This window comes from Brachyspira hampsonii 30446 (assembly GCF_000316195.1).
Classification (GTDB): domain Bacteria; phylum Spirochaetota; class Brachyspiria; order Brachyspirales; family Brachyspiraceae; genus Brachyspira; species Brachyspira hampsonii_C.
In genome coordinates, this window is the sequence record NZ_JH994111.1 from 1,558,745 (window position 1) to 1,616,415 (window position 57,671).

51 protein-coding genes and 1 pseudogene (2 of these 52 running past the window's edge) are annotated in these 57,671 nt (G+C 26.4%); 17 read left to right on the plus strand and 35 right to left on the minus strand.

Annotated features, from left to right (window positions below; all coding sequences use genetic code 11):
• The 5 genes from A966_RS11520 to A966_RS11540 form a co-directional block, all read right to left on the minus strand.
• Positions 1 to 6,125 carry the 5' portion of a TolB-like translocation protein gene (locus A966_RS11520; protein WP_008725790.1) on the minus strand. Its footprint begins 856 nt before the window's first position, so 6,125 of the gene's 6,981 nt are visible here — the first part of the coding sequence; it begins with the start codon at positions 6,123 to 6,125; its stop codon lies beyond the left edge, outside the window.
• A gap of 85 nt (positions 6,126 to 6,210) precedes the next feature.
• Positions 6,211 to 6,543 carry an STAS domain-containing protein gene (locus A966_RS11525; RefSeq protein WP_008725792.1) on the minus strand — a complete coding sequence of 111 codons (333 nt, stop codon included), beginning with the start codon at positions 6,541 to 6,543 and terminating at the stop codon, positions 6,211 to 6,213.
• A 123-nt stretch (positions 6,544 to 6,666) separates the two neighbouring features.
• Positions 6,667 to 7,083, minus strand: coding sequence for a hypothetical protein (locus tag A966_RS11530; protein WP_232817772.1), 417 nt, complete (start codon positions 7,081 to 7,083; stop codon positions 6,667 to 6,669).
• Positions 7,084 to 7,193: 110 nt separating this feature from the next.
• Positions 7,194 to 7,724: a hypothetical protein gene (locus A966_RS11535; protein WP_008725797.1), complete on the minus strand. Its 531-nt coding sequence runs from the start codon at positions 7,722 to 7,724 to the stop codon at positions 7,194 to 7,196.
• Between the two features lie 113 nt (positions 7,725 to 7,837).
• Positions 7,838 to 8,425: a TetR/AcrR family transcriptional regulator C-terminal domain-containing protein gene (locus A966_RS11540; RefSeq protein ID WP_008725798.1), complete on the minus strand. Its 588-nt coding sequence runs from the start codon at positions 8,423 to 8,425 to the stop codon at positions 7,838 to 7,840.
• A 304-nt stretch (positions 8,426 to 8,729) separates the two neighbouring features.
• Here A966_RS11540 and A966_RS11545 point away from each other — a divergent pair, with 304 nt between their 5' ends.
• Positions 8,730 to 11,903 carry an efflux RND transporter permease subunit gene (locus A966_RS11545; protein ID WP_008725800.1) on the plus strand — a complete coding sequence of 1,058 codons (3,174 nt, stop codon included), beginning with the start codon at positions 8,730 to 8,732 and terminating at the stop codon, positions 11,901 to 11,903.
• 88 nt (positions 11,904 to 11,991) lie between these two features.
• On the opposite strand, the gene A966_RS11550 is transcribed toward A966_RS11545, so the two are convergent.
• The gene (locus tag A966_RS11550) at positions 11,992 to 13,365 is read right to left on the minus strand and encodes an MATE family efflux transporter (RefSeq protein ID WP_008725802.1); all 1,374 of its coding nucleotides are present in this window, start codon (positions 13,363 to 13,365) and stop codon (positions 11,992 to 11,994) included.
• A gap of 641 nt (positions 13,366 to 14,006) precedes the next feature.
• Entirely contained in the window at positions 14,007 to 14,894 is an 888-nt protein-coding gene (locus tag A966_RS11555; protein ID WP_008725804.1) for a LysR family transcriptional regulator, read from the minus strand.
• Between the two features lie 156 nt (positions 14,895 to 15,050).
• Here A966_RS11555 and A966_RS11560 point away from each other — a divergent pair, with 156 nt between their 5' ends.
• The 9 genes and pseudogenes from A966_RS11560 to A966_RS11600 all read left to right on the plus strand — a co-directional run bounded on the left by A966_RS11560 (position 15,051) and on the right by A966_RS11600 (position 21,211).
• On the plus strand, positions 15,051 to 15,401 hold the full coding sequence (locus tag A966_RS11560) for a MerR family transcriptional regulator (RefSeq protein WP_008725806.1): 351 nt from the start codon (positions 15,051 to 15,053) through the stop codon (positions 15,399 to 15,401).
• Positions 15,402 to 15,522: 121 nt separating this feature from the next.
• Positions 15,523 to 16,021, plus strand: a pseudogene (locus tag A966_RS11565) ((R)-mandelonitrile lyase).
• A 128-nt stretch (positions 16,022 to 16,149) separates the two neighbouring features.
• Positions 16,150 to 16,995: a carboxymuconolactone decarboxylase family protein gene (locus tag A966_RS11570; RefSeq protein ID WP_008725809.1), complete on the plus strand. Its 846-nt coding sequence runs from the start codon at positions 16,150 to 16,152 to the stop codon at positions 16,993 to 16,995.
• 119 nt (positions 16,996 to 17,114) lie between these two features.
• Entirely contained in the window at positions 17,115 to 17,672 is a 558-nt protein-coding gene (locus A966_RS11575) for a flavodoxin (RefSeq protein ID WP_008725811.1), read from the plus strand.
• Positions 17,673 to 17,774: 102 nt separating this feature from the next.
• Complete coding sequence (locus A966_RS11580) at positions 17,775 to 18,206, plus strand: cyclophilin-like fold protein (RefSeq protein ID WP_008725813.1); 432 nt, start codon at positions 17,775 to 17,777, stop codon at positions 18,204 to 18,206.
• 56 nt (positions 18,207 to 18,262) lie between these two features.
• Positions 18,263 to 18,877 (plus strand): flavodoxin, encoded by a 615-nt coding sequence (locus A966_RS11585; protein WP_008725815.1) that lies wholly within the window; start codon positions 18,263 to 18,265, stop codon positions 18,875 to 18,877.
• A gap of 104 nt (positions 18,878 to 18,981) precedes the next feature.
• Positions 18,982 to 19,671 (plus strand): flavodoxin, encoded by a 690-nt coding sequence (locus A966_RS11590; RefSeq protein WP_008725818.1) that lies wholly within the window; start codon positions 18,982 to 18,984, stop codon positions 19,669 to 19,671.
• Between the two features lie 333 nt (positions 19,672 to 20,004).
• Entirely contained in the window at positions 20,005 to 20,664 is a 660-nt protein-coding gene (locus A966_RS11595; protein WP_008725820.1) for a DUF4405 domain-containing protein, read from the plus strand.
• A 49-nt stretch (positions 20,665 to 20,713) separates the two neighbouring features.
• Positions 20,714 to 21,211: an NAD(P)H-dependent oxidoreductase gene (locus A966_RS11600; protein ID WP_008725822.1), complete on the plus strand. Its 498-nt coding sequence runs from the start codon at positions 20,714 to 20,716 to the stop codon at positions 21,209 to 21,211.
• Between the two features lie 462 nt (positions 21,212 to 21,673).
• Here A966_RS11600 and A966_RS11605 read toward each other — a convergent pair whose 3' ends face one another.
• On the minus strand, positions 21,674 to 23,971 hold the full coding sequence (locus tag A966_RS11605) for a DUF3536 domain-containing protein (RefSeq protein ID WP_008725824.1): 2,298 nt from the start codon (positions 23,969 to 23,971) through the stop codon (positions 21,674 to 21,676).
• Positions 23,972 to 24,168: 197 nt separating this feature from the next.
• On the opposite strand from A966_RS11605, the gene A966_RS11610 reads away from it, so the two are divergent.
• Complete coding sequence (locus A966_RS11610) at positions 24,169 to 25,680, plus strand: hypothetical protein (protein ID WP_008725825.1); 1,512 nt, start codon at positions 24,169 to 24,171, stop codon at positions 25,678 to 25,680.
• A gap of 11 nt (positions 25,681 to 25,691) precedes the next feature.
• Positions 25,692 to 26,414, plus strand: coding sequence for a TlyA family RNA methyltransferase (locus A966_RS11615; protein WP_008725827.1), 723 nt, complete (start codon positions 25,692 to 25,694; stop codon positions 26,412 to 26,414).
• Here A966_RS11615 and A966_RS11620 read toward each other — a convergent pair.
• The 9 genes from A966_RS11620 to A966_RS11660 form a co-directional block, all read right to left on the minus strand.
• The gene (locus A966_RS11620) at positions 26,411 to 27,613 is read right to left on the minus strand and encodes a cyclic nucleotide-binding domain-containing protein (protein WP_008725828.1); all 1,203 of its coding nucleotides are present in this window, start codon (positions 27,611 to 27,613) and stop codon (positions 26,411 to 26,413) included. The two genes, A966_RS11615 and A966_RS11620, sit on opposite strands and share 4 nt — an antisense overlap.
• Positions 27,614 to 27,663: 50 nt before the next feature.
• Complete coding sequence (locus A966_RS11625; protein WP_008725830.1) at positions 27,664 to 28,821, minus strand: cyclic nucleotide-binding domain-containing protein; 1,158 nt, start codon at positions 28,819 to 28,821, stop codon at positions 27,664 to 27,666.
• Between the two features lie 143 nt (positions 28,822 to 28,964).
• The gene (locus A966_RS11630) at positions 28,965 to 30,119 is read right to left on the minus strand and encodes a cyclic nucleotide-binding domain-containing protein (protein WP_008725832.1); all 1,155 of its coding nucleotides are present in this window, start codon (positions 30,117 to 30,119) and stop codon (positions 28,965 to 28,967) included.
• A gap of 185 nt (positions 30,120 to 30,304) precedes the next feature.
• Entirely contained in the window at positions 30,305 to 31,492 is a 1,188-nt protein-coding gene (locus A966_RS11635) for a cyclic nucleotide-binding domain-containing protein (RefSeq protein WP_008725834.1), read from the minus strand.
• Positions 31,493 to 31,679: 187 nt separating this feature from the next.
• Entirely contained in the window at positions 31,680 to 32,159 is a 480-nt protein-coding gene (locus tag A966_RS11640) for a hypothetical protein (protein WP_008725835.1), read from the minus strand.
• Positions 32,160 to 32,166: 7 nt separating this feature from the next.
• Complete coding sequence (locus A966_RS11645; protein WP_008725836.1) at positions 32,167 to 32,589, minus strand: SoxR reducing system RseC family protein; 423 nt, start codon at positions 32,587 to 32,589, stop codon at positions 32,167 to 32,169.
• 17 nt (positions 32,590 to 32,606) lie between these two features.
• Positions 32,607 to 33,188 (minus strand): SAM-dependent methyltransferase, encoded by a 582-nt coding sequence (locus tag A966_RS11650; protein ID WP_008725838.1) that lies wholly within the window; start codon positions 33,186 to 33,188, stop codon positions 32,607 to 32,609.
• Positions 33,189 to 33,338: 150 nt separating this feature from the next.
• Positions 33,339 to 34,742 (minus strand): tetratricopeptide repeat protein, encoded by a 1,404-nt coding sequence (locus A966_RS11655; protein WP_008725839.1) that lies wholly within the window; start codon positions 34,740 to 34,742, stop codon positions 33,339 to 33,341.
• A gap of 85 nt (positions 34,743 to 34,827) precedes the next feature.
• The gene (locus A966_RS11660) at positions 34,828 to 37,464 is read right to left on the minus strand and encodes a calcium-translocating P-type ATPase, PMCA-type (protein WP_008725842.1); all 2,637 of its coding nucleotides are present in this window, start codon (positions 37,462 to 37,464) and stop codon (positions 34,828 to 34,830) included.
• A 550-nt stretch (positions 37,465 to 38,014) separates the two neighbouring features.
• Here A966_RS11660 and A966_RS11665 point away from each other — a divergent pair.
• From A966_RS11665 to A966_RS11680, 4 genes are all read left to right on the plus strand, one after another.
• A complete protein-coding gene (locus tag A966_RS11665; protein WP_008725845.1) occupies positions 38,015 to 39,079 on the plus strand; it encodes a hypothetical protein in 1,065 nt (354 codons plus the stop codon).
• A 92-nt stretch (positions 39,080 to 39,171) separates the two neighbouring features.
• Positions 39,172 to 40,164 carry a hypothetical protein gene (locus A966_RS11670; RefSeq protein ID WP_008725846.1) on the plus strand — a complete coding sequence of 331 codons (993 nt, stop codon included), beginning with the start codon at positions 39,172 to 39,174 and terminating at the stop codon, positions 40,162 to 40,164.
• A 264-nt stretch (positions 40,165 to 40,428) separates the two neighbouring features.
• Entirely contained in the window at positions 40,429 to 40,653 is a 225-nt protein-coding gene (locus A966_RS11675; protein ID WP_008725848.1) for a hypothetical protein, read from the plus strand.
• Positions 40,654 to 40,656: 3 nt separating this feature from the next.
• Positions 40,657 to 41,466 (plus strand): pyridoxamine kinase, encoded by an 810-nt coding sequence (locus A966_RS11680; protein WP_008725851.1) that lies wholly within the window; start codon positions 40,657 to 40,659, stop codon positions 41,464 to 41,466.
• A 384-nt stretch (positions 41,467 to 41,850) separates the two neighbouring features.
• On the opposite strand, the gene A966_RS13850 is transcribed toward A966_RS11680, so the two are convergent.
• Both A966_RS13850 and A966_RS13855 read right to left on the minus strand, forming a co-directional pair.
• Entirely contained in the window at positions 41,851 to 43,134 is a 1,284-nt protein-coding gene (locus A966_RS13850; protein ID WP_232817773.1) for a tetratricopeptide repeat protein, read from the minus strand.
• 39 nt (positions 43,135 to 43,173) lie between these two features.
• Positions 43,174 to 44,604, minus strand: coding sequence for a tetratricopeptide repeat protein (locus tag A966_RS13855; protein ID WP_232817774.1), 1,431 nt, complete (start codon positions 44,602 to 44,604; stop codon positions 43,174 to 43,176).
• Positions 44,605 to 44,674: 70 nt separating this feature from the next.
• On the opposite strand from A966_RS13855, the gene A966_RS11690 reads away from it, so the two are divergent.
• On the plus strand, positions 44,675 to 45,757 hold the full coding sequence (locus A966_RS11690) for a glycosyltransferase (protein WP_008725853.1): 1,083 nt from the start codon (positions 44,675 to 44,677) through the stop codon (positions 45,755 to 45,757).
• 48 nt (positions 45,758 to 45,805) lie between these two features.
• Here A966_RS11690 and dnaJ read toward each other — a convergent pair whose 3' ends face one another.
• The 16 genes from dnaJ to A966_RS11765 all read right to left on the minus strand — a co-directional run.
• Positions 45,806 to 46,933, minus strand: a complete 1,128-nt coding sequence (gene dnaJ / locus A966_RS11695; protein WP_008725854.1) for a molecular chaperone DnaJ — start codon at positions 46,931 to 46,933, stop codon at positions 45,806 to 45,808.
• A 43-nt stretch (positions 46,934 to 46,976) separates the two neighbouring features.
• On the minus strand, positions 46,977 to 47,267 hold the full coding sequence (locus tag A966_RS11700; protein ID WP_008725856.1) for a DnaJ domain-containing protein: 291 nt from the start codon (positions 47,265 to 47,267) through the stop codon (positions 46,977 to 46,979).
• Between the two features lie 40 nt (positions 47,268 to 47,307).
• Complete coding sequence (locus A966_RS11705) at positions 47,308 to 48,000, minus strand: YoaK family protein (RefSeq protein WP_008725859.1); 693 nt, start codon at positions 47,998 to 48,000, stop codon at positions 47,308 to 47,310.
• A 101-nt stretch (positions 48,001 to 48,101) separates the two neighbouring features.
• On the minus strand, positions 48,102 to 49,055 hold the full coding sequence (locus A966_RS11710; RefSeq protein WP_008725861.1) for an Rpn family recombination-promoting nuclease/putative transposase: 954 nt from the start codon (positions 49,053 to 49,055) through the stop codon (positions 48,102 to 48,104).
• 137 nt (positions 49,056 to 49,192) lie between these two features.
• Positions 49,193 to 49,306, minus strand: a complete 114-nt coding sequence (locus A966_RS14035; protein WP_369451339.1) for a hypothetical protein — start codon at positions 49,304 to 49,306, stop codon at positions 49,193 to 49,195.
• 48 nt (positions 49,307 to 49,354) lie between these two features.
• Positions 49,355 to 49,495 (minus strand): ankyrin repeat domain-containing protein, encoded by a 141-nt coding sequence (locus A966_RS13300; protein WP_008725862.1) that lies wholly within the window; start codon positions 49,493 to 49,495, stop codon positions 49,355 to 49,357.
• 92 nt (positions 49,496 to 49,587) lie between these two features.
• Entirely contained in the window at positions 49,588 to 49,929 is a 342-nt protein-coding gene (locus tag A966_RS11720; RefSeq protein WP_008725864.1) for a hypothetical protein, read from the minus strand.
• A gap of 37 nt (positions 49,930 to 49,966) precedes the next feature.
• The gene (gene dnaK, locus A966_RS11725) at positions 49,967 to 51,889 is read right to left on the minus strand and encodes a molecular chaperone DnaK (RefSeq protein ID WP_008725866.1); all 1,923 of its coding nucleotides are present in this window, start codon (positions 51,887 to 51,889) and stop codon (positions 49,967 to 49,969) included.
• 73 nt (positions 51,890 to 51,962) lie between these two features.
• Positions 51,963 to 52,172: a hypothetical protein gene (locus tag A966_RS11730; protein WP_008725868.1), complete on the minus strand. Its 210-nt coding sequence runs from the start codon at positions 52,170 to 52,172 to the stop codon at positions 51,963 to 51,965.
• 20 nt (positions 52,173 to 52,192) lie between these two features.
• Entirely contained in the window at positions 52,193 to 52,801 is a 609-nt protein-coding gene (locus A966_RS11735; protein WP_008725870.1) for a nucleotide exchange factor GrpE, read from the minus strand.
• Between the two features lie 510 nt (positions 52,802 to 53,311).
• Positions 53,312 to 54,694, minus strand: coding sequence for a chromosomal replication initiator protein DnaA (dnaA, locus tag A966_RS11740; RefSeq protein ID WP_008725871.1), 1,383 nt, complete (start codon positions 54,692 to 54,694; stop codon positions 53,312 to 53,314).
• Positions 54,695 to 54,783: 89 nt separating this feature from the next.
• Positions 54,784 to 55,140 carry a YkvA family protein gene (locus tag A966_RS11745; RefSeq protein ID WP_008725873.1) on the minus strand — a complete coding sequence of 119 codons (357 nt, stop codon included), beginning with the start codon at positions 55,138 to 55,140 and terminating at the stop codon, positions 54,784 to 54,786.
• Positions 55,141 to 55,174: 34 nt separating this feature from the next.
• Positions 55,175 to 55,492, minus strand: coding sequence for a hypothetical protein (locus A966_RS11750; RefSeq protein WP_008725875.1), 318 nt, complete (start codon positions 55,490 to 55,492; stop codon positions 55,175 to 55,177).
• Complete coding sequence (locus tag A966_RS11755; protein WP_008725876.1) at positions 55,489 to 55,779, minus strand: hypothetical protein; 291 nt, start codon at positions 55,777 to 55,779, stop codon at positions 55,489 to 55,491. The genes A966_RS11750 and A966_RS11755 overlap by 4 nt, the downstream gene beginning before the upstream one ends.
• A gap of 122 nt (positions 55,780 to 55,901) precedes the next feature.
• A complete protein-coding gene (locus A966_RS11760) occupies positions 55,902 to 56,429 on the minus strand; it encodes a hypothetical protein (protein ID WP_008725877.1) in 528 nt (175 codons plus the stop codon).
• On the minus strand, positions 56,426 to 57,671 hold the 3' portion of the coding sequence (locus A966_RS11765) for an AAA family ATPase (protein ID WP_008725879.1). The gene runs 47 nt beyond the window's last position; the window shows 1,246 of its 1,293 coding nt (coding positions 48-1,293); the start codon falls outside the window, past its right edge; its stop codon occupies positions 56,426 to 56,428. Before A966_RS11765 ends, A966_RS11760 begins: the two co-directional genes overlap by 4 nt.

Genomic DNA, 57,671 nt, shown 5'->3' on the forward strand with positions numbered 1-57,671 from the left:
TCAAAATTACTTTCAGGAACTCTTATTTTATTTAATAATCCGTATATATAAGCAGAATTAGTTTTATATAATGAATAGAATCTGTCTGCAAACTCTGATACTGTATCAGTTTCAAATATATATTGATTTCCATAAATATAATTCATAGTAGTAAATATATCATTTTCATTAGTTGCATCCGTATTCATTATGGTATTTGCAACAGTCAATACTTCATTTGTATTTTGCATTCTATTTAGAAAATTAGTTACTGTATCAATAGGAGTCTTAGCATATATTAAATCATAAAGAACAGCAACTTCTAAAATTTTATCTTTATTATCTCCATTAACTCTATTTGCGATATAATTCAAATATTTTACAGATTGTTCAGGATCATTTTTAGCCTTCAAAAATCTTGATAATGTTCTAGGAGTAAAATATTCATCTATTAAATCATAATTATTATTAGTGTATAAATAAACAAAATGCAATGCCCTATTAGCTCCTTTCACAGCACCATCTTCTCCCATTCTTCTATAAATAGGAAGCATTGCTTTTATAAATCTGTAAGCATTAGAATCGCTTATATTAGTATATGAACTTGCAAAGAATTTATATCCTTCTTCAGAGAATAAATAAGACGTATTAGTATCCATCACTTTATATCTGTCTTCAACAATTCTAGCATAATTAAACATCTTTTCATCATCGCTTTGAGAATAAGCAATAACATTTGACATCACACTAATAGTTGGAGAAGCACTTGAAGAATAAGAATTATAAAGTCTTGTCTTAAATTCATAAGCTGCATTTGACAATGAAGATACACTGTAATCAGGCTTTCCATATACAGTAAACATATTATTATCATAGCCATTCATACTAACTTCCAAAGAATTAGATGATAATTTTCTGAAATAATTAGTATAAAACATTATTCTGGAATCTCTTCCATTTTTTCCTACTACTAAAGCTATATTATTTATATCTCTTAAAACCCTTCTATTGTTTGTAAAAGTCTCTTCATCAGAATAAACTATATATAGATTCTTTTTCATTATGTTAGATATATCAGAAGCACTAGCCCCTGTTATATCTGTAACTAATGGAACATAAGAATTAGTTGATATATCCTTTAACTCCATAAATCTGAAATTGCCTCTTCTTCTCCTATTTGTAGAAGCTGAAGAATTTGTAGATATATTGTTTGAATATGCCTTATTAGTTTCTTCAGAATTATAAGAAACATTCATATATAAATTATTAGTATTATTTAGTTTGATCTCATTTTGAATATTATTATCACTATAAAGATTATTAGCTGCATTAGTATTGCTTGCCATAGACATACTGCTGTTTATTTCTTTCTCAGCATTTCTAGTAGTTCTAAAGAATGCTATTAATTTACTGTCTATATAAGCAGTTTTATCAGGAAGCATATATTCTGTTGAATCATATAATTCCCTTACAAAAATATTTTTATTGCTTATAACAATAGGTCTGAATCCTATATGAGTAACATAGTTTTTAGTTTTAGGCATATCATTAGTCTGCATATAGAAAGCAGTTCTTCCATTTTCTCTAACAAATCTATATCCCAAATAAGTATCCCAAATAAGAGTTTCATCTTTACGCATAGATTTATCAATATCTTCAGGCTTAACATCGCATATTACTATAGGCTCTATAGGAGTATTAGAAAACTTGTCTATTGCTTCTTGTTCATATTTTGAAATTTCTTTAAGCATTTCTGCTTCCATATCACTGTCATAAGGAGTACCTACAGCATCCAAATACATCTGATATGAATATAAAGCCTTTTCATAAAGTTTATAATATTCTTTTAGATAATAATTATTCTCTCCCAAAGTATAAAGTCTTTTATCCAAGAATTTTCTTCTCATATCAATAGCATCAAACATAGCAAGTATATTGATACTAGCATCAGGATAACTGTCTTTTAAAAACTCTATAACTTTATATTTAGCCTGTCTTAATATAAAATTATTATCTTCTACAAATGTTATCATAAATACACTTTCTCTTAATCTCTTTAATATTCTAAATACATACTGCACAGGATAATCCAAACTATCAGGATATCTGTTTCTGTATTTAGAACTGAAATCAATCAAAGTAGTAAGTATTGCAATTTCTTCAACAGCAAATGCAGAAGTCTGAGCCTTTGAGAATGCCGACATATATTCTCTTGCTGCTTCTTCTATATACCCTGCTAATTCATAAGCCTTAGCTAAATTATATCTTATAATAATTTCAGTTTTTAAATCCACTGGGAAATTAGAGTTAGATGATAAAATATATTTATATCTATCTATAGCATCTTTAAGCATAGATAATCTCTGTACATTTACATCATGGTTTCTCATATCTGTAGGATCATCTGATTGTTTTTTTCTATAGTTAACACTATTATTCGCTGTAAGTTTAAATGCCATTATATAATTGAAAGCCGCTATATGAGAATACAATAATAATCTGTCTTTTGTACTAACAACATTATTTGTAGATAATACCTGAAGTGTTTTAGTTGTATTAAATAACTCTATAAAAAACTCTCTTTTAATAGAAGTTAAATCATTTTCTGATAAATATCTTAAATATAAAGATGATAAACTCAAATAATTTTTAGCATCATTTTCAGCATTTTCATATTTAAGACTAGGATTATCAGCCAAAGTTTTTTCATCTAAAGTTTTCTGATATTCTTCTATAGATGTTTTAAAAGACATTATAGAATTGGATTGATCTCCCTGTCTGTAATAAAGATAGCCTTCATTATTGTAATATGTAGCAAGCATCAAAGGCTGAATAGATTTTTTAGGTTTATCCTGAATAATATAATTACGGTATGAAGATAAAGCCTCTCTAGCCTCAGAATATCTTCCCATCTTCTCATACAATTCCTGATATATAGAATAAAGCATTTGCTGTTTATCTACATTCAAAGGCTCTCCCGGTATATATCCTCCAAATGAAGCAAGCCCCAAATTTACAACATTAATATTAGCACCGTACAAAGTTATACTAACATAATTAGGAGTATAAACTGAAGAATCTAAACTATCTATCTTAGCTTTTACACTATCGCAATATAGTAAGGCATTATTATAATCTTCTAATTTTAAATAACATGCCGCAAGTAAAAGCTGATTAAGTTCATTTTTATTAACATCATCTTTTGTAAGTTCATCTCTTTCTAATAATGACTCTATAGCCTTATTATAATCTTCCTGCTCTATAGCAGCAACTGAAGTATATCCGACTATTTTATATACACTTTCTTTATCGCCTAATTTTTCAAATAAAGCACGGGCCTTATCATATTCTCTGTAGGCTCCTTTTACATCATTATTCATCCATAAAGAATAACCATAAAAGAAATGATACCAAGCCTTACTCTTATCAGTTCCTATTTGATTAAGTAAACTTTCTGCTTCTTTATATTCATTAACCGCATCAGAATATCTTCCATTTATCAAATAAGAATTAGCAAGCATTATAGATATGACACTAGGTTTAGTTCTTACTTTACTTTTAGCCATTATTAATGAATCTATAATTTCAGAATCCAAATTCTGATTTTGGAATGCAAGCATATTATAACCCATATATATCCCATTAGTAACGGTATTATCTTTATAAGCTGGTACTAACTCTATTACGCTTTTATATGTTTTTTCATCTTGAAGCACCTGCATTCTCAAAGCCTGAGCGAATGTAAGCATCTCAGATTTTTTTACATAATAATTTTCTTCATCAGGATATAAGAATATTGCAAAATTAATATATGACACAGCCTTTTCAACTATGGTATCAAAAGCCTTATTCAAATACAAATAAAATCCGTCTTCTCTTTTTTTCTCGCTTACAACATAGCGTTCAGGACTATACTGTTTGGATACAGCTATACCATAATATCTGTTAGCTAAATAGTAATAAGCATTTGCAAGTTCGGCATGTGCCTCATGAGAAGAATATCTAGTTGATAAAATATTTCTCTCTCTTTCAAGTATAGTTTCTTCAAGTGATTCTATAGTACTGTAAGCTCTAAGTCCGCTCTCTATAACTCTTGAGGAAGCTGAAGTATCATTGGGATTATATTTTAAAGTTTCATTATAATTTTCATAAGCAGAGGCATATTTGCCTTCATTATACGCTTTATCTGCTAAAGATTTGTAATAATCAGCTAATGTAGTTTTACAATACTGAGCCTCATAAGTAGAATCAAAATTCTTTCCGCCGGAATTTAATGCTTCTTTAAACAAAGCATAAGATTCATCATCTTGCTTAGCCATAAGCACCTTAGCATTTGCATAATATCCCAATGCAAGCATTATGTCATTTTTAGATTCAATATAAGGCTTAAACAAATTAGTAGCATCATCATAATTTCTTGAAACTATAAGTCCGTCTAAATATACGAGTCTTGCCGCAACAGCTAAAGGAGCATAAGGATGAGCATTTTCTATTATAACATTATAAGAAATCTTTGAATCTCTTATGAAATCTTTAGCAATCTCTAATCTGTCTGAAAATAACAAATCTTTTCTTGAATAAGGAATATTATAAATATCTTCATCTTCTGGGTATTTATATCCGTTATCTTCAACTGAATGAGCATATAATTTAGCTGCAAGCAAATATAAATCTTTATCAATATTCAAATTAAGAATTTCACTAAGAATTGTAAATGTATTTTCATTATTTTTATCAGTTTTATATTTTTCATTGGCTGATATATAGCCTGACCAAGCTACTAAATTTGTCATTTCCAAATCGGTATTAGTAATAAAATATTCATTTGTATAAGATTCTATATCAAACCAATTATTATTAGTATCAAAACTTTCGTCTATCTTTGATGTTAAAAATCCTGGAAATGTATCTGAATATTCAGAGGTTAATACTTTTTTGGTATTATTATATTCTTTAGTATTATTATTAGTATATGATGATATCATTATATTAAAATATGCCTTAGCAACATTATTCTTATCTTCAGAAAAAGGAAAATATTCTGCAAATCTTTCTACAGCATCAACTTTTCTATTATATGGAAGTTCAACAAAACTATTATACATAGCATCAGAATTATCATCTTTTATAAAATACTCTTTTGTAGACCCCATTGTTACTATACTAGTACCATCTTCACTAACAACATAGGCTCCAACCAAAGCTGAAGGATAGGCCACATTAAAAGTAGTTAATTGTGTATCTTCTGATAAAACATAATATTGATGCGTTGTCAAGGAATAAGACATCAAGCGTCTTTTATCATAATAGGTTAAATTTCCATCTCTGTCAGAATCTTTTTCTATTTCAAAAAATATAATAGTATCATCATTATAAAATGTAGGATTAAATTTAAATGTCTCTGTATCGGTAAGTATAGTTAAATTAGTCTGATTATTAGTATTAGGAATTAAATCTAATATAGCCAATTGGGAATATCTATCTCCCACTTTAGAAGTTATAAAAGCTATTTTTGTATCATCAAAAGAAAATGCAGGAGAACTAGCTTCAATATCAGATAACTTCATTACATCTTTACCATTAGGCTTTACAGTAAAGAGTTTTTTTACTCCTCCGTCCCTATCTGAAATAAATGCTATAGAATTACCTTTATGAGAAATCACAGGATCCGTATCATAACCTTTATAATCTGTGAGCCTTATGATACTCTGCTCCAAATTTTCTAAATTATTTTTAGAAGTTCTTATTCCAAAATTATAAAGTTTATATAAATATATATCACCGAAAGCATCATCTCTAGTTGAAGAGAATACTATATATCTTGATTTATCATCAGTGGAAACAGAGGTATCTATTCCTGGGCTTCTAGTTAATCTATAAGTTTCAAGAGTATATGAATTTACAGTAAAAATATCAGTATTTCCGGCATTTTCTCTTGAATAATAAATCCAAGTACCTTCTCTGTCAATTACAGCATCTAATGCCGGATTTACCTCTCCAGATGTTAAAGAATATCTTTTATATTCTTTTAAAAAAGGTCTGCTGTCAAATGCCGAATCAGTATTTTTCTGACTCGATGCACAAGCAAGTAAAATAAAAGAAAATAGAACTAATATTTTAAATTTCACATAACATTTTAATCTCATACTCTGCCAATATAATAATTTATTATAAAACTAATAACATGTTAAATTATTATACAAAAAAAACAAATAAAATCAATATAAAATATTAAAATGAAGCTACTGCATCATCTACATTTTCATATACTTCAAATAGATCTTCTAACTCTACTGTTTTTAATATTTTTTTGATTATGTCTGGAACACAAGCTAATACCAATCTTCCATTTTTATCTTTAATTTTTCTCATTATAGAAATAAATACTCTTATACCACTTGAACTTAAATATTCAATTCCTGATAGTTCTAATATCAAATTAATAGAACCTAACTCTACTAATTGCTCCAACTCAGCTTCAATAGATACAGATAAATTAACATCTAATTTACCAACTAAACTTACAACTTTAACTTTTCCTCTATCTTCTATATTTAAACTCATATAATTCTCCTTGAATAATAATTGATTTTACAAGTATAACAAATAAAAAAAAATATTCAATATACTTACATATATAACAGGGTATTGATAGGATTGTAATATTTATTTAAAAAAAATTGACTCTTATGATAAAATTCCTATCATAGCTTTTTTTTCCCAATTTATATCTGATGATTGAGGACAAGGAAAAGTATTCCATTTTACATTTTTTTTGGCAACCCAATTTTCTTTATTTTCAAAAACTCCATTGGATTTCATCCATTTATTGAGTTTTGTATAATAAGATGATTTATAGGCATAAGTATAATATAATTTGTTATTTTCAACTATATATCCTTCCATGAAAGTTACCTTTATAGATGGATATCCGGAAAAAACAAGCATAAATTTATTTAAATAATCCGTATTGCTGTAAACTGCCATATTCTCATGTTTTGCCTGAATAAAATTTAGTGTATTCTTCTTATTTATAGTAAGCACACCATACTCATTAAAACTGTAATATCTGTCCGCTTCCTTTACTACTCTGTTTTTTACCAATTTAATCCAGGCATTATCATAAGAAATAATGGCTTTATTATTAATAAAAAATAAAACAGTCAATACCAATAATATAACTAATATAATATAAATATATGACATTATATTTTTTAATATAACTCTCCTGCATACTCTCCGTCAGCCCAGTTAACATCTTCCGGCTGAGGTACAGGATAAGAACTCCAATCTGCATCAGTATTTGCTACCCATCTCTCATTTGTAAAAGTAGAGTTAGCTTTTTTCCAAGAATCTAACTTACCTTGATAGCTTTTTATATATTTTGAATATCTCATTATTTTTCCGCCTTCTATAGAATAGCCTTCAACTAAATTTACACCCAAAGCTGGGGCATTATCATAAAACATTGATATAGGCACCTGATGGGTATAATAAGCATGCTGATCTGATCTTGCCCCCATAAATTTATAAATTTTCACAAGGAAAAGAGGCGATCTTCCTGAAACTAATTCTAAATCTCCGCCGGGTCTTCCTTCATATAAAGCCCCTTTCATATCTATAGTTTTTCTAAAAATAAAACTAGCCCAATTTTTAGAATAATCGCTTTCTTTTGTTATGTTTTGTGCATTTAAAAAATTAAATGAAAAAACAAATAAAGATACAAACAAAATTATTTTCTTCATATTTTTTCTCCTACTATATAAATCAAATAAAAAATACAAATGTAAAAAATGTTTTTCATATATTATCGGAAATATGTAATTAAGAATAAAAAAAATTGAGTATAAAAATAATTTTATTCAGAAAAAACTCTTTGCATAATGATATCGGATATATAAGAAGCCAATTCTTCTACAGATATGAAACAATCATTAAGTATCCAATCTGTAAGAACTGATATGAATGCACCAGAATAAAAACTAACCATAACCCTTATAACATTCTCTTTATTAGGGCGAATAGTCTTAAAATCTTTTATACCTTCTATTACATAAGAAGCCAAATATTCTCTTAATATGTTTGCAACACTTCCGTCTTTATTATTCTGAAATATTATTTTCAAATATTTCCTATTCAAATAAAAATACTGAAGTATTTTTTCCATTATATCTACATGAGAATCTTTTAATTTATTTTCTATCTTATATCTTTTCAAATCTTCTAAAAATTTTGCCTCATATTCATCTAATTTAGATTTTAATAACTCATATTTATCATTATAATAAGTATAAAAAGTGCTTCTATGCATATTAGCTTTAGCACAAATATCAATTACCCTTATATCCTCAAATGGTTTTTCTTCTAATAAAATACCAAGAGAATCTTCAAGCAATTTTTTTGTTTTTTTTACTCTGGCATTATTTTTATTTGAACTGCTTTTCATATAAAATGTCCTAGATTTTGGTAAATAAAAAATATTAATAGACCTTCGTCTATTATATTATAATATAATAAAATGTAAACTATTTATATTTATAATTACAAATATTTTAATAAAAAATGTAAATTAATTTTATAATAAACAACAATATTATATTTATGTCTATAAAAATAGTCCTATTTAAGACTAAATCTAAAATATCTTTATAATTAATTTTATTTATTAGTAATTTTTTCTATAAAAGTATAAATTCATAATAAAATTTTATATACTATAGAGTATAATATATAACAGGAATCATATGATAATGAAAAATCTAATATACTTTTTTGCTAATAATAGAATGCTTGTAAATATCATAATATTCATTTCTATTATGATAGGTCTATATTCATACTATAACATAGACAAAGAATCTTTCCCATCAACTGATTTAGAATTAATGATTTTACAAGTTGTATACCCAGGAGCCTCTCCTTTAGATGTAGAACAAAATGCTGTTATACAAATAGAAGATCAATTAAGAACTATATCAGGAATAGATGAGTATACTTCAATAATAACTGAAAATGCAGCTATTATATTCGTGCAGTTAGATATGGAAATAGATACAAGCAAGGCTAAAGATGATATATTCAGAAAAATGCAAAGTGTTCCAGACATGGCAGAAGAAGTTGAAACTATAGAAATAACTGATATAAATCCAAAACTTACATCTATTTACAAAATAGGAGTGCATTTTAAAAAAGGATTTGAAGGAGATGAAAAAGTTTTATACGATTTCAGTAAGGAATTAGAAAGACAATTAAAATATGTTGACGGTGTTGCTGATATAACAGTTCAGGGAAGAACGGATCCTGAAGTAAAAATACTTGCTGATCCTAAAAAACTGCAGGAATATTACATTTCTCTTACAGATATAGTAAACTCACTTTCTGCAAGAAATATAAGAGCTACAAGTGGAGATTTAAAAAAGCCTATTTATATGGATTTAGAAGAAAATGAGGAAGAGAAAACAGTAGTAACAATGGGACAATTTGAAAATCCTTCAGAAGCTACTAATGTTGTTGTAAGATCTACTTTTAATGGTCAGAGAGTAAGAATACAGGATTTGGCAAAAGTAAACAGCGGTTTTGTAGAAAAATCTATATATGTAAGAATAAACAGCGTAGAAGGATATTCGCTAAGCATACAAAAAAAAGAGAATGCTGACATAGTAAAAACTACAGAAAATATAAATGCTTTTCTAAAAAATAATCAGCATTTAATACCTGAAAATGTAGAAGTTACAACTATGGGCGAAACTTCAAGAATGGTATTAGCTCTTACAAATGTATCAACTAGCAATTTAATATTCGGTTTCATTATAATATTAATAGTTCTTTTAATATTCTTAGATTTCAAAAGTGCATTATTTACAAGCATAGGTATGATAGTTGTAATATTTATCACTTTCTCATACATACATTTTTCTGATTTAACTTTCAATATAATATCACTAGCGGGAATAATTACTGTTATAGGTATGGTTGTTGATAATAGTATAGTGGTATGCGAAAACATATACGATTTTCAAAAGGCTGGTAAGACAGGACTAGAAGGAACAGTTGAAGCGGTAAAAGATGTAGTAAGCCCTATAATGGTTGCTACTATGACTACTGTTGTAGCTTTTATGCCTATGCTTCTTACTAAAGATGTTGTAGGTAAACTAATAGCACCTTTTCCTAAAGTGGTTATGGTGGCATTAATTGCTAGTTTATTTCAGGCTATATTTTTGCTTCCTAATAATCTGCAAGATAAAACTAAGAAAAACTTTAAACTTTTTAAAAATATTAAAAATCCTCTGGACTTTGATAAAGAAAAATTATTCAATGCTATGAAAAATCCTTTTAATAAAGCATTAAAAATTTTATTAAAATTCAGATATTTAGTAGTTTTATTTTTTATAGTTCTTTTAATATTTTCATTCTTTTTGGCCAAAGATAGTTTGCAGAAATTTATACTTATATACGATACAAGTTCAGATAGTATAATGATAAATATTGACTCTGGAATAGGGAACTCTATAAAGAATACAATGAAGTATGTTGAGCAAATAGAAAATGTTATATATAAATCTGTTGATGCTGAAAACTTAATAGCAGTTAATAGCATTGTTGGAAAACAGGTTAATCAAAATATCGTTGATATTTCAGAAGAATCGGCAAATTTGGCTGGAATTACAGTTTATCTTATACCATCTACAGAAAGAAAAAAAACGGCTTATGATATAATGGACGATATAAATAGAGAATTAGAAAAAACAAGTTTAAGAAAAGAATTAGATGCTTTGATGGTATCAGTAAAACTTCCTATGGATCCGGGGAAAGCCGTAGATATAAAGATAGTAGGAAATGATTTAAATCAAACTAGAAAAGTAAGAGATGAAGTAAAAGCATATTTGCTTAGTCTTAGCGGAGTCATAAACTATTATGATGATGATAAGGCAGGTAAAAATGAATTAAGAGTATTATTTGATTATGATGAGATAGCACAGCTTGGAATGAATGTAGCTAATGTAGCAAATGAACTTAGAACAGCATATAGCGGTGCAGTTGCAACTTCAATACAGGAGCTTGATTATAAATTAGACTTCAGAGTTCAGCTTGACAGAGATTATATATTTGATACTAATGTATTAAATAATTTAGTAATACCCAATACATACAGCCGATTACTTTATTTAAAAAATGTTGCAAATATTATCGAAACTAATGGCGTATCATCAATTAGGCATTATAACGGACAAAGATGCATTACTATCAATGCAGATTTAGTTCAGGGACAAAACACATCTATACAAGTAATGTTTGCTATACAGAATAAATTTAAAGACATAAGTCAAAGATATCCCGGTGTTATAATAGGTTTTGGAGGAGAGGCAGATCAGACGGTAGGAGCTTTAGACGGACTTGCAATTACACTTCTTATAGCAATAGTTTTAATATACTTAATATTATTACTTCAATTTAAAAAATTTGCTCAGCCTTTAATGATAATGTTTTTAATACCTTTTACATTAACAGGAGTATTCATAGCATTTTATCTTCATGGTATGCCTATGTCATTTATAGGTTTTATAGGTATTGTAGGGTTATGCGGTGTACTTGTTAATGATGGTATCATAATGATAGACTTGATAAACAAAATAATAGAATCCGGTAAAAGCAATCCTGATGCATTGAATAATCCTAAAAAGTTTGCATTTGACTCAATAGTAGAAGGAGCTACTCAAAGACTTCTTCCAATATTTTTAACTACAGTAACTACAGTTGGAGGATTGATGCCTACTGTTTATGGTATAGGAGGAGATGCTGATTTGATAGTGCCTATAGTTATGAGTTTAGCTTATGGGCTTATATTCTCAACATTAATAACATTGATATTTTTACCTTGCGTATTTATGATAGCTGTAGATTTGAAGCTTATAAAATTAAAATAATTTTTTTAGTAACTTTAGCTATTATATTAAATATGTTTTATATAAAGTTTTTTAACTGAGGTATGTATACCATATCTGCAGTTTTAAATCAATTATATTGAAACTTTATCCATTTACCACTCAAATATCTTAATGTAAATATTATAGCCTTTACTATCCAATCAAAGAACATTGCTATCCAAGTACCAATCATACCCATTTTGAAATATAATGCAAATACATAAGCCAACACTATTCTGCATAATACCATTGAAACTGAAGCAACTATCATAGGAAACTTAGCATCTCCTGAAGCTCTGAATACCACAGGCAAAGAATATCCTAATGGCCATATAATCATCATAATAGCATGATACCATGATAATTGATAAGTATATACTGAAGCCTCAGCAGATAAATTATATATATTAAGTATTATAGGCAAAATTGAAAGCATAACAGCACTAGTTATAGTTTGAGATACATAAATAATAGCTATTATTTTTTTGGTATAATATTTAGTTTGATTATAATCTCCGGCACCTACGCATTGGGATATAACAGTTGTAAGTCCCAATCCTATAGCCATACCCGGAAGCACCTCTAAACTAGCTATAAGAGTAGAAACAGAATTGGCTGCTATTGATGCTGTACCAAATGTAGATATTAAACTAAGTATCAATAATCTTCCTAAATAAAACATTCCGTTTTCTATACCATAAGGTATTCCTACAGATAATATTCTTTTTATAGTTTGAATATCCATTTTATATATGATTTTATTTTTTATATATATAAGATTCTTTTTATTTAATCCTAAAATTATAATTATTAATGCTGAACCTATTCTGCTAATCAATGTAGATATTGCAGCTCCTGCTATACCCATTTTAAATACATAAATTAAAACAGCATTTCCTACAACATTTAATATATTCATAGATATCATAATCTTCATTGATATTTTTGAATTTCCCATAGTTCTAAACATAGAAGCTCCGCCATTATAAACAGCTAAAAATGGTATTGAAGCTGCCGCTATCATCATATAAATATTTGCCTCATTTCTAACTTCATCTGTAATACTTCCGAATAATGCTCCAAATAAAGAATCTTTAAATAAATATATAATTAATGTTAAAGCCATAGAAAATAATAATAAAAACCTTATAAGCTGATTAATGGAATCATTTGCTTTTTCTATATTCTTAGCACCTATATATTGTCCGCTGGCAACAGTACCTCCCGAAGCAATAGCAGCAAATATACTTATAAGAAATGCTATTACAAAATCAACCAAAAATACAGCAGATACAGCAGATTCCCCTACACTAGAAACCATCAAAGAATCTATAAGTCCAACTAGATATTCTAAAAATACCTCTATAATAAGAGGGACAAATAATTTTATAAGATATTTATTAGAAAACATATAATTAGTTTTCATATTACTATTAAAATCAGAATAAATTATTTCGCTCATTTTACAGTCCTCAAAAAATTTATTTAATTATTTTTCTAATTAGATAATAAAATATTTAATTCTATCTTGTATGCTTCCTCATAATTTTTTATCTTTAATTTCTACTTTATTCCAAACATATCTCAATATTATATCTTCAAAACAATCTAAAATACTCTGAAAACATCAATAGTTCTGAACATTTCTTTTTTATTATTTTTAATTTACAAATATTTAGTATTAAAAATTAATAGCATAATGAATCAGAATTTTATCATTTTCTTGCAGCAGCTAATATCATTAATATTCTTTTACTCATTTTTTATAAACTTCATTTTATCTTATTAATTTCAAAAGCATTATAGCATTAGAGTACACTCCAATGTCAAATGATTTTTGATAGTTTTTTATAAAAATATATTATGATAAAATAATTAATTATAATAATCATATATAGAAATATAATTAACATAATGTTGCAATCAGAATACAATTTATAAGTAAATAAAATATATATAAATGATAAATATCTTTTAAAACTAAATTAATTAAATATTATTAAACTTAGGCTTGGCGTATAAAGAATTATTTACTAATAAAAAATTAAATAATACAATAACTAATTTTGTAATCTAATTTTCTTAAAGTAAGTATTATTAATATCATAACTTATTTTTTAATTTTTCTAAAAAGATTTTTGAGGCTTTTGAGAATACTTGATTTTTCTTCCATATTATGCTTGACTCTACATATAATTTTGGTTTTAAAGGTATAAAGCATAAATCACTTTCACTTATAGTATTTATAAGTTTATCTATAGTAATAACATAACCTATACCCTCTTCAACCATAACAGCGGCATTATATATAAGGTTATAAGTTAAAACTATATTTAACTTATCTATATCTTCACCAATCCAATTATAAAATTTATTACTTTCTGACTTATTCTTAAAAAATCTTTTAGGGCATATTATTGGAATATTTAATAAATCCTCTTTAGTTATAAACTTCTTCTTAGATAAATGAGAATCTTTTTTCATTAATAAACCGTATAATTCTTTATAAGGCATCTCTATGTAATCATATTTAGATTTATCAAAACTGCCTATTAATAATCCAAAATCAGCAAGACCTCTGTCTAGTTTCTCTGTGATATCAGAATATACTCCGCTGTAAATATGATATATTATATTAGGATACAACTCTCTTAATTCCTTTATAATATCAGCTATAATTTTTATATAATATGTCTCTCCGCTTCCTATATAAATGTCTCCTTCTATTACATCTTCAGAAGACTTAAACTCCATTTTAGTTTTTTCCATTAAATCAATTATCTCTTCTGCTCTTTTTTTTAAAAGCACTCCGTCGGCTGTAAGTTTTATACTGTAATTGCTTCTTATAAAAAGTTTTTTGCCTATCTCTTTTTCTAAATTATTTATTTGCCTTGACAGATTTGGCTGAGTAAGATTGAGAGAATTAGCAGCTTTTGTAATGCTTCCCTCTCTGGCTGAAGTTAGAAAATATTTTAAAGACTTTATATCCATAAATTAATATTCCAATAATTATTTTTTAACCATCATATCATAGATAACAATATTTAGTAATACTTTTTTATTATAACTAATTATAAGATATAAGTATTTGATATATTAGTGTACATACATTAAAATAGCCTCATAATTAAGAATAAGGAGTGCATTATGACAATATCAGAAGTAAGCCAATTAACAGGACTATCAAAAGACACTTTAAGATACTATGAAAAAATAGGTGTAATACCTGAAATAGGAAGAAGCAAAAGCGGAATTAGAAACTATAGCGAATATAACTTAAAATGTATAGAGTTCTCAAAATCTATGCGTGATTTAGGCATATCAATAGACTCCATTATAAAATATATTAAGCTATACAAAAAAGGAAAAAATACAATAAATGAAAGAAAGTCAATACTTATCAATGAAAGAGACTTAATGCAAATACATTTTAATGATTTAAAAATAAAATTAGAAAAATTAAATCAAAAACTTGAAGAGAAAGATTTTTTTAATTAAATAAAAAATATTAAATGATATTTTAAATTATAAAAAATTTAATTCATGATAATTACATATTGACATTGGAGCGAACTCTAATGCTATAATCACAAAATATTTTTACAAACAAGGAGAGAAAATGAAAAAATATTTACTAATTACTTTTACTTTATCAATAATATTTACTGCTGTATCCTGTAATGCAAGAAGTAAAGAGGCTTCAAACGGCTATGAATATGCAAAATCGCCAATAGAAACAGTATTGATAAAAAACGGAGAAGGTCAGAAATCTAAAGGTTTAGCAGACTATTTTACAGGAGATGTTGAAGTTGAAAGTATAACAGCACCTAATGAAACATCTAAATTCTCAGTAGCTTATGTTACATTTCAGGCAGGAGCAAGAAGTGCATGGCATACTCACCCAGCAGGACAGCATTTAATAGTTGTTGAAGGTATAGGACCTTACTCAGGAAGAGGGAAAACCTATTCAGGAGTTTAGAGCAGGAGATATTTTATACTGCCATTCAAATGTTAAACATTGGCATGGGGCTTCTCCAAATTCACCTATGAAACATATTGCTATAACAGGCGATTCTAACGGAAACAATGTTACTTGGATGGAACATGTTACTGATTAAGAATATTACAGCTATACTAATCAATAATATACAAATAAATGATTAAATACTTTTACTAGAGATTTATTTATGAAAAATACTATTACACAAATCAAAAAAGTAAAATTAAGTATTAGGAGAAATGCAAAATGAAAAATACTTTAAAATTAAGTTTATCAATATTTTTATTAATGACAATATTATCTTGTCAGGCAAATAACAATAATACAAATAATAATGGAGGAAATCTAAATATGACAGAAAAAGCAAACAATAAATATAATGAATTATTTAAAAGAGAGGCAGCTTCTACAAAACCTAATGATGAAGAATTAGAAAGTATATTCAATAACTTTTTATACGGCGAAGTTTATAATCATGGCTCATTGGATGCAAAATCAAGAGAGCTTGTAACATTAGTTTCTTTAACAGCTTCGCAAGGCACGGACATGATAAAAGATCATGTAGAAATAGCTTTGAATGTTGAAGTTACACCTATAGAAATAAAAGAGGCATTATATCAATGTTCTCCTTATGTAGGTTTTCCAAGAATATTTGCAGCTTTAGAAAAAGCAAATGAAGTTTTTAAAGCAAAAAATATATCACTTCCTATAGAAAGTCAATCAACTGTTACAGAAGAAACGAGATTTGACAAAGGATTAGAAACTCAGATAAGCATATTTGGAAATGCAATACTTACTGCTCATTCAAATGCGGCTCCTAATCAAAAACATATTCAAAATTATTTGTCAGCTAACTGTTTCGGAGATTTTTATACTAGAACAGGTTTGGATTTAAAAACAAGAGAGCTTTTAACATTTATAATGATAATATCTTTGGGAGGTGCTGAACCTCAGGCTATAGCACATGCAAATGCTAATATAGCTATGGGAAATACAAAAGATATGATGATAGAAGCTGTAACTCAATGCCTTCCTTATATAGGATACCCGAGAACATTGAATGCTATAACTGTAATTAACAATATACAATAATAATAAACAAGAATAATACTTATTATATCCATTGATAATAATATAAATAAAAAATGCAAAATAACTATACATTTTTTATAAAAGCTAATGAAAAAATTAATTATAAGGAGAGTTTAAATATGAGAAAAATTATCAAAACAATATTAGTATATGCACTTCTTTCAAGCACATTATTAATGGGAGGTTTATACGCTCAAAGCTCAAAAACTTTAATAGTATATTTCTCTTGGAGCGGTAACACTAGAACAGCTGCCAATATGATAAAGAAAATGACTCAGGCAGATATATTTGAGGTAAAAACTGCAGAAAGCTACCCTACTGATTATAATGATACTATAAATCAGGCAAGAGATGAATTAAATAATAATGTTTTACCTAGATTAAGTGCTAATATTAATAATTTGGCAGACTATGACACTGTAATATTATGTTACCCTAATTGGTGGGGTACTATTCCTCAGGCAGTAAAACAATTATTACAAACTCATAATTTCAGCGGTAAAAAAATAGCTCCTTTATGCACACATGGCGGAGGCGGTATGGGAAGAAGTTTAAGCGATATAAAAACTTTATGCCCTAACTCTGATATATTAAATCATTTAAGTATATCTGGAAGAAGTGTTACTGGCTCAGAAAATAATATAAGAACATGGCTTCAAAATATAAATATACTATAAAAATTATAAACTTGCTTTCAGTTGATAAATTAGTAAATATTTTCTAATTGAAAGCAAGTAAAAAATAAATAATAATAAAATTAATTACGGAGTTTATATATTATGAAAAAAATTAGTATAATTATGTTTTTTATATTTTTTAGTTTGTGTAATGCTCAAGAAAATACAAAAATCAAAATTACTGTAAACAATCAAGTATTGGAAGGAGTTATTTATGATACAGAACTATCAAAAGAGATAATGAATATATTTCCAATTACTGTTTCTATGGTAGGCTACGGCAGCAGAGAATATTACGGCTCAATAGAATACAGACCAAAAAATATAACAAAAGGACAATTAAATTTCCAAAATGGAGATATAACATACTGTGCCAGAAATAATTCACTAGCAATATTCTACTCACAGTCATCTAATCCTAATCTTACTATGGAAGTTATACCAATTGGAAAAGTTACATCAGACTTAAGTATTTTTCATGATTTATATAACAACGGAGAAAGAATAGCAGATATAACTTTTAGTTTATACTGAAAATTTTTAAGTTTGTAAAAAATATAGAAATTAATTTTATTATAAAAGGAGTGTACATGAAAAAATATATTATTATAATAATTTTTCTAGTGTTTACATGCTTAGGGTATGCAGAGAATTCAAAAATTCTTATTGTTTATTTTTCAAGAGTAGGAAACACTTTATTTAAAGATAATATAGACGCCTCAACTTCAGCAAGCATTATCGCAAATAATAACAGAGTAGGTACTACAGAATATGCTGCTAATATAATAAAAAATGAATTAAATGCTGATATTAGATTAATAGAAACAATTGATAAATACACTGATAACTTTGACGATTTAGTTGATAAAAATCATGAAGAAATGCGTAACAATTATTTTCCAAAAATAAAGCCGTTGAATATTGATATAAACAAATATGATACCGTTTTTATAGGATATCCTGTATGGGCTAATGATGTACCAATGGCAGTGCGTTCATTTATTAGAAATTATAATTTATCATCAAAAACTATAGTACCATTTTGTACTCATGACGGATACGGTGCTGGAAGATCATATAATACTATTAGAAACATGATAAAAAATGCCAATATATTAAATGGCTTGGCATTAGACTCTTCTAATATACAATCTGAAGACGGCAGAATAAAATCTTGGATAAGAGAATTAAATTTAAAAAAATAGACAGCAGATACCATTTTGTTAATAAAACTTTTTTTGAAGCCGCTTATTAAATTAAATACTTACCAAAAATAATAAGCGGCATAAAAATAATAAAAGGAGATTATATGAAAAATTTAATATTTTTACTTTTATTAATTATAATATCATGCGGTAATAGTAATAATTCTAATTATATAGAAAATACAAATGATAATAATTATAATACTCAAAATAATTATGTTAATATTAACTACACTCAGAGCAATTCAAAAATATTAATAGCATATTTCACTTGGGCAGACAATACTGTAGTAGAAGATCCTTCATCTATAGATCCAGATGCTGAAACTTCTGCAAGCGTACTTCCTATTGGAAATGCTGCATTAATTGCAGGCTGGATACAGGAAGAAACAGGAGGAGATTTATTTAGTATAAAAACACAAAATAAATATTCAAGCGATTATGATGAATGTCTTAATCAGGCTAGAAAAGAAAGGGATAACAATGAAAGACCAATACTTACTGAAAAAATTAATAATATAGGAGATTATGATATTATATTTTTAGGTTTTCCTAATTGGTGGTACACTTGCCCAATGGCTATTTTTACATTCATTGAAAGCTATGATTTATCTGGAAAAACTATAATACCATTTTGTACGCATGGAACAGGAGGGCTTTCAAGAACAATAAGAGATTTGAGAAACTTACTTCCAGATGACTGCAAAGTATTAGAGCCTATAGGAATATACAGACCAGAGGTGAAAACATCAAAAAATAAAATTTTAGATTGGCTTAGAAAGTTGGATTATTAATAGACTTGTTTCAAAAGTACTTTATAAGATTATATATAAAATTTTGATAATTTATAAATTATCAAAGTAATGTTTTATATGTTCTATAACTTATTATTTTAGTATATAAATATACAGTCATTTTGCTTCTCGCCGTAGGCGTACTTCGTATGGGTCACCACCGAGTAGGTGCCTAAACGGCAAAAGAAGTGGGGTCTGGGGCAAAGCCCCAGTTATAAAAATAAAAATACTAAAAATTAAAATAGTATAAATATTTCTTAATTTGGTTTTGAAACAAGTCTAATAAATCATGATGAATATAATTATAACAATATAGAAGGAGTAAAAATATATATGACTAAAAAAATAATAAAAATAACCGTAGACATAATAATGACTTTACTATTTTTTATTTTGATGGCATATCATTTTACTGGAGATGCCGTACATGAATATTTGGGTTTTCTCCTATTTATATTTTTTATACTTCATCATATACTTAATTTTAATTGGTATAAAAACTTGCCTAAAGGAAAATATAATTTTAATAGGGTTTTAAGTACATTTATTAATACTATGCTTTTTTTATGTATGATAGGATTAATGATAAGCGGAATACTATTTTCTCAAAGGGTGCTTGGATTTTTAAATATTCATAATAGCGGAATGTTCACAAGACGCCTTCATATGATTTCAAGCTCTTGGGGATTTATATTTATGTCGGCACATTTGGGAATGCATTGGGGTATGTTTATCAATATGAGTAAGAAGTTTATCAATATAAAAAAACAAATAGCATTAATAATAGCTTCATTAATTGCTGTATATGGTATTATTTCATTTATAAAAAGAGAATTATATAATAAAATGTTTTTGCTTGTAGAGTTTGCTTTTTTTAATTATGAAGAGCCTGTAATACTTTTCTTTATGGATTATTTATCTATAATGGGTTTGTTTATATTTATAAGCTACTATTTACCAAAAATAAAAATTAGAAGAAATAATAATATTTAAAAATAATATAATAATAGAGAATTAATATATCAAAAAGGAGAAAAACAAAATGAAAACACTTATAATTTTTTCACATACCTATTGGAATGATTCTAAAGTTAATCGTAAACTATTAGAATCAATAAAAGATTTCAAAGATATTACAATTCATAATTTAAATGAAATATATAAAGATAATAAAATAAGTAAAGACAATGTGAAGTCGGAAATATCTTTATTAAAAGAACATGAAAAAATAATATTTCAATTTCCATTATTTTGGTTCAGCACTCCAAGTCTATTGAAAGAATGGGAAGATACTGTTTTAACCGACATACTTTATGGAAGCGAAAGTAAATGTTTAGAAGGCAAAACTTTTCAAATAATTACTACTGCAGGAGGAGAAAAATCTTTTTATGATTCTTTGGAGTTTGGTATCAATACTATACTATCTCCTATAAACACAACATTTAAATATTTGGGATTAAAAATAGAAAATCCATATTGCATATATCAAGCTAATGCTGATAATTTGAACTTAAATGAATATCATAAGTATTTAAGATAAATATTTAACTAAAACAATGAACTTATTTCATAATTAAACTTTATTTATAGCTGCCATACGGAAGCAGACAAAGAGCAGTTCTATGGCAGCTACTATTTTATAATACATAATGAATACCATTAGTTATCAAATGCTAATTAAGAATCATATACAGTTATAATATACGAAAAATCTATATTTTATACCAAATATAAAACATGATTGTTATGGGTTAATAATAATTTTGCCACTTGGCTTTCACCGTAAATCTACTTGGGTATTGTTATTTTGAAGAAGCACTCAGATTACAATACGCTAAAAAAGAAAGCAAAAAATTGATAAACTAAAATTTTAGTATATAAAAAGAATTAAAATATATATGATAAACTTAATTGATAATAAAAATATTGTTTAAAACATTCATTAATTAAATTTTTTATTCTAATTTATTAATTAGTCATACATTTTTATCAATAAATACTATTATATATTATCCATATTGAAATTAAGCCAATATCCTAATTCTTTGAATGATGCTTTTTCATTATCATTAAATTGTATATCAGTATTTTTATATTTTAAAATTATCTTATAAAAGATATTTTCAAATGTATTTCTGTCTATAGGCATATCATTATTTGATAAAAACTTAACATCTTTAAGTACATCATATATTGTTTCAGGATTTCCTATTTCATATAATGTATTCAAAGCATTTTTTATATTATCACCTATTAAGCTGGATATTCCGCTGTTTGATATAAATATTCCTGCACTTCTTGCATCTTTTAAATTTTCTGATACTTCATCATAAGCATCTCTTCCCCTATTTATGATTTTTTCTCTAAGTATAGGAGATGCCATAGCTCCCATTATTCTTCTATAATCATAATCAGGAGTAATGCTATTCAAATTGAAGTATGTAAAAAGTTTTCTATATTCAGGATATATTTCATGCATTAAATGATCTAATTTTTTAATATCGCTTTCAAATAAACTGTCAGCTAATTTATCTCTTATATCTGAATTTAAATCTCTTAAATACATTGTATAAACAGAAGAGTTATCTAACTTATCATAATATTCTGATATTTGTATTTGATTTTTAAATTCATGATTTTCACTTGATGTATTAACTCTAAAATATATATCTGCCGCTATATTATCTATTAATATACCTTCTATAATATTATTTTCTATCTTAGTTGTTTTTATTTCATGCTTAAAGATATTTATATTTATATCTCTATATTCGCTTGATATAAGGTTAAAGATAAAATAATTAATAACATAAAGTTTTGTGAATACATCAGCTTTTGCTTCTTTTTCATAGAAATATCTGGCACTATGATGTTCTGGTTTATTGCTTATAGACTTCTCTAGTGTTTTTAAAAACTCTTCATAAGCTTCATTAACAAAGTCAAGATTTTTATCTTTTACTAACAATCTTGCATAATGGAAAGACTGTTCAGCATACTGCATATTTTTTATAGGTTCTAGTCTTGATACATCTTCAAAGAACCAGCCGCAAGATGTGTATGAGAATAATGAATATTTATAAGATTCCATTAAAAATACGAATTCTTTAAATGATATATATTTGCTGCATATCTCATATAAATCCCTAGCATCTAAATCATTATATATCGCTCGTACATATTCTTCTCTCAAAGAGTTTCTAGTTTCATCAGTAAAGTTTAAAAATGTTTTAAATAACTTATCCTGCATTTTTCTAAGTATATCAAAGGCATCTCTTAAAGGACCTCTCCAAGATAAGTCAAGTCCGTCCCAGCCGCCGCAGCCGCAATTACTTCTCCACCTTTCTACACCATGTGAACAGCTCCAAGAAGTACCTCTTGCCCCTGTGCCTTCATGAAGTATAACTTCTTCTGTAGGAGGATACATATTTAAATAATGTTCATAATTAGTAGGCGTAATATTATCATAATGAACATTCTCTTTGAAATACCTTGCCAAACACATATCCGCAAAAGGTTCATGATGCCCATAGCTTTCTCCGTCAGTTGCTATATTTACAAGTCTTCTTTCGCCGTAAGCATTTCTTATTCTTTCAGCAAGCTTATCAGATGAAGTAAGCAAATGTTCAAAAGCTATAGCCTGAGATATATAAGGATCATAAAAAAATACTATAATTCTTTTACCATTATGTCCGTATAACCAATATGGCTTAGAAGTATCTATTTTTCCTCCGGATACATCTAATGTTGTTATATTTTTTACATAGTGAGCCTGATATGGTGAAAGTATTGTAAACTTTACTCCGCAGTCATATAAAGCATCAACTACATCTAAATTTATAGCAGTTTCAGAAAGCCACATACCGCTTGATTTTCTTCCGAAATATTTTTCAAAGTTATATAACCCCCATTTTATCTGCACTCTCATATCTTCTTTTTTAGCAAGCGGAAGTATTATATGATTATATACTTGGGCAATTGCATTTCCGTATCCGATTCTTTCTATACTTTTTTTATCAGCTTCTATTATTCTTGCTAATAAATCTTTTCTTGTTTTTGCTATGTAATCTATAAGCGTAGGTCCGAAATTGAAACTTATATATTCATAGTTATTAGACATATCTATAATTCTTCCATATCCGTCTAATATTCTTGAATATGCATTAGGACTATAACATTCATTTGTTATTCTTTCATTCCAATCATGCGCGGGGGATGCACTTGCCTCTTTTTGTATTTCACCTAAAAAAGGATTTTCTCTTGGCGGCTGATAAAAATGACCGTGCAATATCAAGTATCTCATACTATGTCCTAATATTATGGAATAAAATATTTTATGATTATAAATATTTTATATTTAATTGCAAGATTTTTTTACATGAAATTATAGTATTTTTTTATATAAAATTTTGTATGTAAATAAATACTTGACTTTTAATTATAGTCTCATATAATATAAAATATATTCTTTTTTGTAACTCATTTTTAAGGAGATAGTTAATGTACAGAGTAGCATCCTTTATCTTTTTATTTTTATTGACATTAAGCACTTTTACTTATGCTGTAGATAAAAAATATATACCAAATAATGTTGATAGTGTATTTTCTATTAATTCAGCAACTATGGCAGAAAAAGGAGAAATTAATCTGCAGGATATTTTCAATAAATTTTTTATGCAGAAATACGCTGACAGATATTTAGAGTACAGAGATGATGCTTTTGTTGCTGAGGTTATGACTAATAGATTAAATGATTATATAGATTTCTCTAAAACTTCAAGAATTGTTTTTTTTAATGGATATCAGCAAATGACATTGCTTTTTGATGTTAAAGATATTACTGAGTTAGATAAACTTATGATAAAAATGGCTAGTCAGGAAGATAAATTAGTTTCAGTTGCTGAAAATGCTGCTTACAGATATTTAGCATTAGATGAATATAACTTAATTTCATGGAATAAAGAAATATTTTCTGTTACATTAAAACTTAAAGATAATTATTGGTACAATGAAGAATTAAATAAAGAAGATATTACTAATATAGCTAATTATGTATTTATTAACAATACTCCTTTGGAAGATGAAAAATTTTTGGCTTTAGAAAATGAAACTAATGATTCTTATATTTGGGCTAATTTATCTATATTAGCTGATGAAAATTCTGATTTTGCTAAGTTTTTATTTGGAAGAAGCTATGATGGAATACCTAAAGATGCTTACAAAGGGGCTATCATTACTACAAAAATAAATTTCAATAACGGCGATGCTCAGATTCTACTTGACAGCTATACTCCTAATTATCCTTATGACAGTTCATTACTTAAAAAAGAATTAGCTGATAATATATATTCATTTGTTAATGGTGAAAATAATTACGGATTCTTATCATTAGCATTCAATAGTAAAGAATTAGCTAATTATCTTAAAAATATCATGGGAGATTTAAAAAATCTTCCTCTTAGCGAAGAATTAAAAACACTAGAGGATAATGGAATAGATACTTATAAACTTATAGAACTTTTAGGCGGAGATATATTTGTATCTGTTTGGGACGACCCTAATGCAAATGATGATGAATCCCCTGCTTTATTGATTTCTGCTTCTATAACTGATACTGATACAGTTAAGATAATATTACAGGCATTTTCTGAAGATGTTACTGATGATATTTATACAGTTGGCGGTTATTCATGCTATATAAAAGATTCTATATTATATATCTCTGATAATTCTAATGCTATAGATTCAATAATTAATGATGAGAAACCAGCCACAGCATTATCTGCTGATAAAATTAATATAGCTAAAAATAATACTATGGCTTTATATTTGGAGTTCAATTCTAATTTATCATTATACGGCATAGGAGATGAATATACTGAAACTTTTGAATCAGTTTATTTGACTTCAAATATATTAGAAAGCAATCATACTCAGATGCTTTTAAAAGTTAATACTAGAGACAAAGAAAAAAATTCTCTTTATATAATAAGATCTTTTCTTGGATTATAATATTTATATAAATGAGATTAGATGAATATGTGCATAGTAAAGGCTATACAGAAAGCAGATCTAAAGCGCAGGATATAATACTTGCAGGCTGTGTATTTGTTAATGGTGTGAAGGTAACTTCTAAGGCTCATAAAATAAAGGATACTGATAATATAGAAGTTATACAGAACATAAAATATGTATCAAGAGCCGGGCAAAAGTTAGAAAAAGCATTTACAGAATTCGGCATATCTGTAGAAAATAAAACATGTTTAGATATTGGTGCTTCTACAGGAGGTTTTACAGATTGCCTGCTTAAGCATGGTGCTAAAAAGGTTTATGCTCTTGATGTGGGTCATAATCAGCTAGTTTATAAACTTCGTAATGATAATAGAGTAATATCCATAGAAGATTTTAATGCTAAAGATATAAAAAGAGAAATGTTTAATGATGAGATCCCATCTATAGTGGTGAGTGATGTTTCTTTTATATCAATATCAAAAATAGCTCCTATTATATTTAAAGAATTAAATAATTTGGAATTCTGGGTAACTTTGATAAAGCCTCAATTTGAAGCCGAAAAAGGAGAAGTATCTAAAGGCGGTATAATAAGAGACGATCTGCTTAGAGAAAAAATATTAAACAATGCTATTTCAAGGATCACCGAAATAGGATTTAAGGAAGTCAATAGGACTGTTTCACCTATAAAAGGGGCTAAAGGCAATATAGAATACTTAGCTCATTTTATTATTTAATCATTCTCTATTCTATGTGTGTTTCTCTGTTTATATATTTCATATTCTTTATAGAAACTTTCTATATCATTTACTATTAAATATCCTTCATCTGATATATCTAATGATTTGATTTTTAATATTTCATCTTCTATATTCTTTTTATATTCTATTCCTATCATGGAACAAATATCATTTATATTATATTGGAATTTTATTTTATTTATATTTTTAAATAGAAGTTCTGTTTTTATCAATGCTTCTATTATTATTACAAATTTACTTACAACCTTATTGGCATTAAAAGATCTTATTCTAGAAATAGTACTGTATATTCTCATACTCATCATTTTTACAAAGTATAATCTAAGATTCCTATCAGACTGCACCAAATTCATAGCATCTTCTTTTTTTACTAACTGAATAATAGAATCTTCTAAAACTATAGCTGTAGTTGAAAGATATTTATTATTTTTAGAAATCGGCGCATATCCGTTTAGCACATCATTAGTAGATAATACTCTTCTAGTTACCTGTTTAGAATCAAATATATTATATACTCCAATTTTTCCATACTTTATTATATAAAGATAATCTTTGCTTTGAAGCTCTGTATATAAACAATATCCTTTTTTATATTTATATATGTTAGCCTCTATGTTTTCAGGCTCTTCTATTGGTTTTAGATTTTTATATAAATTATCAAGCTCTTCTTTTCTTTCTTCATCATCAGGGTAAAGTTCAATATATTTTCTGTACAATTTATATGAAGCATCAAAAAATCCATTATTAATATATATTTTACACATTTCCATAATATTAAGATTTAAAGATTTACTATGACTATTATGATACGGATTATTTTCTTTATGCAAAAAGTAATAATATCTATTAAGCCATCTTTCTATATTAATTATAAGATAATCATATATTTTATTTATAAGGCTTATATTATTTATTTTTTCTATTTCATTAATATTCATTTCTATTACTTCTGTATCTTCTAATGCTTTTACTGTAGAGAAATAAGGTTCATTTAAAACTGCATTGAATAATCCTATAATTTCACCTTCTTTATATTCCACAGTATAATTATCAGCGAAGTAACTATATACTACTACTTTTCCTTTTTTTATTATATAAAAAGTATATTTAGGTTCCTGGCCTTCTATAAATACTGTAGCAGATTTATTAAAATTTATACTTTTGTACTTTAACATAAATAATCCCTATATTGTTTGTAAATATTTTAATACATTTGTAGTGTATGTCAATAATTATTTTTTTGATATTCATAGTATTCTTGAAAAAAATCATTAATATTGTCAATTCTTATATATTTATCATTTACTATTTCTAAAGATTTTATCTCTTTTAAATTATTAATAATATCATTTATTTCTAAATTTAGAGAATTTTGTATATCATAGATAGTATAGCTTAATATAGTTGTGTTTATGTCCTCAAATAAAGTTTCTATTTTAAGCAAAGCTGATATAAATATGAATAATTTTAAAATAGTATTTTTTTCTTCTATTGCTTTTATCCTAGATAAAATATTTATTACTTTCATTGACATCATTTTCACATGGCAGCTTCTAAAATGCTTATCTTTTATCAGCATTTCTACATATTCTTCTATAGTTACTATTTTTACATAAGATTCTTCTAAAGCAATAGCTGAAGTTAATAAAGGCTTATATTCTAATTTTGGTTCATATCCATCAAGAACATAATTTTTTTTGTATATATCTTTAAGCAGAAGTTTACCATTTATGATATTATATATCCCTATTCTTCCAGATAATATTATATATAAATAATTGCTTGCTTTAAACTCTGTAAATAAAGAGCTTCCTTTTTTATATAAAAATATATTTGAAGTAAATATACTTGGATCATTAGGCTTAGGAAGTTTTGATAATTCTTTTTTTGTAGATTCTATATCATCTTTATCTTCTAATGTATCTATATAGTTTTCATATAATCTATAGGCAGTATCAGGGAATTCATTTTTTATATATATTTCTGCCATAGTAAATATATTTTCTTTATAATATAAATCTACTTTGTTTTTTACTAAATTTATATAATAACGGGAAAGCCAAGTTTCTAATGTAGTATTAAAATAATTATATATTGTTTTTATTAAATCATTATTTGTGATATTGTTTATATCTGATAATGATAACTCTAAAACTTCAACATCTTCTTCAGCTTTCATACTTACACTATATGGCTCTCCTGCAGCTAAATTTACTAATCCTATGATATGTCCAACTTTATATTCTTTATTATAATTATCAGAATTTATTGCATAAGAGACTGCTTTACCTTTTGTTATTATATAAAAATAATCTTTTGGAAAATTTCCTTCCTCATATATAAAAGAAGACTTTGAGAATTTTATAGTTTTGTAATTATTCATGTTTTATTATTATGTATTTTAATATTTGTAGCACTATTAATGGCTGAATTATACTATATGATATAATTATGTCAACCAAAAAATAATTATAATATTCTTTGAAAAAATTATATAATTATGAATTATTATATTTGGTATAAAAATTAATTTGTATAATTTTCATATTCTTTGAAATACTTATCTGTATTTGTAATTATAATATAATTAAAACTGTCAATTTCTAAATATTCTATATTTTTTAATGCATTTATTATTTCATTTATATCCGCATTATAGTGCATCATATTTTTTATATCTTCTATTTTATAGTATAGTCTTATATATGTTTTTTCATAAAATAAAGTCTCTATTTTTAGAATAGCATATATTAACAATATTAATCTATCTTTTAATTCTGTTTTCTTTATAGATTTAATTTTTAATATTGTGCTTATAACTTTCATAGAAATCATTTTTATAATTTGGAATTTTAATTCGGAATTATCATGAAGCATTTTTATTAATTCTTCTTTAGTCATAATATCTATAATAGAATCTTCTAAAACTACAGCAGTTGTAAATAGAGTTTTATACTCAAGTGAAGGAGCATAATCATCAATAATAAATTGTGCCGGATATAGTATTCTAGTAATATAACTAGAATCTGCTATATTATATATACCAATTCTTCCTGATCTTATATAATAAACATGATTTGTAGTCTCAAGCTCATTGTATATGCAATATCCTTTATACATCTTATAAGAATTACCGCCTATATTTTCAGGCTCTTTTGATGTAATAAGCGTTTTCATAAATTCTTTAACATTATTATTAATATTATCATTATTGCTGAAAAGCTTAATATACGATGAACATAATCTATAACTAGCATCTGTAAAGCCATTATTTTTATAAATAGAAGCCATAGTTAATATTTCTTCTTTATTATAAAGGTCTATCTTATTTTTTACTATTAGAGTATAATATTTACTAACCCAAACTTCCAATATAAATGATAAATAATTTAATATTTTATTTATTAAATGTTTATTATTAATTTTATTTATATTTTCTACTTTTATCTCAAATAGTTCAGTATCCTCTATTGCCTCTACCGTAGAATAATAAGGCTCTTTTGTTATAGCGGCTATTAAACCTATAATATTTCCCATTTTATATATATATGAATTGTCGTAAAAACTATTATAAGAGATAACTTTTCCTTTTAAAATTATATAGAAACAGTCTTTAGCTATTTGAGAATTTTTTAATATAATATCGCCTTTTTTATATTTAACTAATTTGTATTTTTCCATAAATATATTCTCTCAAATATTATTTATTTTTATTAAAAAAATTATAATACTTAGAAAAATTATGTCAACAATAAAAGATTATATTATATAATTTTTGTATTATTTAAAAACAATTTCGTATAATTATGTTTATGAAAAAAATATAAAAACTTCATACAATACACAAGCAAAATATTTAATCATAACTATTGAGATATATTTGGAGTAGAATTTCTCTTTCTATACATATCATACTCGTTAAAGAAATTTTTTATATTCGGTATTATTATTCTTTCATCACTAGAAAACAATATTACTTTATTTTTATTCATTTCTGATTTTATATAATTAGTATTTTCTATACCAACCATAGTGCATATATCTTTGATAGTATATGACAGTTCTAAAAAATCAATATTTTTATCAAACAGCAATTCCGTTTTTACAAATGAATATACCATACTATAAAATTTTCCGACAGAACTTTTTATTGTTATACTATAGCTTTTTATTATGGTATTGTATGTTCTTCTTGCCATTATATTTACAAGATGATACTGAAGTTTAGTATTATTAGAAGCTAACTTGAGAAAATCTTCTTTATTTATAGTTTGAAGTATCGTATCTTCTAATACTATGCATGTTGTAAGAAGAAGTTTATTTCCAAATATTGGTTTATAGCCTATAATATTTCCGCTTTTAAATATTATCCTAGTAATAATTTTCCCATTAAATACACTGTAAACCCCAACTTTTCCATCTCTTATTACATAGAGATTTGTCTTACTTTCTAATTCAGAAAATATGCAAGTACCTGATTTATATTCCTTAAGATTATGATCTATTTCTAATGGTGGCTTTATGTCATAATTATTTTCTATTTCATTTATTTTATTATTTATTTCAGTATGGTCTTCATTGGGGAACATTTCTATAATTTTTTTATACATATAAAGAGCTGCTGATTTATATCCATTATTATTATAAATATTTGCAATTTCAAAAGCATCATCTTCTTTATAGCTTTCTATATTTAAAGATTCTGATAATTTATAAAAATATTTACCTAACCATATTTCCATAAATTTTATTAAATGTTTATATATTTTTTCTATTATTTTTGTGTCTTCTATATTGTATATATCACTAGCATGTATTTCTACTAACTGCACATCTGTTTCAGCTATAGCAGTTGAATAATAAGGCTCTGAAAGTATAGCAGGAACAATACCTATTATATCTCCAGAAGTAAACTCAAAATTAGTATTTTCTATAACATAATTTTTATCTACTACAACACCTTCTTTAATTATATAAAATACATCTCTAGCATTTTCTCCAGCAACAAATATTGCAGAATCTTTTTTAAATTCAAGCACATTAAAATTAATCATAATTAATACCCATCAATTTTATATATAAATATTATACTTTATAATTAGTATATAACAATATATATATTAATTATTTTTTATTAGGATATGTTAGACTCTCTTATAAAGCAAAAAATATAATTAATTTTAAATATGCGAAATAAAAGCTTAAACTTTATTTTAATTTGTAAGTTATAAACTAGATTACTTAATCATTAGTATTCACTTCATTGCTACTTATTTCATTAGTGTTTCTCATTATCAAACTGCCATTTAGCAAACTTAATATAACAGTAAATGAATTATTAGTATTGCACTCCACATTTATTCTTATAACTCTGCCGTCTTCAGATGAGTTTTTTGCAAGCTCTATTTTTCCATCAGGCTTCTTACCAAAATAATAATTTGTTGTAATATAATATCCTTCATTCTTCCATAGATAATTGGCATACTTAACACTATAACTTATCACATCATCAACATTATAAAAATTTAATATCTTTATCTCCCCTTCTTCTATATTATCTATTTTAGGATGCACTTTAAGACCTGTAACCTTATTTAAAGATGATACCGCATCATTTCCTATTGTATATGATTGCTCATAAGGTCTATCTTTAGAAATCAGCAGATATGTTATGATTGATACTGCAATAATAGTTATTATAGTTGGTATTATTCTTCTCATATAAAGCCTATTTATCAAAATTTTCTATAACTTTATTTTTACAAATTATATTCGCTATTATTTTATTATCCTTTTTTAATTTTCTTAATCCTAAAATAACATAAACAAAAAATACAATAAAAGAAAATACAGGACCTAAATTATGCTCTATATTTGATAATTTAGATATATATTCTCCTAGAAAATAGCCTGCTATAAGACAAATCAAAGGTATTATATAAACAAAAAAGTTAATTCCCTTTTTTAACTCTTCAACTTCTATAACAACACTATCTCCCTTATCAGCATTAATTTTATTAAATGCTCTAAGTACAACAGGTTTTCCAGAATTACATATAGTACATCCATCGCAGCTTGCACTTCTCTGCAATTCAACCTTAGCTATATTATTTTCATAAGTTTCCAATACCAAAGCAAATTCTCTTTTCATTATTACTCCTTTTTATATTATCGTAACTTTTTAAAATTTTTGCAAAATAAAAATATTTCTCTGCTTTCATCTCTTGAACTTTTAGGTTTAAATATATTCACAGAATCAAAATATTCAGATAATTCTTTCTTGAACATCTGCAAATCTTTACCATCAAAAACTTTTATAAAAAAATGTCCATTCTCCTTTAATACATCTTTAGCCAAATTAAATATAGACCTGCATAAAGAAATGGAACGGAAATGATTAGTTTCCCTGTCTGAAGTGGTATTTGGCATAGCATCGCTTACTACAACATCAAATAAAGTATTATTGAATGATGTAATATCCATCTCTTTTATATCTCCCAATATAAATGTAAATCTTTGATGAGCAAAAGAATTAGGAAGTATATCAACACCTACAACAGCCCCACTTTTCAATATTTTATTGAGCATGTACTGACTGAAAGAGCCGGGAGAACAGCCAACATCAAGAACTGTATCTGATGCCTTTATAAATTTAAATTTATTTTGAGCTTCTTCTAATTTAAATACACTTCTAGCTTTATAATTTTCTTCTTTTGCCTTTTTAAAATAAAAATCCTGTACCTTTTTCATTTAACTATAAACTATCCCATAAACAATTTTATACTATTTTGAATTACTTTTAAATAAAAATCAACTGTCAAAACAAATATTATAAAATAAAAACAGCAATAGAATGAATATTGATCTATTGCTGTTTACATCTATAACCAATTAAAAATACTATAATATCCAATTAAGTTTTTCTTCTGTTCTAGTTACACCCACAGGTAAATTAGTAAGATTAGATTTGTCAAGCAGATTCTCAAGCCTCTTTATACCCACAATATCAATTCTTGACATAGCAGCATATCTTATAGCATCAGGACTCACCATAGCACAAGTTATCAGTATACTGTTAGCAATATTTGCATTAACCGCATAATCATATAAATGCACAAGCTCATCATTAAATATAGGGCTATAAGAAGTTCTGAAATAAACTATCTTTTTAGGAGAATGAGGACTATTATTCTCTTTAGCAAAAACTATAATATATTTTTTATCAGTTATCTTGGAGGAATATGGAATGAGTCCTATGCTTGCTACAACCTTTAAAGCAGCATCAATAAATTCATCTCCCTCCAATTTAAAGAATTTTTTAATATTTTCGCTATATCTTGAATCTTTATAATTGTTAAGTTTCTCATTAGCATCTTTATAATTAGGATCTATTACAATTATACTTTCTAATATCTCCATAGATTTATTTATATTTCCAACTATATCATAACATTCAGAAAGAGTATAAAGTATAGCCAAATTTAATTCTTTATCATAACTATCATAACTTATAGCTTTTTCCAAAGTATTTATAGCAGACTCAATATTTTCTAATTTAATATAACAAATACCCATTTCATATAATGATTTAACAGCATACTCTTTATCTTTATAAGAATTGGAATAGTACCTTATAGCAGATTTATAATCTTCTCTTCCTCTATAAGCTCTTCCCAAATTATAATTCAATAAAGGATCATCTTGAAATTTCTTGTATATATTATTCATAGCAGATATAGCATCATTGAAATTGCCCATATTAACAAAACAAAAAGCTTTATACTTTAAGGCTTCTGAATTATTAGGCTGTATATCTAATGCATCATCAAAATACCTTATTGCTGTTTCATACTGTCTATTTTCATAATATATTACACCTATTTCTAATGCAACCACAAGTTTATAATCTTCTATATTAAAAAGTGTAAGATACTGAGCCAATGCTTCTTCTTTTTTACCAATTTTATTTAAAGCTCTAGATAATGATAAAATAGTTTCAGGATTATTATATCCTTCATCTATAGCATGTCTGTATTCCACTATTGCAAAGGGATATTCTTCCATTTTGGCATAGCAGTCCCCCATCATAGAATGTATCTCGGGTCTTTTTATGCCTGGTTTATCTTTAGCTAAAATTTCTTTAAGTTTCAATAAGGCAATATCATTTCTTCCTTCGCTAATAAAATTATTTACCTTATCAATATCAGAAGTTTTATCTGATAATTTATTAAATAAAAATTTTCTAACTATAAGCAAAAGTGTAACGAATACACATATAAATACTATAATAGCAACATTATTCATATCTCTATCTACTCTATACTATATATAAATTCGGAATTATTATACATTATTTTTAAAAATAATTCCAATTTTTAATGTAAAAAATTTATATCTTTATCATTCTAGCAAATATTTTAAAAATTTCAGCAGCTAAAATAACAACAACTGAAATTCCCACAGTTTTTAACCAAGTATCCAAGCTTAAAGGTACTGTATTAAAAAATCCGCCCGCATACTGCGTTGCTAATATCTGTAATACAAAAGTAATACCCATACTTAAAAGCATTAATTTATTATTCAAAAAGTATTTAAATACGCTGTCAAAACCCAATTCTCTGCTGTTAAAAGAATTAAATATTTGGAACATTACAAACATAACAAATAATACCGTAGGCTGTTCTGCCTCTGCAACATTAAGTATATTTAATTTGCTTTGAAGCATAAATAATACTATCATAACGGTAGCTGAAAATACTATTTTAAATATCATCTTTTTAGTTACTATGCTTGCATTTCTTTTTGTAGGCATTCTCTTCATCAAATTATCTCTTATAGGTTCAAGCCCCAAAGCTATAGCTGGAGGTCCGTCCATAATGATATTTATCCATAATAGCTGTATGGCAGAAAAAGGCGATTTTAAACCTGTTAATGTAGAAATAAGAACAACAACTACAGAAGCTAAATTAACGGTAAGCTGAAACTGTATAAATCTCTGGAAATTATCATAAATACCGCGTCCCCACTGAACAGCTTTAACAATAGTAGCAAATGAATCATCAAGAAGAACTATATCGCTAGCCTCTTTTGAAACTTCTGTACCTGTTATACCCATAGCAACGCCAACATCTGCATTTTTAATTGCCGGAGCATCATTGATACCGTCTCCTGTAACAGCAACTACATTCCCCATTTCTTTTATAGCATTAACTACACGCATTTTTACTGTAGGAGTGCTTCTTGCTATAACTGATATTTTGCCTAAATTTTGTTTTAATGTGCTGTCGTCCATAGCATCAATATCTTTTGCCTCTAGAACTATACTGTTTTCATTAAGTATTTTTAATTCTCTAGCTATTGCAGTTGCTGTAACTATATTATCACCTGTAAGCATTTTTATGTTTATTCCGGCACTTCTGCATTGCTCAACAGCATCATAAACCTCTTTTCTTACAGGGTCAGATATTGCTACAAATCCGTCATATATCATATTACTTTCAAGTTTTTCTCTATTATTTTCAACATTATCATCAACTATTTTATGAGCAAATGCTATTACTCTTTTTGCTTCATTTTGGAATTTTTCTATTGCCTCTTCAATACCTTTTTTCTCAGCATCACCTATACTGCACATAGCCATTATTTTTTCTGGACTTCCCTTTGTAAATACAATAGTTTCATTATCTATTTTGGCAACTGTTGTCATGTTTTTTGTATCTGATGAAAAAGGATATTCATATATTATTTTTGACTTTTCTCTTATCTCTTTATAATTAAATCCAGACTTACTTGCAGCCACTAGTAATGCACATTCTGTAGGGTTTCCTAAAAATTTAGCAATACCATCTTTATAATCAACATCAGCAGTAGAGTTAATAGCAAAGTTTTTTATAATCTTTTCATTTTTTATATTTTCTGGCTCTATGTATTCACCATTAGCAAATAATTTATTTAAAGTCATTTTGTTTTCTGTAAGAGTACCTGTCTTATCCGAACAAATAACATTAACACTTCCTATTGTTTCACAAGCTACCATCTTTTTTACTAGAGCATTCTGCTTAGCCATTTTTATAATATTTATAGAAAGTGAAACGGCAACTATTGTAGGAAGTCCCTCTGGAACGGACGCTACAATCAAAACTATACTTGTAATGAATGCTTCTGAGATAGTAGTAAAATTAGCATTTCCTGTTCTTATAAAATTAACAACCTGAATTATAAAAACTACAGCAGCAGCAGTTATACCAAACATTGCTATTCTTTTACCTAACTGAGCGAGTTTCTCTTGTAAAGGAGTAGAAGTTTTCTGTGTTTTTGAAAGCTCTCTTGCTATTTTACCAAACTCTGTTGCATCTCCTACAGAAGTAACTATCATTTTACCATTGCCTGTGGTAACAAATGATCCAGAATAAGCCATGTTTATTCTCTCAGCTACAGGAGTTTTTTCATCTGTAAGTATTGCATTAGCATCTTTTTCTACAGGTTCGCTTTCACCTGTTAAAGCAGATTCATCAATATTTAAAGACACACTTTCCAATAATCTGCCGTCAGCTGGAAGTTTATTTCCTGTTTCTATAAAAGCAATATCTCCAACAAGCAAATCTTTTTGATTGATTATTTCTATATTACCGTCTCTTATAACTTTTACTCTAATATCTTCATTAATACTATTCAATGCCTCAAATGCCTTAGCACTTTTACCTTCCATAACTATAGTAATAGTAATAGATAAGCTTATAGCCAAAAATATACCTAAGCATTCTAAAAAGTCAGCATGTCCTCCATTAAAATATGCTACAGTGTTTACGCCTATTGCTATAATACCTGCAAATATAAGCATCAATATCATAGGTTCTTTTAATGATTCTAGTATCTTTTGAATTAAAGTAGCCCCTTTTTCTTTTGTAAAACTATTGGCACCATATTTTTCTAAACTAGTTTTTCTCCCCTCTTCAGTTAACCCAATTTTAGAATCGACTTTGAGTTCTTTAAGAATGTCTTCTTTGCTTCCCAAAAAGCTGTTCATAAATTACCTCCAATTTAATTATTTTTTAATTATTAAAAATAAAATGCATAAAAAAAGACTCATGTATAAATAAATCATTAAAGAATAGAATATTGCACCAATCTTTAAAGATTTATTTATACTTGAGTCTCATTAATTAAGGCTAACCAAACTCTAGTAATTAAGAGCTGCGATGTTGGCTTTGCCGCGTGAAATACGCCAATTACTCCCTCACGAGTATTTCATTATGTATATTAGTATTATAGCAAATAAAAAAATAATGTCAATATATTGTAAAAAAAATATTTATTTTTTTAATATTTTTACATTATAAAAATAGTTAAATTAACTAATATACCTATTACAATTTATAAAAAATAAATATTCATTATTGACTTTTAATATACCTATTATATCATTATAATATAGATTATAGTTAAGGTAAATTTTATTTATGATAATATTTCTATATATCAATAATATTTATTTTCTTAACAGATTCGTAAAAATAATATTCAAATATTATATAAACTTATTTTATATTTTCAATAATTTTTGTTAGGAGAAAATTATGAATAAAAAAATTTTATTAACAATATTTATATCTCTATTAATATTAAATTGTTCAGCAACAATAACAACCCCAAGTCCTGAAAATAAAGTTGATATTGGAGATGGAAGCTTCATAGATCCTACAGGAAACCCCAATTCACAATCATCAGGAATTATAATAACAGATCAAGTGCAAATATCTGGATTTATAAAAAATCATAACGGAGCTTATTACTCCAGATATGATGATAACAGTCTTGGACTTAGATATATAATAGACAGTGATTCAATATATAATGGATATGGTACAAAAGTTGAAGCAACGATGAAAACTTTATTGGGTAATAAACTTCAAATATATATAGAAGGAAAGCCTGAAAGTTCCGGTGCTGGTTTAGGCTATGACATGAATGATGAAATGTATACTTTTAATTTTGGAAGCGATGGAAATATTTATCTTTTTGCAAATGCAATATTTCACAAAGAAAATTATCAAAAACAAAGCGGATATAATACATTAATTGGAGAACCTATATCAGAATTAATAACTTACTCAGGAAACTACTATTACTATGACTATGATGATACTAAAAAATATTATATAATTATAGATACAGCCGGACAAGTATATATGGATGATAATTTTAAAATTAATTATTCAAAAGCAGAATTAAGTAATAGTGTATTAATAATAACATATAAACAAACAGGAGGTACTTCAAGCAGACAAGAACTTCATTTTTATGATAAAGATGGAAATCAAGATTATAAATTGATATTTGGTAATACTTGGATTAATAATCAATTACAGTATGAAACTTTAATAAAATACAATCTATTTAGCCCATATAGCGGTACATATAAATCCGTAGACAGCAGTATAACTTTAACAATAACAACTACTGATGCTCAATTAAATACTGTGCCATATAGCTATACACCTGTTATCATTGGAAATACTTTAACTATATATCAGTATTCTTCAAGAGAAGGTACAAAAGTGCATAAATTTGTATTTAATAATGATAAAAGCAAAGCAGTATATACAAAACCAGATGGTACAGCTATTGAATTAAATAAATAACTAAATTATTATAACAAATAATAATATTGATTTTTTTACTATATTAACATATTATTTAGATAATAACATTTTAATTTACAAAGGAAGTAAAAATGATTAAAAAATTTTTATTAATTATATCATCAGTAATGATTATACTTATTGCAGGATGTTCAGCTAATAGTAACAAAGAAATAAAAACAGATACTGCAGAAATATCAAACTTTCTAAAAGGATATGACGGCAGATATTATCATGAACATGAATTTACAAATGGAAGCTACACTCATGTAGTATTTAGAATAGAAAATGGGAATATATACATAGGAGAAGATAAAAATCCAATAACTAATTTGTCTTTATCAAAAAATTCATTGTTAATGGATATTAATGGAAACACTCAGTTAAGTAATACATATAATCAAATATATTCAATACTTGAAGTTAATCTATTTAATGATCATATAAAATTCAGCGGAAAAAATATCTTTGATAAAGAAGATTTTAATATTCCTGATGAAGACTACATAGTAATAAATAAAATTAAAGGATTGGAAGCATATACTGGTAATTACTATATACCAACTTTTGATACTAATGGTCAAATCAAAATTAAAAATTATACTATTTTAATAGATAAAGAAGGTAATATATACGGATATAAAGGAATGACAAATGTGGGAATGACTTTCACATTACAAGACAATGTTTTAAAATCAGAACATTATGACAATAATAATGAAAAGGTTATGATGTCTTATGAATTAGAAAAAGATAGAATAATATATAAAATAGATTTTATATATGGAAAAGAATATTCTTATGAATTAATGAAATCAGATCTATTTACTCCTTATTTAGGAACATATTCATCAGGAGATATAGTTTTGCAAGTAGAAGAAAATATTGCTACAATCAGCACCATGAAAAAAGGCAACTATCATTCTGAAATAATAAATAATAACAATTTAACCATATCAGAGATTTTATTCTCAAATGATACTGCAATAGAAAAAATAGATCATAAAATAACATTTAGCAACGATAAAACAACAGCTATATATACTAAACCAGATGGAAGCACTGTAGAATTGACTAAGCAGTAAAATAATTCTTCAATATAAAAATTAAAGTCCTATTCATATTATTTATGGATAGGATTTTTTATACTAAAAAATTATAGTATTACATATTTATAGAAAACAAAATAGTTCATCAAAGATAATTTAATTAAATAATATACTTTAATATAACATATAAATTAAAAAACTAATTCATAGTTATTTTATGAATGAGTTTTTTAGTAAAATTTATTTGAAAAAAAAACTATTATATGATAATATATCAAAATATATCATTTGGAGCAATAAATGAGAAGAGGTAAAAAAAATCCATTTCAAAAAGAAATTGAAAGAAAATTTGGAACTAGCGGATTTGAACTTAATTCTTTTTTATCTGGTGGTAAAAAAATGAAAGTTACTAAAGAAGAAATAGAAGACAGATATGATATAACTCTTGAACAATTTGCATATTTTGCACAAATATCCGGATACAAAGTTCTTGCAGATAGTAAAGCTCTCATTATATTTAAATAAATTATGAATAATAACTTTAATGTACTGATTCTAAATGATTTATGTTCCTATGGTAAGGCATCTTTAACAGTCAATATACCAATATTATCTTATTTTGGTATAAAAGTTTCACCTCTCGTTAGTGTTATACTTTCAAATCATACTGCTTTTGAGTCTTTCTGTGCTTTTGATTTAACCGAACAATTAGAAAAAATTGTAGAAGAGCTAAAATTAAGAAAACCTAATTTTGATGCTTTTTATGTAGGATGGATAGCTTCTGGTAAACAGCCTGATATTGTTGTAGATATAATAAAGAGTTTTAATATTGGAACTATTCTTATAGATCCAATACTTGGTGATAATGGGAAGCTATACCCTTCTATGTCTAATGAGCATGTAAATGCTATGAAAGAATTAATAAAATATGCTGATATAGCAACACCAAATATTACAGAATTAGCTATATTATTAGGAAAAAATCCTTCTATAAAATATAATGAAGAAGAAGTTAAAGACATGGCAATAGAACTCTCTAAAATTGGTCCGAAAACAGTAATCGTTACAAGTGTTTCAAAAGATGATAATATAGGAAGTCTATGCTATAAAGATAATAATATAATAACTAGCTATTATCCTAAAATAGATATAATGATACCTGGTACCGGAGATGCTTTCGGAGCTTCATTATTAGCATATATATTAAAAGGTGATACTATAGAAAATGCTTTGAAAAAGTCAACAAAGTTTATATATAACTGTGTTGAAGCTTCAATAAAAGATAATGATAACCGAGTTTATGGAATAGCAATAGAAAAAAGGCTTAATTTACTTTAATTATAAAAAATATGCTCACTCCTATTCCCACCCTATAGACTTTTTGTTGTTTTATGTCATTTCTGCCTTATATTGCTTTTTAACTTTAACTGTTATTTTAACTGCCCACCCAATTTTTTTTAAATTTATTGCTGCAATTACCGCACGGTGAAAAAAATTATAAATATAGTATAATAAATAATTGTAATTTAAATCATTAATAATGAGCCGTTTAACGTGCGGTGTAAAAAATAAAAATATAATCAAAATTTGGGTGGGAATGCTTTTACAGACTAAGTAAAAAAATTAGTAAACACTTTTATATTAAGTAAAAAATAAAAAAGCATAAAGGGCGGGATTTCAATATGCACTTTATGCTTTGTTAGTTTTTATTATAATAAATTTTTACTCTATTATTTTATTTTGAACATACTCAATCTCTTTTAATATTATATTTCTAGCTTCTGAATCTCTTCCCCATACAGCTTTACTTAAAGCAGTTTGATAATTATTCAAAGCATCTTTAAGTAAATTTGTTGTATTGCTATCTATATATTTTTCTGCCCTGAATTTATAAATATCCGCTAAAAGTTTATATCCGCTGTAATCATCAGGAACTAATGCTAAATAGTTTAAAGCATAGGTCTCAGCCTCCATATCATTTTTTAAATTGTTGAGATAAACTAAAGCAGCTCTGTAATTAGCAGCAGCATAATTCTTTCTCATCTTAATAATTGCTTCATAATCTGATAATGATGATTTACTACTTCCCATAAGTTCATTTATATATGCTCTTTGATAAATATAATCAATATTCTTACTATCAAATGATAAAGCATTATTAATTATATTTAAAGCTTCACTATAATTTCCAATTTTTGTATAAATCTTTGAAGCTGCATACAGGTTATCAGGATTGTTAACATTTGCACTTATTAACTTTTGAAGCTCTTCAGAAGAAGGACTATAATTATCTATATTAACAGCACTTTCTGCCGCATATATAGGATTAACATCAATATATTTAGATGCCCTATCATAACATAAAAGAGAATATTCGTATAAATAAGCTCTATTATATACATATCCCAATAATAAATCTTTTCCGCCATTAACATTAATATATTCAGTAATTCTATTAATAATGTTAAATCCTTCTATATTGTATTCGTATATATATGCTTCAGCAAGTCTTATTCTATTATCTATATAAGCAGGCGAAATTCTCAAAACCTCTTTCATTATAGAAGATAAACTTACATAAGCATTTATATTATCATAATATCCAATAGAACTTAAATAAGAATCTATATACATTTCATTTTGAACAGCAATAGCATCATAATTGCTTCTATTTCTTCTTACAGCCAAAGCCACAGTTTTAGATGCTTCTTCATATTTCTTGTTATCATACAAATATGCAGCATAAAGTCCATAAACTGATGACTCAATCTGCTTTATATAAGCAACATCATAATTTTTATTTCTCAAATCAGCTATATAAGCTAAAGCCTCATCAAATTGGTTAAATCTAATAAATTCAAATACTTTGTCCGTAACTAAATTTAAATGTAATTTTAATTCCTCTTCCCAATATTCAGTAGCTCTTATATCTATAGCATCTCTCTCTTTTTGATAAACTGATGTATCATTATTTGAAGCTCTAATACCTAACATCTTTCTAAGCAAAAGAACATTATTAACACTTATTGTATTGGCATTAAAATTTTATTTTAATATATTTATAGCCTCATCTATAGAACCTAAATTATAATATGCCTCAGCAATATAACCTATTCTAATCTGTTCTTCATTTCCATCAAATTTATACTTAGAAAGCAGCTGCATTATATCTACATAATATTTTTTCTGCTTTAATTGCTCGGTCTTATCTAATATTTTATTGTATTCTATATTATTCAATAAACTGTTTGCTATATCTTCATAAGATGATACAGATTTTAATAATTCATAAGCCTCATCATATTTTTTTTGTCTTATCAAACTTCTACTATAATTAATTTTATTTTCATCAGAAATATTATACAAATTTATGATTTGAGATATTATTTTATCTGGATAATAACTATATCCTAAACCATAAAGCATAGAGGCAAATGTTTCATATAATCTAGGTTTATTATATGTATATTCTAATCCTGTTTCTAATATTTTTACAGCCTCAGTTTCATTATTTTCATATAAATATATTTGAGCTAATATAGCATAGGCTTCATCAAAATCTTTTACAGATTTAATAAGTTTTAATAATATACTTTTTGCATTATTATAATCTTCCAAAGCAAAATATGTTTTAGCCAAAGCAACTGTTATTTCCGGATAATCAGAAGAATATGAAGATATATTATTTAGTATATTCATTGCATTTGTATAGTTTTGAGATGAAAAACTCATATCCCATAAATATATTTCTTTTTTTACTGCTGCATTGCTTATTTTTGTTTGAATTCTAATTTGTTCTTCACTATCGGAATATATTGCATTTCTGTAATTATTTATAGCATTATCATACTGATTATTTAAATAATTTATATCTCCAAATCCTTCATTAGCATAAGAATTATTTTGTTTTACACAGGCATTAAAATAATAATCAGCACTCTTAACATCTCCATTTTTTAAAGCAGAATCACCGGCTAAAAAAAGCCAATAAGGATTATTAGTTACTTTATATGCTATAATACATGATCTTAAAGTTTCTTCGTATTCATTAATAGTATCAAAAAATTCAAATATCAGCCCATAAACTGCATTATGATCTTTTTCTTCTATGTATAAGGATAAAAGTTTTTTAAAATCTAAAGAAGCATAATAAAGATCAGCCCTTCTATAATATGAAAGTCCTCTAAGATAATATATCTCATAATAATCTTTATAATTATTTTCTAAAGAATTACATAAATTAATTGCTTCAAAAAAATTGCCGTCTTGTACAAATTTTCTAACTTTCTCTAATTCTTTATTTAAATCATATTGATTATTTGCAGTCAAAGTATTTTTATTGGTATTTACAGTTATACTTTCTAAAGTTATATCCGCATTTCTATCACTCATTACAGTATGATATTGTAAAATATCTCTGGAATATGCCGAAATATATATAGTAAACATTATAAATAAAATTTTATTTATTTTCATAACAAGTCCTTATTTATCATTTCAAGTATCGGAATGGAATTTGGTATATTTTAATTATTACGGATAAAAAATGAAAGAAATTATTGTATTAATATCTAATGCCAGCAATATGAAAGATAAATCTAATCAATTTATGCTTAATATGATAGAACATTTTTACAAATCATCTATAAAAATAACAGTATTTTCAAAATCATTCCCAAAGAATTTTCCTGCTTATATTACAAGAAAACATTTATCTTTGTTATTTTTAAAAAAGTCAGCAAAGAATATAGCAAATATTGCTGAAAATACTGATGCAATTATAGCTGTAGATTTTCCTATGAATATAGCAGCATCTATGGCTAAAAATATTCTAATAAAAAAAAGAATAAACAAATTACCTGTAATAGTATGGTATGCTTTAAATTTCCAAAATCATTTATATTTTCATGAGAAAAAAGACAGTAAAACAACATTAATAGATAAAAAACTTATGAAATTGGATTATGAACATACTGATAATATTGATATAATAATATGCGGAAGTAAAAAAACAAAGGAAAGATTATTATATTTACATAAAGATATAAAAAATATAGAAGTCATACAGCCTTATTTCTCTCCTTATATATTTATTAATAAGGATAAAAAATCTGAAAAAGACAAATCAATAATAATATTTTATAATAAAGAGGATAGTATTTTCAAATGTACAGCAGCTTATGCACAATATCTGAAAGAAAGTGATGATATATATAAATTAAAAATAATAGGATATGATAAAGAATTAAAAGAAAATATTCATAAATTATCTATAGAAGAATATGTTGAATTTATAGATGAAGATGATAATAGAAAAATAGGAAAAGAAATAGAGACCTCAAAATGCATAATAATACATAATATAAAGGATTCTTTCTATACCCAGTTAATAGCAGCCTGGCATTATAAGACATTGCCTATAATAGATGCTAAAAGCTCATCTGCTGAAATAGCTTCTGATGATAAAAATGCATTAATATACAACTCTCAAAATCCAATATCAATAATATCAAAAATAAAAAAAATGACTGAAAATAATAAATCTTATGAATTATTTATGTCATCAATAGATGAAATTCAAAATACAGATAAAATCTTAAAATTAATCTATAACTTCAATCATAATTAAAATTAAAAAAGGAGGATAATTCCCCCTTTTATAATTATTAATTTACTATTACCAATTAGTTTTATTAGGCTTTCTTAAAGTAGGCTCATCATTAGGAGGCATAACTTTTTTAAGTTCATTAAATAACCTTTTCTCCTCAGCAGACAATTTAGATGAAACATCTATATTCACTACAACAAATAAATCTCCCCTACCGGATCTGTTTATATGAGTTGCACCGCTTCCTTTTAATTTAAATATTTGTCCGCTGTTAGTTCCTGCTGGAATTTTTATTTTCACTTTCTTTTTATCCAAAGTTTGTATATAAATATCCGCACCTAATGCCGCCTGTGCAATATTGATTCCTACTTCTGTTATTAAATCCATACCATCTCTTACGAAATAAGGATGAGGACTCACATGAATATATAGATATAAATCACCTGCTACTCCGCCTCCTACAGCCTCTCCTTCTCCGCTTACTCTAAGCTGAGTATTATCATCAATACCTTTAGGAATATTAACAGAAATAGTTTTATTTTTCTTAACAGTACCGCTTCCTTTGCATTTCTTACAAGGAGTTGTTACTATAGAACCGCTTCCATTACATTTACTGCATGTTCTCCTTACGCTGAAAAAGCCTTGGGCCATTCTAACCTCTCCACTTCCTCCGCAAGTAGGACAAGTCTGCGTTTTTGTACCGGGTTCAGCTCCTGTACCATGACAAACATCGCAGATATCATTTTTATCTAATTTGATTTCCATTTTCTTTCCGAAAACTGCATCTTCCAAAGATAAAGTAACATCATGTCTTATATCGTTGCCTCTTCTTTGGGATCTTGAAGATCTTCCGGAAAATCCGCCTCCAAAAAAGGAACTGAATATATCATCTAAATCACCGAATCCGCCGCCGCCGAACATTTGCGAGAAATCAAAACCGCCTCTGCCGTAAGCATCAGCAAAATCACTATGAACGCCCTGAAAACCAAATTGATCATATTGAGCCCGTTTTTTCTCATCAGATAAAATCTCATAGGCCTCTGTAGCCTCTTTAAATTTATCTTCAGCTTCTTTATTTCCCGGATTCCTATCTGGGTGATACTGCATAGCTAATTTTCTATATGCTTTTTTTATTTCATCGTTAGTAGCTGTTTTTGCTACTCCTAATACTTCATAATAGTCTCTTTTATCTGCCATTTATCATATCCTCTGTATAAAATTTATCATTAAATATTAAAAATCATTTTTTTCTTCTGCCTAATATTAAACCTAATCCAATACCTGCTGCAGCCAATCCACCAATGATATACTTATTGGAAGATAAATATTTAATATTATACTGCATGCGGCTGTCTTTATTAGATAAAACTTCATAGGCCTCATTTATATCTACAAATCTTCGATTAGCCTCTTCATCACCTGGATTTCTATCCGGATGATATTTCATAGCTAATTCCCTATAAGATTTTTTTATTTTTTCATTGCTTGCAAATATATTTACATCAAGTATCTTATAATAATCTTTATCCATAATAAATATCCTTTAATTATATAAAAAATTATAAACACATTTATTTTTCAAAAAACATCAAACTTTCAACTACCAATAATAAAGCAGAAGAAATCCATATAGCTCTGATGCCAAGAATATTAGTAAATAAAGTTCCTAAAAAAGCACCTAAAGCAAAAGAGCATAATATCATAATATAGATAAAACCCTTTTTTAATCCTGTTTTATCTTTATTAAATAAAAATTTAAATATATTCTCTGAAGCAGATCTCAAATTACCTGTACACATATTTGTAACATAAGAAAGTCCTTCCACCTTATTAAATGTTATCATAAATATTGCCGACATAAATGATATACTTCCTACAATTACCGTGTCTGAAAATGTTTGAGGAAGCAATCCTACTATAAATAGTACAATAGAATGTATTAATATAATAACATATTCAAATTCAATAATCTTCCTTTTATTCAAAATTTGCTTTATATATAAAGCAAAAAAAATACCAATAACAAAAATTATAATAGACATAAAATAATGCAAAGTATCGTTAAATTGTTTTCTAACCAACCCCATAGAAAAAAATATTATATTACCCGTCTGAGCATAAGCAAAAACGCCTCCCCTAGTAATATAAGTATAAGCATCTACAAAACCTCCTATCATGGTAAGCATAGAAGCTACATATATAGTTTCGGTTGTATGAATGGACTCATTTTTTCTTTTAATAAAAGCTATAAAACTGTTTTTCACCTTGCCGCCTCAATTTTATTGCCGAATATTATAACACAAAAAAATATTTTTAGAAACATTTTAATAAATACATAATCATTAAAACATATTTAATTATAAAATCATAATTTCAAAATTTCTTCAGTAGTTAAACCTGTTATTTTGCTTATTAAATTTATATCAAGATTTTCATTTTTCATATTTTTAGCCAACACATATTTTTCTTTTTCTATACCTTTTTCTATACCTTTTTCTATACCTTTTTCTATACCTTTTTCTATACCTTTTTCTATACCCTTTGATATCCCTTTTCTCTCGGCTTCTGCTAATTCATAATCAAGCATTCTTTTATTAAAATATTCATCAGCCTCTTTTCTTCTATAACTATCTATTAAAGGATTAGTATGTACAAACGATTCAGATTTTAATTTTACTTCTTCAAATATAGTATCTTCTTTTAATAAATTTTCCATCTTATCCCCCTTAAAAAACTTTAACCAAGATAAAAATTTCTTCTCCGCTTCATCATAACTTGAATTAAAATTAAATTTAGGAAGCTCTATATAATGAAGCTGACAATGATTAGTAAGTATTCTGTTATGTTTAATCTCTTTTAAAACATAACATGTATGAATATCCTTTATATCATACATCAAATTAAAATTCAAAATATTAATGCTTATTACTGGACATAAATTATTATAATTATCACCCTTATTTAACATCACAGCATAACCATTAGCCCAATAAAATAAACTCCTATAAATAAACTCGATATTGCCCTGAGACTGTATCTCTATAATAACAACTTCTCCGCTGTCGGTAGTGCATCTTATATCCATCACAGACTCTTTAGATTCTAAATATTTGCTCAAGTTAAAAGGATTAAGAATCTCAGCTTTTACAAAAGTTCTGAAATGCATATTTTTCATAACAGAATTTATAAAACTAAGTATTATTCTCTCATTACCTTTCTCTGAAAATAAATACCTTATATAGCAGTCATTTATTCTGTTCATATTATCAACAGTAATAATTTCTTTTTTAAGTTTTTCAAGATACTCTGAATATTCCATACCAGCCTTTAAAAATAGTTGTTTGTTTATTATACTAGTATTATGGTAAATTGTCAAAGAACAAAAATTTTAAATATATTTTATTATTCAGCCACTTTTGATTTTAAAAATTCTGCTACTTCTGAATGCTAGTTTTTTTAAAGCGGAGTTAAATGCTTTATAATTTTATTACCTATAAAATTTACATCAGCATTTTTACTTATTAGATATTCTACCACTTTTGAATGACAATTAGTTGAAGCATCATACAATGCATTATTTAAATCATTGGCTCCATTTTCTACTAAATATTTTACTATTTATAAATGCCATTTTTCTGAAGCATGCATCAAAGCTGTTTTACCATATTCATCTTTTATGTTTATATCCATTCCTTTATTAACTAACAGTTTTAATGTTTCTAAATCATTATTTTTAGAGGCTTCTAATAATTCAATCATTTTATATCCTACATAAAAATATAGGCGATTGAAAATCAACACTTTCAAAAAATTAACTTCCAATCGCCCATTAGACTTTATATATTCAACTTTTACTTTTTATCTGTATCAAACATTAAACACTTTAAATATGAACCAGGAAAATAAATACATCTTACTTGTTCAACATTTTGCCCATATTTAACTCTAGCATTCATTATAGTAGAACATATATCTCTTATTTCATCTTCATTATATCCTCTACTAGTACCATATATAGGACTTCCAGCAAAAATTTTAACAAATCCTAAACCAGATAAATACTTTTCTAAATCTGGGCTAAAAGTGGTACCATAAGTATTACTACCTGTTGAATTAATAATCCAAGTATAATGGTTCTCATCTTCAACAACACCTAGTTTTTTTTCTAATGTAATAGTTGAATTTTCTATCATAAACTACCCTCCATGATTTATTGATATTTATAATAATTTATTTTTTGTCATTATCATCAACAACTTCATAATCAGCATCAACTACGCCGTCATCTTTTCTGCCTGAATCTTGGCTATTATCAGACTGTGCCTGCTGTCCTGCATCTGCCTGACCTTGCTGTGCTCCTGCTTGTTTATAAAGTGCCTCTGAAGCTTTGCTCCATGCTGCTTGTAAATCGTCTGTAGCTCTTTTAATACTGTCTGTATTATTAGATTCTACTGCTGATTTTAAAGCACTCATTTTTGACTCAATTTCTGATTTGTCAGAAGCCTGTAATTTATCGCCGTTTTCTTTCAATAATTTTTCTGTCTGATAAATCATATGGTCAGCATTGTTTTTAGCTTCAACTTCCTCTTTTTTCTTCTTATCTTCTTCAGCATGTTTTTCAGCGTCCTGAACCATTTTGTTTATTTCATCTTCGCTAAGTCCGCTTGAAGAAGCTATTGTTATTTTCTGCTCTTTACCTGTACCCAAATCTTTAGCTGTAACATGTACGATACCGTTAGCATCAATATCGAATGAAACTTCTATTTGAGGTACTCCTCTTGGTGCAGGAGGTATTCCTACCAAGTCAAATCTTCCAAGCTCTCTGTTGTCATTAGCCATTTTTCTTTCACCTTGTAATACTCTAATAGTTACAGATGACTGATTGTCTGCTGCTGTAGAGAATACTTGTTTTTTGTTTGTAGGTATAGTAGTATTTCTGTTGATTAAAACAGTCATTACTGAACCTTCTGTTTCAATACCAAGTGAAAGCGGAGTAACATCAAGAAGAAGTACATCTTTAACATCACCTTTTATGATACCGCCTTGTACTGCTGCTCCCATTGCTACTGCTTCATCTGGGTTTACACTTTTATTTGGTTCTTTTCCAAATATGTTTTTAACTGTTTCCTGTACTAAAGGTACTCTTGTAGAACCTCCAACAAGTATAACTTCATCTATATCGCTTGTAGAAAGTCCTGCATCTTTCAATGCTTTTTCACATGGAATGCGAGTTTTTTCTACTAAATCTCTTACTAAATCCTCAAATTTTGCTCTTGATAAAGATACATTCAAGTGTTTAGGACCTGATGCATCTGCTGTCAAGTATGGCAAATTAATATCAGTTTGTAATGAACTTGAAACTTCTTTTTTAGCTTTTTCAGCAGCTTCTTTTAATCTCTGTAAAGCCATTTTATCATTATTCAAATCAACGCCTGTATCTTTTTTGAACTCATCTATAAGCCAATCAATAATAGCTTGGTCAAAATCATCACCGCCCAAGTGAGTATCACCGTTTGTACTTTTTACTTCAAATACTCCGTCAGCCAATTCAAGTATAGATATATCGAAAGTACCGCCGCCTAAGTCATAAACTGCTATTTTTTCATCTTTCTTCTTTTCTATACCATAAGCTAAAGCAGCTGCAGTAGGTTCATTTATTATTCTTAATACATTAAGTCCTGCGATACGGCCTGCATCTTTAGTAGATTGTCTTTGACTATCATTAAAGTATGCAGGTACTGTAATAATAGCGTCAGTTACTGTTTCACCTAAATACTCTTCTGCTGTTTGTTTCATCTTTTGAAGGATTCTAGCACTTATCTCCTGAGGAGTGAAGTTTCCTTCCAAAGTTTTAATTTTTACTTTGCCACCGTCTTCTATAACTGTATAAGGCATTCTTGAACGCTCTTCTGTTACTTCTGCATAAGTGTTACCCATAAATCTTTTAATAGAGAATATTGTATTTTCTGGGTTAGTTACCATTTGGTTTTTAGCAGGCTGACCTACTAATACTTCGCCTTTATTTGTAAATGCTACTATAGAAGGTGTTGTTCTGTTTCCTTCAGCATTTGTTATTACTACAGGTTTACCGCCTTCCATTACTGATACGCATGAATTTGTTGTTCCTAAATCTATTCCAATTATTTTACTCATAATAAATTTCTCCTTTTTCAAATATTACTAAATCTTTTAATACTAAAATTAATATATCTTAAATTATATACTGTCAGTCTTTCGTCAGAACACTAACAACATACTCAGTATGACCATTACCCAAATGAGAAGTAGTAAGGTCAACATTGATTACTTCTTTATCTCTGATATGATTATTAATCGCATCAGTCAAATCCTGAAGAACTCTGTTTATATGCTGTATGCTCTCCTTTTTGTCTGCTTTCGGCTCGTAATAAGCTCTAAAAAGTTGAATATGTGCCATAAAATCTCCTAATTAATTATTTATTCTTTAGGTGCCGCAGGAGGTTTTCCCACTACTACCTTAGCTGTTCTCAATAGCTCATCATTCAATTTATAACCTTTAGCATAAACTTCAACAACCTTTTCTTTATCAAGATCTGGAACTTCTATCATAGTTAATGCCTCATGTACATTAGGATCAAACTCTTCTCCTAAAGACTCTATTTCAGAAACCCCATTATCATGCATAAAGTCTATAAATTGTTTATGTATTAATGATATTCCCTTATAATACTCAGAATTCTGAATATTTTCTTCTTTCTCTCCAGCTTTTAATGCCCTCTCAAAATTATCCATAAAATTTAACAAAGACAATAAAAGTTCTTTATTCGCTCTCTTTATACCGTCGATTTTCTCTTTAGATGTTCTCTTTCTAATATTTTCTGCCTCTGCCATAGCATACATATATTTATTTTTCATATCAGCAGATTCATTTTCTAATTCTTCTATTCTTTTTTTCAATGCAGTTATTTCATCTTCAGTATTATTTTCAGTATTTTCTTCTGATTGCTCATTGTTTTCAGCTGCTTCTGCTTCTACATTTTCTTCCTCTTTTTTATCTTCACTGTTTTCTTTTATTTCCTCTTCCATTTATTCTCCTTTTATTAATAAGTCTTATTTTATAACTTTTTAATATTCTCAGCTTTATACCACTACTATATGCAATAAATGTGCCAATAAATAAAATTTAAACAATATATTTCATAAAAAATAACTAAGTAAAATATATCTAAAACATATAAATACTAAGAAAAACTAATAAATAATATGCTAAATATAATACAAAAACATATTAAAACATATAAATAATTTTTAATTATAGCTAAATACAAAGATATATAATATTAGATGTACAATTTTTATACATCTAAAATATTCAATCATGTATTATTTTTAGACATATAAATATAGCAAAATGAACATTATGACAATATTAGACAATAAAAGTTTGAATTTCCGTTAAAAAAAGTATCACCCTGTATAAAAGACATCAGGGTGATAAGGAGGTTTATGAAAAATTGTATTAATTTAACAATACTCCTAAATTATATATAAAATCATATAAAAGTCAATCATTTTTTATATTTTATTTTAAGAATTTTATGATATTCCGGCTATTATATCATTAATTTCTGAGTATAAATGCGAACCTGTTTTTAATTCATCTTTAACTTTATCTCTGGCATGTATTACAGAAGCATGATCTCTATTAAAATCAAGTCCTATTTCTGTAACAGACTTTTTAGAATATTCACAAGCTAAATATATAGCAACATGACGAGCTTTAGATATAAATTTTGTTCTGTTTTTACTTTCAAAAGATGATATCTCTATACCATAATAATCAGCAACTATTTTTTTTATTTCTTTTATTGTAGCATTCTTCAATTTAGGCTTATTAGTGAAATAATCTTTAAATATCTCCAATTTATCGCATTGCTCTATATTAGGAGTTATTTTCATTAAATCTCTTACCGATAAATATGCCCTTATTGCACCTTCAATCTTTCTCACATCAGTTGTAATATTTTCTGCCATATATTTCATAACTTCTTCATCTATACTTGTATGCAAATCGAATAGTTTTCTTTCTATTATTGCAAGTCTAGTTTCATATTGCGGCGGCTCTATTGAAAGAATAAGACTCTTTTCAAATCTATTTTTTAATCTTGCTTCTATATTTCTTAACTCTTTCGGAGGCTTATCACTGACAAATACCATCTGTTTTGATGAATTATCTAAAGCCTGAAATATTTCAAATAGCTCTTTAGATGTTTCCTGAGCACTTTCAAGAAGCTGCAAATCATCAAGCAAAAGCATATCCAAAGATTTATATCTTTTCTTAAAAACTTCAGGTTTTTTATTCTGAAGTCCTGATACATATTCATCTCTGAACCCGCTTCCGTCTATATAAAGAACTTTAGCATTAGGATTATTCTGCATATAACTATTACCTATGGCCTGAAGTAAATGAGTCTTTCCTATACCAACACTTCCATATATATATAGGGGATTATATTCTTTGCCAGGATTAGATGATACATATTTGGCAGCTTCAAATACATATTTATTATTATTCCCCTGTATAAAATTATCAAACCTAAAATAATCGTTTAAATTGCTTTTACTATAAGAATTTTCTTTTTTTGATGCTTCTAATATATTTTTATTAGAATTATTTTCTTTATTTTCAGAATATTCTTCTGTTTCTTCTATATGCAGATACTTATTAACAAGTTCTGCATCTACTTTGACATCTATATCTATATTATGCCCTAGCCTATCTTCAAAAAAATCTTTTATTCTTGCTAAAAAGTCTTTTTTTATATGAGATGCAGTAAAATCTCCAGAGCATACTATATCAGCTTTATTTTCACTATCAGATACAATTATACTGCCTTTAAGCAGAGCAACACCAGCGAACTCATCATCTTCACTTATAATATCTAAAAATTCATTCCAATACTTTTTTATCTCTTCCATATTTTTATCTTTAAAATATATTCTAGCTATATAATAATCGGAATTTATATTTTTAAATTAAATATAGAAAATTACAGTATATATTATTACTAATTAGCTGAAACTTTAAAAACTAATACTATAAGAAGAACCAATATCAGTATAAACATAATAGTAAATATTAATGAAGCCCATTTTATATATTTAACTATCTTATATATAGATGTATTTTTATCTAGTGCAGTATTTTGAATGCCATGCAAAGCCGATGCAATTAAAAACAAAGCGTCTTCTCCCCAACCAACAACAGGTATAACATCCGGAATAAAATCAATGGGCGAAATCGTATATATTAAAGCTAATATAAATGGAATCCAAGAAATGATAGAATTAAAAGAATTATTTTTATCATTAGAGTCATCATTAACTATTTCAACTTCTCGCTCATTATTATCATAATTATTCATAAATCCCCCGTAATATTAGTATTATATATAATTCTTAAAGAGCAGGAGAATGATATCCCTTATAATTACCATTCGGATGACGCATACATTTTGCAGAAGTTAACTGTTTTATAGTTTTATATTTATTACCACAGTATTTACAAGTATATTCATCTTTTTCACTGCCTTCATAAAGTTTATGCTTGCCTTTATAATTACCATCTGGGTGTCGCATACAATTTTGAGAAGTTAATAATTTAACTGAACTAAACTTATTTCCGCAATACTCACAGTAAAAATTCTCCTGACTTTTAGGTATTAAACTTGCAGAAAAACAAAATAATATAAAAGTTATTATATATAATGCTCTCATTTTTTATCACACGAAATTAAATCTTTATATTTAGAGTCTTTAAATTCTATATATGGTTTAGAGCTAAGCATATGAATTGCTGTTATAAGCGAATAACTAATCCAAGCCTTTTTTTCTGTAGGTTTTGATGATGAAGATTCATTTTTTTTAAGAAGTTCATTTAAAGATTTTGCTATATCATCGATATGCTCTTCAAAAAAATCTTCGCATTCATCACAAGTATCCATAGTAGCCTGTCCTTGTATTTCTTCTATTTCCTTTCCGCACCAAACACATTTTACAGACATTTATATACCTCATAAATAATTTTGATAATGGTATTATACAAAAATATTTAACTTTGTAAAGTATTAGAGACTTAATTTTATATATTTTTATGCAAATATATTCAAAATAACAAATAAAAATTCTATAATTTCAAAGGTTTTTTAGAACTGCAAATTAAATTATTTTCATCTGATGATTCTCTTTTATCATTATTTGATACTGTTTTAACATATTTAACTAAATCCAAATAATTATTTATTTTTGATTTTTCTTTAGACTTTCTATATAAAATAGTTGCCAATTCTCTTTTTTTACTATTTATTCCTTTAGGTATTCTATTATTTTCTTTACTAATAATATATGCATATAAAATTTTAACATCATTAATTAAAAAAGATAAATCTTCATTATTAGATATATGATGAACTGATGATGTTATCTGATTATAAGCTTCATCAATTTTCTTGCCTTTAAGCTCTATAAAACATGTTCTATCATATTTTCTATATGCTAAATAGTCACATTTTTTTATGTTATCTGAAATTATACCTTTATCAACTGTAATAATATAAATATCATCTAAAGCGTATATAAAAACTTTAGTCTGAGAATCAAATAAAGTTATAGTTTCATCTTTTTTTAATTGTTTTATAAAATTATCATCAATCATAAATCTTCTTCTATATCAAGTAATTTAGTATAAGTTTCATTTATATAATCAGAAATTTCATCTATCAATTCTGTCATAATTTCACCGCTATTTTCATTTATCAAATTTGAATATGATGTTTTGTTATCTTTAAGATAGAGTTTAAATGCATTTATTTTATCCGTATCAATAACTCCATACTTACCAAATAACTTATCAATCTTTTCATTAACCGCATCATTATTTTTTTCTTTTTTTATCTTTCCTGCATATAATAAATTATTAGTGCTTGTTAATATATAAGGACTATGAGTTGTTATAAAAACTGTACTTCCTGTCATATTCATAAAATGAACTATAAAATCTACTATTTCTTTTTGCATCTTAGGATATAAATGTGCTTCAGGTTCTTCTATAATCACGAAAGCCTTTTCATTTCTTATAATAAGATAATATAAAATGTTCAAAAGCCATAATATTTCCTGATGTCCAGAAGATATATAATTAACAGGTATTTTTTCTTTTTTTTCAGAATCTAATAAAATATATTCTGTACCATTTTCAGAAAAATATTCTCCTTTCATAAGACTAATAATTTTTTCTGACATACTACTTATATAAGTATTATTTCTTTTATTTGGGTAATTTATTTTATTTATACCAGATGAAAATAAAATTTGTATATTTTCTATAAATTGTATAAATTTCAAATTAACTAAATCAATAGCTTCGTAATTAAGTTTAGTTTTCTGATTATTAATAAAAGATAATGAACTTCTAGCAGCAGGTATATAATAAGTTTTATATTCCTCATCAAATATACCTTTATTTAAAAAAATAGGTAAAATTCTTTTAAATAAATCTAGTTTTTCAACTCTATCGTATTTAATATTTTTTATTTCATTATAAAAATTATATACCATATTTAGTAAAGCATCACTATAAGATATAATCAATTTTTTATCTTTATCAAATTTTATTTCTATATTAAGAGATGCTTTATAATTATATAAAATAAATAAATCTGTATATTCTAAATCACCAAATATTTTTATAAATAAATCTTTAGCCTTAATATCTAATTGTGATATTAACTGTTCTTTTGATAAGACATTATTATTTTTATCGTTATTTAATAATAGTTCAACTATAAAAGAATTAACATCATCTTTTAATAATCTAAAAAAATATATACATTTACAAATTGTACTTTTTCCTACGGCCTGCTCACCAATAATCAAATTAAAATCTTTTATATCCATT

Excerpts from the sequence above, each read along its gene's own strand:
- A966_RS11525 (WP_008725792.1), bottom strand. The coding sequence starts at position 6,543 with ATGAGTTTAAATATAGAAGATAGAGGAAAAGTTAAAGTTGTAAGTTTA.
- A966_RS11535 (WP_008725797.1), bottom strand. The coding sequence starts at position 7,724 with ATGAAGAAAATAATTTTGTTTGTATCTTTATTTGTTTTTTCATTTAAT.
- A966_RS11540 (WP_008725798.1), bottom strand. The coding sequence starts at position 8,425 with ATGAAAAGCAGTTCAAATAAAAATAATGCCAGAGTAAAAAAAACAAAA.
- A966_RS11545 (WP_008725800.1), top strand. The coding sequence starts at position 8,730 with ATGAAAAATCTAATATACTTTTTTGCTAATAATAGAATGCTTGTAAAT.
- A966_RS11550 (WP_008725802.1), bottom strand. The coding sequence starts at position 13,365 with ATGAGCGAAATAATTTATTCTGATTTTAATAGTAATATGAAAACTAAT.
- A966_RS11555 (WP_008725804.1), bottom strand. The coding sequence starts at position 14,894 with ATGGATATAAAGTCTTTAAAATATTTTCTAACTTCAGCCAGAGAGGGA.
- A966_RS11560 (WP_008725806.1), top strand. The coding sequence starts at position 15,051 with ATGACAATATCAGAAGTAAGCCAATTAACAGGACTATCAAAAGACACT.
- A966_RS11570 (WP_008725809.1), top strand. The coding sequence starts at position 16,150 with ATGAAAAATACTTTAAAATTAAGTTTATCAATATTTTTATTAATGACA.
- A966_RS11575 (WP_008725811.1), top strand. The coding sequence starts at position 17,115 with ATGAGAAAAATTATCAAAACAATATTAGTATATGCACTTCTTTCAAGC.
- A966_RS11580 (WP_008725813.1), top strand. The coding sequence starts at position 17,775 with ATGAAAAAAATTAGTATAATTATGTTTTTTATATTTTTTAGTTTGTGT.
- A966_RS11585 (WP_008725815.1), top strand. The coding sequence starts at position 18,263 with ATGAAAAAATATATTATTATAATAATTTTTCTAGTGTTTACATGCTTA.
- A966_RS11590 (WP_008725818.1), top strand. The coding sequence starts at position 18,982 with ATGAAAAATTTAATATTTTTACTTTTATTAATTATAATATCATGCGGT.
- A966_RS11595 (WP_008725820.1), top strand. The coding sequence starts at position 20,005 with ATGACTAAAAAAATAATAAAAATAACCGTAGACATAATAATGACTTTA.
- A966_RS11600 (WP_008725822.1), top strand. The coding sequence starts at position 20,714 with ATGAAAACACTTATAATTTTTTCACATACCTATTGGAATGATTCTAAA.
- A966_RS11605 (WP_008725824.1), bottom strand. The coding sequence starts at position 23,971 with ATGAGATACTTGATATTGCACGGTCATTTTTATCAGCCGCCAAGAGAA.
- A966_RS11610 (WP_008725825.1), top strand. The coding sequence starts at position 24,169 with ATGTACAGAGTAGCATCCTTTATCTTTTTATTTTTATTGACATTAAGC.
- A966_RS11615 (WP_008725827.1), top strand. The coding sequence starts at position 25,692 with ATGAGATTAGATGAATATGTGCATAGTAAAGGCTATACAGAAAGCAGA.
- A966_RS11620 (WP_008725828.1), bottom strand. The coding sequence starts at position 27,613 with ATGTTAAAGTACAAAAGTATAAATTTTAATAAATCTGCTACAGTATTT.
- A966_RS11625 (WP_008725830.1), bottom strand. The coding sequence starts at position 28,821 with ATGAATAATTACAAAACTATAAAATTCTCAAAGTCTTCTTTTATATAT.
- A966_RS11630 (WP_008725832.1), bottom strand. The coding sequence starts at position 30,119 with ATGGAAAAATACAAATTAGTTAAATATAAAAAAGGCGATATTATATTA.
- A966_RS11635 (WP_008725834.1), bottom strand. The coding sequence starts at position 31,492 with ATGATTAATTTTAATGTGCTTGAATTTAAAAAAGATTCTGCAATATTT.
- A966_RS11640 (WP_008725835.1), bottom strand. The coding sequence starts at position 32,159 with ATGAGAAGAATAATACCAACTATAATAACTATTATTGCAGTATCAATC.
- A966_RS11645 (WP_008725836.1), bottom strand. The coding sequence starts at position 32,589 with ATGAAAAGAGAATTTGCTTTGGTATTGGAAACTTATGAAAATAATATA.
- A966_RS11650 (WP_008725838.1), bottom strand. The coding sequence starts at position 33,188 with ATGAAAAAGGTACAGGATTTTTATTTTAAAAAGGCAAAAGAAGAAAAT.
- A966_RS11655 (WP_008725839.1), bottom strand. The coding sequence starts at position 34,742 with ATGAATAATGTTGCTATTATAGTATTTATATGTGTATTCGTTACACTT.
- A966_RS11660 (WP_008725842.1), bottom strand. The coding sequence starts at position 37,464 with ATGAACAGCTTTTTGGGAAGCAAAGAAGACATTCTTAAAGAACTCAAA.
- A966_RS11665 (WP_008725845.1), top strand. The coding sequence starts at position 38,015 with ATGAATAAAAAAATTTTATTAACAATATTTATATCTCTATTAATATTA.
- A966_RS11670 (WP_008725846.1), top strand. The coding sequence starts at position 39,172 with ATGATTAAAAAATTTTTATTAATTATATCATCAGTAATGATTATACTT.
- A966_RS11675 (WP_008725848.1), top strand. The coding sequence starts at position 40,429 with ATGAGAAGAGGTAAAAAAAATCCATTTCAAAAAGAAATTGAAAGAAAA.
- A966_RS11680 (WP_008725851.1), top strand. The coding sequence starts at position 40,657 with ATGAATAATAACTTTAATGTACTGATTCTAAATGATTTATGTTCCTAT.
- A966_RS13855 (WP_232817774.1), bottom strand. The coding sequence starts at position 44,604 with ATGAAAATAAATAAAATTTTATTTATAATGTTTACTATATATATTTCG.
- A966_RS11690 (WP_008725853.1), top strand. The coding sequence starts at position 44,675 with ATGAAAGAAATTATTGTATTAATATCTAATGCCAGCAATATGAAAGAT.
- dnaJ (WP_008725854.1), bottom strand. The coding sequence starts at position 46,933 with ATGGCAGATAAAAGAGACTATTATGAAGTATTAGGAGTAGCAAAAACA.
- A966_RS11700 (WP_008725856.1), bottom strand. The coding sequence starts at position 47,267 with ATGGATAAAGATTATTATAAGATACTTGATGTAAATATATTTGCAAGC.
- A966_RS11710 (WP_008725861.1), bottom strand. The coding sequence starts at position 49,055 with ATGGAATATTCAGAGTATCTTGAAAAACTTAAAAAAGAAATTATTACT.
- A966_RS13300 (WP_008725862.1), bottom strand. The coding sequence starts at position 49,495 with ATGATTGAATTATTAGAAGCCTCTAAAAATAATGATTTAGAAACATTA.
- A966_RS11720 (WP_008725864.1), bottom strand. The coding sequence starts at position 49,929 with ATGATAGAAAATTCAACTATTACATTAGAAAAAAAACTAGGTGTTGTT.
- dnaK (WP_008725866.1), bottom strand. The coding sequence starts at position 51,889 with ATGAGTAAAATAATTGGAATAGATTTAGGAACAACAAATTCATGCGTA.
- A966_RS11730 (WP_008725868.1), bottom strand. The coding sequence starts at position 52,172 with ATGGCACATATTCAACTTTTTAGAGCTTATTACGAGCCGAAAGCAGAC.
- A966_RS11735 (WP_008725870.1), bottom strand. The coding sequence starts at position 52,801 with ATGGAAGAGGAAATAAAAGAAAACAGTGAAGATAAAAAAGAGGAAGAA.
- dnaA (WP_008725871.1), bottom strand. The coding sequence starts at position 54,694 with ATGGAAGAGATAAAAAAGTATTGGAATGAATTTTTAGATATTATAAGT.
- A966_RS11745 (WP_008725873.1), bottom strand. The coding sequence starts at position 55,140 with ATGAATAATTATGATAATAATGAGCGAGAAGTTGAAATAGTTAATGAT.
- A966_RS11750 (WP_008725875.1), bottom strand. The coding sequence starts at position 55,492 with ATGAGAGCATTATATATAATAACTTTTATATTATTTTGTTTTTCTGCA.
- A966_RS11755 (WP_008725876.1), bottom strand. The coding sequence starts at position 55,779 with ATGTCTGTAAAATGTGTTTGGTGCGGAAAGGAAATAGAAGAAATACAA.
- A966_RS11760 (WP_008725877.1), bottom strand. The coding sequence starts at position 56,429 with ATGATTGATGATAATTTTATAAAACAATTAAAAAAAGATGAAACTATA.